We start from the raw sequence: 48824 nt of genomic DNA, 5'->3' as shown, positions 1-48824 counted from the left end.
AGCGCCGATGGTAGTGTGGGGCTTCCCCATGTGAGAGTAGGACACTGCCAGGTCCCATTAAGAAGAACCCGCCTAACGGCGGGTTTTTTGCTTTCTGCACCAAAGAAAAATAATGGGGTCAGAGTCACGACTCTGACCCCATTCCTCCTTCAGCCGAACCTCAAAAATGGGGGCGAAGTACTTTATTACTATCAAGGTGAGTACGCAGTTATACCGTTATCCCCAGTACCGAAAATTCAGAAAAAGTACTCTGACCCCTTTACTTGTTACTTATTCAAGCTTTAATGTGCATTTCGAATTTTATAAAAATCAATAATATCAATTGGATACAAAATAACTGTAAAAAAATTAATTTTAATGAAATATCCTTTAAGCAAACAGGGTCTTTTAAAGTACACGTGCTTACTGTACGTCAAACATGACTAATATTATTGAGGGTAGATCAATGAAACAAATTAAAAAATCATCAGTAGCTACAGCGTTGGGTGCAGTTGTAATTGGCTCTTTGGCGTCAACAGTTGCAGTAGCAGACGTTAATCCATTTGGTATACAGGCACTAGAATCTGGCTACAGCCAATTTGCTGCAGAAGGCAAGTGTGGTGAAGGTAAATGTGGCGGCGACAAAGCAGAAAAAGAAGGCAAGTGCGGCGAAGGTAAATGTGGCGGAGACAAAGCAGAGAAAGAAGGCAAGTGCGGCGAAGGTAAATGTGGCGGCGACAAAGCAGAAAAAGAAGGCAAGTGCGGCGAAGGCAAATGTGGCGGCGACAAGAAAGCTGCTAAAGAAGGTAAGTGCGGCGAAGGCAAATGTGGCGGCGACAAGAAAGCAGCTAAAGAAGGTAAGTGCGGTGAAGGCAAATGCGGTAGCATGTAATTGTTATTCAATTAACATTGTGTAGCGTGAGATAGAATGATGTAAGGCTATACGAGTTAAGCTTAGCAACAAATGGCTGTCGAATGATGGCCATTTTTGTCTAAAAATATATTTTGCTGTTGTGCAATTCCATGCGGTAAAAGGGGAAGATATGAAAAACATTTGTGGCGCAGGTCTTGGGTTTCGTCGTGAAATGCTAAATGACCTTTTACCTACATTGCCATCTGAGGTCGATTTTTGGGAAGCAGCCCCTGAAAATTGGATCCCACTTGGTGGAAAATACCAAGAACAATTTCAGCGAGCGTCTTCACAAGCTCTCTTTACAACGCATGGGCTATCTTTGTCTATCGGCAGTAGCGACAAACTAGATGTCGAGTTTGTAAAAACCATTAAACGATTTTTAGATGCTAACAACATTGCATTGTACAGCGAGCACTTAAGCTTTTGTTCTGGCAACGGTCATATGTACGATTTGATGCCAATTCCTTTTACTGAAGAGGCAATTAAGCATGTAGTATCTCGAATTGTTAAAGTTCAAGATATTATTGAACGACCACTGGTCCTAGAAAATGTCTCTTATTACATTGCTCCAGGCAAAGAGATGAATGAGCTTGAATTTACCACGCGCATATTAAAAGAGTCGGGTTGCCAAATGCTTCTGGACGTAAACAATGTTTACGTAAACAGTATCAACCATAAATACGATGCGAAAGCGTTTATCAACGGCTTGCCCTCAGACAAAATTGTGTATGGGCATATTGCTGGTCACTATGATGAAGCGGAGGATTTGAAAGTTGATACTCACGGCGCTGATGTCATTGAGCCCGTATGGGAATTATTGGAGCACGCTTACCTTACTCACGGCTTATTTCCGACTTTGCTAGAACGTGATTTTAATATTCCCCCGTTGAGCGAATTATTGTCGGAAGTGAAGAAAATTAAGCAAATTCAAGCAAAATGCCAAGCTGTTCGAGTGTCAAATGTTAAGGGAAGTGTCGCGTGACTCAGTCATTTCAAGCCACTCAAAAAACGTTCGTTGATGCGATCAAAGACCCACAGACATTTTGTGATACCGACGCTGATCACATTCGTCGGATGAAAATATATCAATCCCTGTTTTTTAACAACATCGATAATTTCGTCAGTACCGGATTTCCAGTTTTAAAATCTATTGTGTTAAAACAGTATGGTGAAAAAGGATGGGAGAGTATTGTGCGTAAATTTTTTATTGAGCACGAATGCCGCTCTCCTTATTTTGCTGAAATAAGTAAAGAGTTCGTTGAGTACCTTTCAACACAGCCAACCTTTGATATTACTCTGCCCGACTTTGCTGCGGAGCTTGCTCACTATGAGTGGCTCGAGCTTGACGTCAGTATTAGAAAAAATGAAGACAATGTTGAGTTCTATCAGCAAGAAAACAATGTTACCGCGATTAGGGTGTCACCGTATGCCTCGTTGGCAGCATATCAGTTTGAAGTCCATTTAATTGGTGAGGATTATATCCCAGAGCAACCTGCCCAAGAACAGCAGTTCTACGTTGTTTACAGAGACCGTGAGTTTGACGTTCAATTTGCTCATGTTAATCCGGTAACGGCTATTCTAGTCAACACGCTGGAACAAAATGAAATGGGAATGGAAATCGAGCAATTAGCAGAGTCGTTGTGCCAACAACTTCCCCAAATTCCGTCAAACGTGCTTGTAAATGGTATGAACCAGACCCTCACTGATATGTTACAAAAAGGAATACTGCTTCCAGTACTCTAAGTAACTCTTACTATTTAGCTGCTTTATATTAAACTTTCGCTAAGATCTGGTCTGAAAGTGAGCGATCGAACATATTAGCGCTGTCAATCGGGCTTGCTTTCGATTAACATTTAGCACCATTTTTTTGTTCACAAAATTGTTTAGGTAGTGCAAATGGCTGACAATTCAGATTTCAAAGAAGTCTATAACAAGTGGTACTTTCTAGCATCGCTAGTAACTCTAATCGCGTTCCCGTTGATGCATATCATCGCCGGCTGGTTCACCTTCTGGTTATAACGCAGACATTCAAGGCATAATTGTGACTGCAGAATATATTAAATCAGTAGTGAAAACCGTACCTGACTATCCAAAGCCAGGTATTTTATTTAGAGATGTGACTAGCGTTTTAGAAGATCACAAAGCTTTTAGTAGCTGTATCTCGTTACTTGTAGAAAAGTATCAGGGTATGGGATTTACCAAGATCGCAGGTACTGAAGCGCGCGGGTTCCTTTTTGGTGCGCCATTGGCCATCGAAATGGGCATAGGCTTCGTTCCAGTAAGAAAACCCAACAAACTTCCTCGTGAAGTAGTTAGCGAGAGCTACGAGCTTGAATACGGCATGGATACATTGGAAATCCATAAAGATGCTATTGAGCCAGGTGATAAAGTCCTTCTTATTGACGATTTACTTGCAACAGGTGGAACGATAGCCGCTTCTGCAAAACTAATTCGTTCATTGGGCGGTGAAATAAATCACGCAGGTTTTGTGATTAACTTACCGGACCTAGGTGGCGAAAAGAAATTGAGTGCGCTTGATATAGAAAGCTACTCTATTTGTGAGTTTGAAGGCGAATAATCGCTATAAAGCATAACTAGCAAAAGGCGAAATACGTAATAATGAGTTATCAGGTACTAGCAAGGAAGTGGCGACCGGGCAAGTTCAGTGAACTTGTGGGTCAGGAACATGTTGTCTCTGCCATTTCAAATGCTTTGGATAACGATCGTCTACACCACGCTTATCTGTTTACAGGTACGCGAGGCGTAGGTAAAACCACCATTGCACGTATTTTTTCGAAAAGCCTTAACTGCGAAGAAGGACAAGGGGCAAACCCTTGCGGTCAATGTAACACCTGTAAAGAAATAGAGCAGGGCAACTACGTTGATTTGTTAGAGATTGACGCTGCATCAAGAACCAAAGTTGAGGATACTCGCGAACTTCTTGATAACGTGCAATACAAACCAACTCGCGGGCGTTACAAAGTGTACCTTATCGATGAGGTACACATGCTTTCAAAACACAGTTTTAATGCGCTGTTGAAAACACTGGAAGAGCCACCTCCACACGTTAAGTTTTTACTGGCGACTACCGATCCTCAAAAGCTTCCAATAACCATATTATCCCGTTGCTTGCAGTTTAATCTGAAAGCTATGTCTCGGGAGCAAATTGTTGGGCAGCTACAGCATATTTTAGGACATGAACAGTTGCCTTTTGAGCCACAAGCGCTAGCGCTTTTAGCTAGAGCTGCTCAAGGCAGTATGCGTGATGCGTTAAGTTTAACGGACCAAGCTATTGCACAGGGTGGAAATCAGGTTCTGTCATCGGTAGTAACCGACATGCTTGGCCTGATGGACAAGAACCAGTTGCTTAAAGTGGTTCATGCGGTGGTAAGTAAAAGTCCTGCTGATGTATTGCAGTTAGTTAATGACATTGCGGAGCAAGCACCAGATTATGACAACGTCCACAGCGAATTGGCCAGCCTGCTGCACCAAATAGCGTTAACGCAATGGGTGCCTGAAGCATGTAAGCTAGAAACCACGTCGGCTAAAGCGATATTTCAATTAGCGAAAACTATTCCAGCAGAGCAAGTGCAGTTGCTTTACCAGATTGCACTGCAAGGAAGAAAAGACTTACCGTTTGCGGCAGACGGAAAAAGTGCGTTTGAAATGACATTGATGCGTATGATGTCGTTTGCTCCAAACATCCCCATCGACGACACCGCAAGTGAGATTGAAAACGGGAGGAGTGAGCATAGTTTACCTGTAGATCATGCTTCTTCCAGTGGTGGCCCGGGAAACGTCGGTAAGCAGGAGGAAGCGCCGTTAAGCGAAACTTCTGCAACCAATGTGCAGGAGGAGACGCCTTCACATCTATCGGTTGAATCTACCTCTACCCAGTCGTCAGAAAGTGCGCCATCTACCCCTGATTCACTTGCTACATCAATAATTGATGAAGAGCAGCAAGAACAGCCTCAAAAGACGTCGCCATTTGAATCACAGCAAGTACAGCAGTCTGCAGCCGTTGATGAAAGCGAGTTGAGTGAAAGTAATGCTCAGTCGGCGCTATCTCATGTGGAATCAGGTGCAACGTCGACTCAAACAACAGGGCTGGACCGTGACGCTGCACATGGTGATGAATCTGTAAAGTTAGCACCAACTTCGTCTATTGAATATGTAGCTGCAGAAAATACCGCCGTACAAACAGGAAACGTTTCTACCCAGCGTGAACCATCGCCAAAGGACACCAATGCCCCCCAAAACGAGGCCGAGCAGCTTTTTGATGAGCCTCCGCTAGATGCTTACATGGACGATATGCCGCCTCCGTCAGAAGTCGATGTCTCCTTAGGTTTTGAAGAATTTCATAACGCTGAGGGTTTTCACAACGCTGAAGGTTTTCATGACGCTGAAGGCTCTCATAAAAACAGCGAGTCGTTGTCGCGCGAAAGTGAAGCGTCCTCGTTAACCGCAGAGGAACAGCTTACCTCTACGGCAGATATGTTGGCACTTCGTCAAAAGCTAAAGCAAAGAAAAGCACAAGACGCAGAAGCAAAAAGTACCAGTGCAGCGAATGCTAAAACCGAAAGTGCAAGTGATATTCAAGCGCGCTTTACCAAAAGTAAAGCCGAGGCCTTAAGTACTGCACAAACTGCAAATGGAATTAATAATATTGGCGATAATGGTGCAGGGCAGGCTAGCGCTGATAACGAAAGCAAGAGTGGTAATTTAAGTCCCGTTGGGCATGACGATAGCCTTGAGTTGCAAGATCATACCCCAGAGCTTAAAGGTCATAACCCTGAGCCTGTAAATGGTAGCCCTGAACTTGAAGATAACAGCCTGGAGCCTATAGAAAGCAGCTCAGGATATAAAGACAATAGCATTGCACGTGATGACGATCCTCAACTGGATAGTACAAATTCAGGCTCGTCTATAGGCATTACTCACGCGCATTCTACTGACACTATGCAAACTAGCGAGTCAGAAAGTAATCATTCTAGCTCAAACAACACGAGCGATTTCTCGCTTGATGAATTTGAAGAGGATATGCCTTTTTCAAATGATGAAGCTGTCGCTCAACCAAGTACAGCGGCGTCTACAGAAGATATGCCACCTTGGGCTACTGATTACGATAATCAACCGCCTCAACACGTTGAAGGTGCTGATTATGTTGAAGCTCCCTCAGATAGCAGCTCAAATTACGAGGATGCTCCAGAGCAGATGGAAAGTGTGGGAGATCGGTCTTTTGCGCGGGATGCACTAAATTTTGATACCCCGCTGAGCAGTACCTATGACGGACAGTTAAAGGCGTACTTAAATGACGGAAGCAAATTAACTCACGCTAGCCAAATTGACGAATGGAGCAACTTAGTTGAGCAAATGCCGGTTGCTGGTTTACTTAAACAATTGGTGCTGCACGCATCATTTTCTCGTGATGGCAATCAAGTGTCCCTTGAAATTGACCATAGTCAGACGCACTTATTAAATGATAGTGCGAAAAAGCAATTGGTTGATGCAATCCATCATGGGTTGGGTGAAAACGTTGAAGTAAATATCACGTTAGGTGAACCAGCATCTACACCTTTTGCGTTACAACAAGAGATTCATGCCATGCGCCATGCGCATGCACATTCGGTGATTAAAACCGACGATACAATTCAAGCATTGCTATCGACTTTCGATGCGTCAGTGCTAACCGATTCGGTTAAAGCGCGATAGCAGAATTATTAACACCAAAACGAAGCGAGACAAAAATTATGTTTAAAGGTGGAATGGGCAATATCATGAAGCAGGCGCAGCAAATGCAAGAGCGCATGCAAAAAGCACAAGACGACCTAGCCAAAATTGAAGTAACCGGTGAAGCGGGTGCAGGAATGGTTAAAGTCACCATGACATGCAATCACAACGTACGTCGTGTAGACATTGATGAGTCATTGATGGACGACGACAAAGATATGGTTGAAGACTTGGTTGCTGCAGCATTTAACGACGCAGTACGTCGAGTTCAAGAAACTAGCAAAGAGAAGATGGGTGATGTAACTGGTGGAATGCCACTACCTCCTGGCTTCAAAATGCCGTTTTAGGCCACAAGCCCTTTATTTATTGGCCTCTGACTTTGTAAAAAGTTACGGGGACAAATAGGGGACAAAGAGATTTATGAAAAAGGCTCTGGGTTTACCAGAGCCTTTGTCATTTAAGATGGCTATTTACTAGCTTTTGAATCTACGGGCCAGCATACCAAAAATACCGAGCGCAAATATTAATGCATTAGTTGGCTCACTAACTTCAGTAGAATCCGTCGCCGAAGCAGTCCTTACTAGAGCGACACCAAAGTTCTGATAACTTTCATCAGAACTATACCTGTCTTGTAAAAGGCTGGCGTTTGCTGGAGTATATAGGTGGCGCGTCTCACCTGTGTCTTTAAAATACTTTGTGCTATATGACCAATCGCGTACCGAGGCAGCTTTATAAAAGCCATCGCCATCTTCGTCTGAGCCGTAATACGATCCTATTACACGGCGAGAGTTTTTATAAGTTTGGGTATATTCAGCGTTGTCTTTATCAATGGATATTAATCGGTGACCAAACAAGTCTAGAAAGCTATTGTATATTGGGATATCGTCAAATGGTCTTTCGCTGTGGAATTCGGAATCCATACCAGTTTCGATGCTCGCCCATGCCATACCTGTAAAGAAATTATTGTACAGATTAGCCATCTGCTTGTTACTTGCAAGGCTCCAGCCAGCGTGTTTATCTAAAGCAGCTTCTATAGACATTCCCATAGTTTCGTCCCACTGCAACCACTCTAAAGTTCCATCACTTACGATGCTCGTTTCCGTATCTAGGCTATACCCATTTACGTTAATTAATGATGCGTTTGCAAATTGAGAAGCGCTCAGAAGTGAGGTAACGGAAAGTAATTTCCAAAAACTACGTTTCATCTAAATTCCTTTTCTAAAATATTCTTAAATTTAATTTTTATTAGCTCACAATGTGAGGGAGCCTCTAATGCAAATATCAAGCCCATTTAAAAAAGTTAATATAAAACAGTTGTTTATATTTATTTGTATAATTTCGAATTTTGGCTGTAAAAGATGCTGACAAATTTTTCTCTTTAACCTTTTGATTTTTGGTTGTTTTTTGTTCGCCAGAATTGATTTCGTTTGTGGAGATATCTAGTGTTTGATTTTCATAAAAGAGCAACAGAAAACGACGATGGTGTTTCTTGTTTGTCAACTTAATGAATGGTGTAGTTAACTGTAAAACTGAAAAAGCACCCAAGATGAGTGCTTTGTATTGGTATTTGGCCGATTTCAGTAACTCTGCCCCAAGCTTTTTGCCAAATTATCCATAAACTCTGGTTTTTCTTCCTCAATCCATTTGCCGTATATCTTGTGGATCATGCTGGTATCCCCGTGGCCCATTTGCTTTGCTAGCCAGAGAGCACTGGTTCCAGCCATTAGCAGCTGGCTCGCGTAGGTATGTCGGAGTTGATAAGCTGGACGATGGCGAAGCCCTGCTTTTTTTAGCCACGTTTCCCACTGTCCGTTAACAGTGGTGAGTTCTGGACGTTTGTAAGGCAAGTTCCCTCGGCTAAGGAATACTCTTCGTCGCATTACTAGCTCTGACTTATTGTTTTTGAATAAGATTCTCTCTTGTCGCGCTGGAAGTTGAGCCGACAGTTCTTTTATTTTTTCCAGAACTTCTACCGCTTCTGGTAGTAGTTTAACGATCCGGCGTCCATTTTTTGTCTTAGGAGGCTTGAGAGTGCCATTCCTTGTTAGATTATATCTGACAATTAGTTTCCTACTTTTTAAATCTACGTCTTCCCAAGCAAGTGCCTTCAGTTCTCCGTGGCGCAGGCCTGTCCAAGCCAGAAACCGAATCATTAGTTTTGTTTTGGGAAGATGCACAGTGGCAATAAGCTCATCTAATTCAGCTTTGCTGAACGGGCAAACACAAAGATCTTCATCTTCCAACTCCGACTCGCCTATGTCGCTTTCAGCCACAAATCTCAATCTTCTGCTTCTGCTCTCGTCTTCATAGAGTCGCTCAACGTCTTTCATCGGGTTATGTTTTATGAACTCTTCTCTCACTGCAAAAGCCAAAACTCTGCCTACAACATTGCTGTAGTCGTTTACAGTTGCTACAGAACAGCCTTTAAACTTAGTTTCTTTAAATTTCCCTTCTTTATTGCCAGTAACGGTTTTGCTTCGTAACTCTTCAAGTGTTTTCCTGTCCAGTTCAACGAGTAATTTTTTGCCATGTCCATAGAATTTCAACCAACTTAAAGCCGTTGTTAGCTTGTTTTGCATAGAGACAGAAATCGTAGATTTCTTTTTTTCTCGATAAGCTAAAAAGCATTGCTCAACGGTTAATTTTGACGGCAATCTGTCAGAGCGTAATGGAAAATGTTTATCCCAGAACGCTTCGTTATCAACTTCATAGAGACGGTTGGCAATATCATTTTTGATATTTGCCAGAGTCGATACAGCTAGCGCAATATTCGTTACAGTAGGCGCGTAGCCAAGCGATTTTCTGATTGGGCTTACTTTATCAGGTACTTTGAACTGCACACGGATGTTTCCTTTGTGCACGCTCAAGCCCTTGTGCTTGCTGATTAGTTCCATGATGCTCGTTGACAAACTACCCATCACATATACTTCCTAAAATTTACTACGTTTACAGAAATTGCGTGACCTTTATCAGCCTGCTTCCACACCTTACCCTCAGGCATTGGCTTATTCTTGTTCTTCACTCGCTGACGAACGGCGCTTACGCTTTTACCTAGTTCAGCTGCTGCTTCTTCCAAAGTTAGCCACTGATTTTGTGGCTTTTTGAGTTTCGCAAGCTCACTCTCTAGGAAAGTGATCTTATTCAGAATCCATTCGATTTTTTCAAGGTTGTCCATTACCTCGGAGATGTTTATGCTAGTTGGGTTGGTCAAGACTTATTTCTCTTTGTTTATAAAACTGAATTCAGGTTACAAAACAAAAAAATTTTCAGAAAAATTACGTGCTTTTGTGTATGCCTTTTAGGTATATACAAATAACAAATCGGCATAAATGGCTTTAAAGTTTTCTGTGAGTCTTAGACCGAATTTCCGTACTCAACCTCTGCTTTCAATATTCATCAAAACCATTGTCCCAGGTGCTGTCAAAACTGTCTGATATAAGGTCGCTCGAAGTGTGGCATTCAAATATGTTTTCTGAATGTGCATGAATCAAATCGCAACTAAAAGAGTCAGTCATGTGATTCTCGATGTCTTGGAAGCTAAGTAAAGAGGTCTATTCTTCTGTAAAATCAGTACCGAGTGGATTACCCGCTACATCAACAACCGAGCCTTTTATCATAGGTAGCCCAGATGCTGGATTTACCGTCACAGGATTTTGTATATTAGTGTCTTCTGTGTCTGGAGATGAATTAACTTCAACGTCGCAATGATCGAAAAGTGTTTTTGAAAGCAGCGTCATATTTTCCTCGATTAATTCGTATTTCCACCACTAGAAATTTAAGGAAAAATCTGATAGTTTCAATTTCATTGACTGCGATAGCTCAGCAGCAATGTGATTGCCAAATCGATTCGCTTCACCTCCCAAATGTTCTATTTTTTAATGCTCCATCCAATATGTGGCATCAGCTTTCACAAAAGTCCCCTGAAGAGTGACTAGTTAGTCCTGAGGTTTACTATCAGGACTTATAAATGAGCAACAAGACAAATACACGTGATCTGAATATCAAGTTTATTCATCAATTTAAACGTTCAACTAGAACTGAGTGGCCGGATAAGTTCCGTCTATGCTGGTTCTTTGATCCAAATACTCTCGATTATATTTACGAGCATAAGAACGAACATTTCATCACAAATGGTTTTGTTCTGTCAGATGCTCTAGTGAAGCAGCTGCCGGAGGGGTTTCAAAAGAAGTATTTTGAACCACATGAGAGATGTTTGTTGTTTTTGCTCTTCGAGATGCAAATCATCAATTTCGTCAACTCTGAGTTTGTTGATTCTGATGAGTTTGAAAATACGTTTGGAGTTTCGAAAAAACGATACTTTTCTACTGAAGCTATTGATGAATGGACTGAACAGATCGAACTACTTTAGGGCTGCTTTGCAGCCCTTTTTTCCTATAAGTATCTCTAGGTCTTGATTTTTCTATTGAATCTATGTAAAACCTTCCGCCGAAAAAACAAAATGATTAACTAGTATGGAAACTGAACAATGAAAAAAATAAAAGCCTTAGTTGTAGTATTGCCCTTGGTCGCTCCGGCTTATTCTGGTGAACTTGTAAATGGCGGGATTCACGCAGGTAGCATTAGAGATTATGCCCCTAATCTTTCTTATGAATACTTCGGAATGAACTGGGCTTCTGCGAAAGGAGGCGTCGGGGATGACAAATATCAATCTTTGATGAATCATATCAGACAAAACGTGGTTGAAAAAACAGTAAAAAACAAGTGTAGACAATACGAGTCTGATAACTATAAAGTCTATTATGGGGTAGATAATATAACCTTCTCTCAGCGGCAAATTTATGCGCAATCGTACAACGGAACGGAGTTTGGTCAAGAGGTCACAGCAACATTTAATATGTTTTGTGTTAAGTAAGCCAGAAAAAAGCACCCTCACGGGTGCTCAATATTATTCGCTTTCCAATTTTCGCATAGCCAAAAACGCAATTAACGCTAGAGCTAGACCGACCCCAAGACACCCGAAAGCAATTAGGTACAGTCTATTCGAAAGGGGTTGGTATACAATGAACTCTGGATAATCCAGCAGCAAAAATGCAATGTTCCAGAGCGTATTAATTGTAGCAATAGCAATTATTTTGTTACTCAGCGACATCCACTTACCGCTCATTTTTAAGCACGCGTTGAAAAGGCTTTCATAGTATATTCTCATTTATTTTCCTCATAGTTAGTCCTGCAACTAACTAAGCTCTAGGAAAGGAAAATTTGTCGTTGGTCAGAGGAAATTTCTTTTTTCTAAAAAATTTCCGAGAATTCTGTTTCGAGGAAAGCTAGGCCATTCAGTCTAGGTCTGATAATGGGTAGAGATTCTTTACATTTAATTTTTTTCCAGCAAGCACTATAAAGCCTCGATGTGAATCGATGCTTTTGAGACTAACAGAAGCATTGTAAAAAGGACGGTACGCCTAGTTGGATAAAGCTAGAACTTTATCTATGTACAGTGGATTAAAGACTTCTCTGCAAGGTCTAGCCCGTTACTTGTGGCAAGGGCCAGCGCCAGTCATTTTAAGCGTTTTTTATGTAATATTCTTGCTCCCGTACGAGATTTGGTTATAGGCGTACCGTTAAATAGTTGAGATGGAAATATGTCGCGATCACGTTCACTTCTCAACAAAAAAATTGTACTCCAGCTAAAGTTTTCAATGTCACGTAAATTATGCTGAAAAATTTCCTGATTAGAGCCTATGTAGTTTTAGTTGAGTTAGCCTATCCTTTACATACACTGCTTAGGATTCATGAAACTGGGCGGCACACTATTGAAAGTACGGTAAACCTCGGCTGCGCTTTCCTCGCTAACTCGTCACATGCAGGGGTACATGTGTTAAAGGTGCTTTGTATATCAACACGATATTCAATGCCCCTTAAAGCTACTAGAAGCCATAAGAAAAGGGAGCCTACTGGCTCCCTAAGGTCACTTCTTTATCATTCTAATAACCCTAATGCTTTACCTGCATCGCGGAACCCATCCAGCCTAAGTTCAACAACTCTGTCACCACTGCGTTTAGCAAGCTCTTCCATTTTAGCCAATTGTTCAAGAAATTCGTCCCTATGGACAATTGATGATCTTTCGTCTCCCAGCTGCCTTTTGCTGTTGAACATTAGCTCATATAAAAGACTACACTCTTTGTGCTGGAATTTGATTTGCTCGTTAAGCCTGGCTTGCTGGCTTTCAGTAAAAGTGCTGTGGCTATTAGAAAACAGCCTAGCGTGTGCTTTCTCAATCTGAGTAAGAAACCTTTGTCGGTGGCTATACATATATACGAACTCGTATAGCCCATTCTCGTCTTCAAATTCTTGTAGATATTTCGACAGGATCTTAGCGCGAAGGTCACTATTTGATTTATTCTTTGCGTTAGATGTTTCCATTTCAATTGCGATACGGCAGTCTGTATTCGCATCAACGACAAGAGCATCAATGAGTCTTGGGTCATTGGCGCGATTTTCCAGTTGGATTGCGATATCACGCTCAGAAGCAAAGCCTTTTATTTTATTGGCCTTCACAAGGTCAAGCACAACAAGTTGCACTGACAAATCATGGATCATGTTTCTTTCATTAATCCGACTCACATCAGAGCGCAAATGTAACTCTCGGTTAAGTAATAGCTCTGCTTCGCGAATACCTTGAGATGTTAAAATGATAAAGCTTCGGTCAATGTTAGCGAATGAAGGATGAACCGCTAAAAGCCCTTTCTTTTTCATTCTGTTAATAAGTTTATTAACACCTTCTCGTGTTAATTCCAGATGTCGCTGAACAACAGTTTTCGATGTGACGCCATAGCTACCAATGATCGCAATGACAGCATTTTCTCTCAGTAGTCCGAGGCTAGCTGGATCGCTCGGTTTTGATACAAGGATGTGTCTAATCGAGTTTTCAATCGCTCTTTCTATATAGTTCATGTTTATCTCCATTTTATAGTTTCAAAACTACATAGAAACCAACCCAGAGAAATCAGCAGGGTAGGGCATGATGCTTTGCATCCTGCCGGAGCTTCGCAACGCTAAGCACTACGCTTAGCAATTATGATTTTCTTACGAAAAACACAAACAACTTCGTTGTAGCAACACTTCTGCAAGCCAGAGTGGACGCGACTCGTCGCTACTCTGGCACTTGCCGCTCTGCGACGGCGACAGAAGCGTTGCTCGGAGTCAGCTACCGCTGATTAACCACTATTTTCCCCGTTCTCTGCTCGGGGAAAGCGTCGCGAGGAATACCCCCGCTCGCAGTGTTCACAACGTTGTTGCGAAGGTTGCAGATTATTGCTCCGCAATACTCAGCAAGTTTGCTAGGGCAAACGAAAACAGTGGTTAATCTGCGATGCTGCCTCCGGCTCCGATAATTGTTCTGTTTCACAAAATTATTATCTACGCAGTCGTTATTGAGCTTTGCTCAAGCTTTTTTACATAATCGTACCGATTACGTTGTTAGCATCTTCGATAAGAGCGAAAAGCAAGTGTCGAGAGGTAATAGGCAAATAACTAGAAGAAAAAAGAGCACCCAGCGGTGCTCCAAGAACATTCTATTTTTTTCGCAGCCTTGCACTTTGTAAGTGGGAAGCAAGCGATAACAAATAGATAAGCAAAATTAGCAAATAGCCTTTCATTCCGGTAAACGGATAACTCTCTGCAACTTCGAATTGAGTTATTAGTTGCACAACAAAAATCACAAACAGAATGTCTCCAATTGTCATCAGCTGTGAGCTAAGTACGTCAAACAATGCAATAAAAAATTGCCGCTTACATTTCATGTATTTCTCCTTTTTTGTCTTCAGCCTTAAAAAGGGTCAAGCAAGGAGAACTTTTGAGAGTGCCATAAACTTTTTCGTAATTGGCTATCTTAGTTAGTGAATCTGTATGTAAAAGTCGATGAATAGCGCGTCAGCGATTTCTCGGATTTATTTAGGTTTTATTTACTTTATTCTCTTTGTCTGTAAAAATTACACATAAATTACGCTTTTAACGTAACTCAATATTTGCGATTGTATGGTGACGAAAACGAGGAGAAAGCTGTGAAAGAAACTGAAACAAAACTAAATAAGCAGATATCAAAACACTATATTGAACACGCGTGCTCGATATCCAGCAGTGGTCAAGTCGCCAAAGATTTGAACTTAGAGCCTTCACGAGTTAGTGAAATTAAGTCTGGTAGACGTCGGCTGTCGGAAAAAGAGTCGGAGGTGATACAAGAATTATATGGCTTACCTTCGACCTCGGACGGTCACTGGGTAGAGGCAGAGTTAGTAGGCCTTAGCGATTTGAATAAAGCATTTATTGATAACGGTCTACTCAATCAATTAGCGAGTGTTGTTGCGCTGGTAAATTCTGAGGGCTTTATAACTAGTGTATTAAATGTCACAAACGTTGATGAAAGGCTAGTTAAAGGCTATGTGCATATACCGATGGTAGAAAGGGGAGAAAATACTTCTGGAACTGAACAAAAAAATAATCGACTGGTGAAAGAGCATAAAATTAAGTTACTTAATCGACTCCTTTCACACACCTATTTTCAACATTGGTGCGATACTGCCCTTCGTTTGCTGAGTGACGAAAAGGTAATTAAAAATAGAGAGTTCTATGAAAACCTTTATTACCAAAAAGATGTGACTATGCCTATTGCAATTGGTAGCGAAGTCAGATGGGATTTTCCAAATTCGGATTGCATTACTCTACGCGGTATCTGTAAACAAATTGAGCCTGGCTTCACTTTGAACTTGGACTATTACAACCCAACTCAGCACACCTTCGAACTAATTGCGTTATTTAAATTGAGTAGAATTTGCCAGTCTAAGTCATTTGCGCATATTTTTGAGGCTAACGATGGATTTAAATTTGGTAGAAAGCTGACGCTGAATCGCAAAAAATTACCTAATCAAGAGTATGTGGTTATCGGGAAATGCGTATGGGAAGGCAACGATCTGTTCCGTTTAGAGAAGCCTTTTAATGAAAAAAGTCTGCTTAAATTTGATGCTCAGTTAATCAAAAAAAGTGACACCAATGAATCCCTGCTACCTGCGACCTCTAATTTTGTCTCTTTAAGGCTATTCTACACGGAGCAATACAAATACTTAGTAGAAATAAGTTTTTATCTGGAGGATTACAGTCACCCTCACCGAACCATGCTGATTGAGATTGAAGAAAAGAATAAAGTCTTTGAAAACCTCGTTGATATATTTAAGCACTTTGGTGTAGAGCATCAAATTACTATGAAGAACATTAAGTATGCCGTCGCGAGTAAAGGGGGCTATATACCCTCAGCTATTTATTTAAAATAGACTATAATGTCGCACGACCGATTACAGTACGTATGAGTGACATTGAGGCGGTGTTCTGATACTTTTTATGGTATGAAGCAAATACATTCGAGCATCGCAAAAAAGGACTAGCTCGTCACCCAGAAGGGAATCAACTCAGGTCTCAATGAGGCCATTGTCATTAGCCCTTCAGGTGAGCAGCATACGGAGTACGCATGGATTCAATGGACAAAAAGTGCTATCACGTAGGTTAATCTATTGATAAACATAATTGAAATTCAACAACGGATGACCCAAGGGTTTACTAAACCTTGGCTGTGCCGTGGAGATGATGAAAAGCTTTATGTTGTTAAGAGGCTAAATGCCACATATCGAGGGTGTATTTATGAATGGGTGGCTGCGAAATTAGGAATCCGGTTTGGGTTACCTATACCGGATTCCCAAATAGTATATGTCGATGATCTTCTAGTTGAGGGCGATGAGGAACTAATTAACGAATTGGGATGCGGAATCGCTTTTGCTTCTGAGTTGAAAGGTAATCTTCAGGAAGTCAATTTGGATAGGCTTAGGGATGTAGACAAAGCTTTGCTTCTAGATCTATTTTTGTTTGATTATTGGATCAAGAATAGTGACAGAACATTGACAGACAAGGGTGGAAACCCCAATCTCTACTACAATATAGTTACTGGAAATTTAGTAGTATTTGACCACAATTTAGCGTTTGAAAATGATTTCTCAAGTCATGAGCATAAAAAACTCCATGCAGCGAGTTCGGTACTTAAGGGGCAAACTGATCTATTTGTAGACGTAATCGACAGACGAAAATATCAAGCTAGATTTGCAGACGCTATGACTGATTTTGATGAAATTGTAGATGCTATTCCTCTAGAATGGCTCGAAGGATTGAAAGATACCGATGGAGAAATCAACAGAATACGGGTACTATTGAACGACTTTGTAAACGATAACTTTTGGGAGGCTTTAGAATGAAACACAGCAATTCTGTATTCGAGTATGCAGTCGTTCGCTTTATGCCTTTTATTGAGACTAGAGAGTTTGCAAATGTTGGGATTGTCTTGATTGAGCCTAGTGAGGGACGGCTTATTTTCAAGGTAACTCCAAAACGTTTTGGCAGAGTGACCCATTTCTTCGAAGAAATGGATAAACAGCTTTACAAACAAGCTGTTGATTCATTTACCAATGAGTTAACGAGATTGCAGAGCTTTTGTCGAGCAAACCACGTAAGAAGCAAAGAATTAATCGGCGTTTTTAGAGAACTCACACGTCAACGTGAATCTGTAATGCATTTTGGCAACGTCAGTAGGCTCTTAGCTAATGAAACTGCTGAAAAAATGCTGGATAAATTGTATCAAAAATTTGTTGCTCGTGACTTTGTAAATCAAAAATATCGCGAACAACAAATGGTTAGAGCGTTGCGTGAGACTTTTGCCAATGAATTGGCTCACAAATATAACGAGCGTAAACTTAAAGCTGGTATTTATGAAGTTACTATTCCTTTTGTAAGGAATACGAGCCTAGGCAAACGCATTATTAAACCATTAGCGTTTGATCAAAAGACTGCGATGAGTGCCGCTGAACACGGGCATATGTGGGTGAATAGGATGCGGGCTTTGGTTGAGAAGAATGTTGTCATGCCTGACCAAGCCCTCATAGCAATTGAGCCTCCGTTGACTTCTGACTCTGATTTTCACGAGGTCTATAACGAAGTCACTGGGCTTGTGAAAGATGTTGGTATTAATCTGGAGCAATTTGAGAACACTAGTAAGATCGTGTCTTTTGCCCGTGATTCAGAGGACTCTTTTGAATCTACAACTTCATGGAATTAGTTCATGCCCCAAAAGCAGGGGCCAAATAGGGGTCAAAAGTAAAGTGTCGACGAGTGCTGATAAGTGATGAGAACCTTATCCATTGCGCTACAAGCCGCGAAATAGAACGTCTGAAAACAAATCAGCAATGAAGCCTCATTTGGCTTCAAAATGCCGTTTTAAAAACTAAGCCCTTAGCGCCTGCCTCTATACACCAGCTTAAGTTTACAAAACTAACGGGGTCACAAAGGGGCTAAAACTCCAAAAAGCTCTGGTTCTGCACTAGAGCTTTTTTGTGTCTACCGTTTCAATCATAAGTTTCAAATGAGTGGTACATTCGACGACTAATTTAATCACACTTGCCAGCGTAAATTAGGTTATTGCTATATTGTTAAGCCTACTTCATGTCTAACGCTAAAAAAACACACGTCTGCTTATATTTACACTAATATTAATAAACATGCATAAAGAGTTTAGATTCGCTAGAACCTAGGCTATATTTTATCTGGAATGTTTATTTAGTTTTTCTTAAAGGCTCTTGTGAAGCTTGATACTGCTAAGTTTCCATAGGCGTCATCTAATATGAAGTGGTTGGGATAATAATAATGCACGATGAAGCAGGCGAACTTTCATCATTAGTCGATCAATGCGATAAAGAACCGATACACCTTCTAGGTCGGATACAAAGCAATGGTTTTATGATTATCGTCGATAAGGCGGGGGTTGTTACTCATTTTTCAGAAAACCTGAACCAATTTGCTGATGTTCCGAGCAATCAACTGCTCGGTTGCACATTTTGGGAATTAGTCGATCGTGAACTTGTGCACGCGATACGTGGTGCGCAAAGCCAGGCAATGATCCTTGGCAAAGCAGCCTACCTTCATTCTGTATCAATACCGCATTGTAAAGACACATTCGACCTGTGCATTCATCAAAGTGCCGAACACCTCATCCTTGAATTCGAAAAATTAGAGAGTTTGGGGAAGTATGAGGGGGTTATCACAGCGCTAATGGCTCAGATATCGATGTTTCCTGAGCTTGAGGACCTTTATCAAGGTTTAGTTGAAAGCGTGAGAACTGCGACTGGACACGACAGAGTGATGCTTTACCAATTTTTATCCGACGGTTCAGGCGAAGTTATCGCAGAGTCAGTGTCAAACGAAATGACTCCTTTCTTGGGGTTGCGTTACCCCGCGTCGGACATTCCGCGTCAAGCAAGACAGCTTTACAAGAAAAACCTTATTAGAACTATTTCTGACGTTAACGGTGAAACTTTTCCTATTATTGGTAACAAAAAAAGCGATGGAGCTTCTATAGATCTCTCACTTTCACGCCTAAGGGCTGTTTCCGAAGTGCATATTCAATATCTAAAGAATATGAAAGTTGGCGCCTCTATGTCGATATCACTTATTGTGGAAGGTGAATTGTGGGGGTTGATTGCATGCCATCACAACACTAAAAAAGTTATCCCTAGTCGCTTAGTTTCGCAATTAGAACTCTTCGCAGAGATGTTTTCACTAGAATTATCCAGAAGGCTGGTAAATGAACGGATAAGAGTAAGCGAGAAAGCAAATGCTACATTTACACGTGTACTTAGCAACCTTTCTCTAGGCAAGTCACTCAATAATGCTATCGTAGAACAGTTATCCCTGCTTAAAACGCTTATAGATATTGACGGCATCGGCTGTATTTTTAGCAATGAATATACTAAGTCGGGCGCTGCATTTAGCGCACGAAAAATCAAACGTCTTACAGCAATACTCGCTGAACTTCCCGAAGAAGAAATCCATCAATTTGACAACTTAGCAGACATTCACAACGAGTTAGCGGATGAGAGTGTTGCCGGGGTATTGGCATTAAAGATCTCTCATCAGCCAATGGACTATATTTTTCTTTTTAGAAACTCAGTTGTGCAACAAGTCTATTGGGCGGGTAACCCTGCAAAACGCGTCGAGCTGAAAGAGGGGAAGGAAACGCTTACTCCACGAGCGAGTTTTGATAAATGGGTAGAAAATAATGAATCTACTTCTACTCCATGGACAACGCTGGATATTGAACGTGCTAAATCTATTAGGCTCGGTGTAATGGAACTAACCATTCGCCATTTGCACGAAAAAGAACTACTGCAACGTGAAGCCAAAAAAAGACTCGAGTTACTGATTGGTGAACTAAACCATCGCGTTCGCAATATCTTAAATTTAGTCAGTGCGATTATCGGACAGACATCACAGAGCAAGAAAGATATTGATGAATTTGTAGTCTCTTTATCGTCGAGAATATCTGCACTTGCTCTGGGGCATGATCAGCTTACTCATGCCTCATACAACAGTGTAAGATTCAAAGAGCTTCTTCATAACGAGCTCAAAGCTTACATGATCAATGAGTCATCTTTTAAGATAGACGGGCCTGATATAAGAATCTTACCCTATGCAGTAACGCCTATCGTGTTAGTCTTTCATGAAATGATTACCAATGCTGCCAAGTATGGAGCGCTAAGCGCGACAAGTAATGATGGCAGAGTGGCGATAACCTGGGAATTAGACGAAAAAGGCTGCTCTATTAAATGGGAAGAAATAGGGGGGCCTCCCTTACATGGTTTAGGTGATGAAGGGTTTGGAATGACGGTTATAAAGTCAGTCATCCCCCATGAATTAAAAGGCAAAGCGTCATTGAGTACTAAAATTACCGGGCTCAATGCAGAGTTTCTCATTCCTCGTAAATTTATAGAATTGGGTGCTAGCCAAACAAGTACTCCACATGCAACCCATGGCGAAAAGCCTCAATCCATCAGTACAGCTAATACCGAAAAAATCCTCACAAGCGCCTTTATCGTTGAAGATAACTTACTTATATCGCTAGACCTCAAGAAGCACCTTAAACAATTGGGAATTGATAAAATTGATATTTTTGGTGATATCAGTTCAGCAAGAGCGGCGTTGGCCAAAGTTAAACCTTCGATGATGTTTTTAGATGTTCATTTGGGAAATGAAAATACCTTTCAGTTAGGTATTGAAATACAAAAGTTATCAATACCCTTTATCTTCATTACGGGTTATGGAGCGACAATAGAGCTGCCAAACGAGTTATCTAATGTGGATGTATTAACCAAACCCGTCGACACAACATTGCTAAAGCGCTCCATCGAAGCTTTTGGCTTTAAGGTGTAAAGCTGTGACTGATATAACTCCGCCCTTGATACTTGTTGTTGAAGACAATTTAGTTGAAGCAATGAATGTTAAGAATGCGCTTACCGAAGCAGGTATGCAGGTGTTAGGCATAGCAAAGACGGAAAGCGAACTGTATGCGTTAGTAGATAAACGTGTTCCGGATCTGATTTTGATGGACATTGATTTGGGTGGTTCAGATTCTGGTATTGGAATTGCCAAAAGCATTACAGAGAGGTTTAAAGTACCCGTAGTGTTTAGTACCTCTTATTGTGATGACACGACAATCTCTAATGCGCTCGCGATTTCCCCGTATGGATATCTAGTAAAACCGTACGGCGTGCTTTCGCTTACAACGACTATTCAAGTTGCGCTGGAAAGAAAGAAAACGGAGAAAGCGCTCGCTTCTTCTAATAGACGTTTCGCAATGGCCTCAAAGATTGCTAAGTTAGGCGTGTTAGAAGTCGATACCTCTACTCAGTCAGTCGTTATTAAAAGCGTCGAGAACCTTTTTGATTTTCCACGCAAAATGCCAATATCCAAATTCCTTTCGTTGTTTCCCGAAGAAACGGAAGTTGAGTTAAAAGAGGCGATACATTTAAAGTCGAATTATCTCACAACCTTGCAGCTGAAAATTGAAGGGCAAGCGACTAAATGGTTTCAGGTTGTCCTTTCCGATGTAGGGTGGGGCGAAGACTACGTTCAAATTGGCGCCATACAAGATATATCAATCCTACAGAGCGCTCAGTCAAACCTGAGTGTTGCAGATAAGATTGTAAGTGAAATTAAAGAAGGCGTTTTAGTCTGTGATGCTGAAGGTCTCATAATAAAAGCTAACCAATCCTTATGTGATATGCTAGGTACCCAAGCCGAGCATCTAATATCTACCCACATTAACAATGTTTTTCCTAAAGCGCGAAAACACGATCCTCGTCCAGACTATTTGATAGACGGTTTAAGGACAGAACTCACTATTGTAAGCGAAGGACAAAGGTTTCATTTAACCATGTCGGTAACGTCATTCGATATTGATGTTGGTGAAACTAATTATGTTGCCATTCTTACCGATGTTTCAGAACTAAAGTCGTCTGAAAGTCAACTTAAGTACTTGGCATTTACAGACGCGCTCACAGGCGCGGGAAATCGAAACCTACTAAACAACATTGTCGAGACTTATAGTGAATCATGTGAGCCCTGCTCGATTATTTTTATTGATATTGATGAGTTTAAGCTTATTAATGATACCCATGGACATGAAGTGGGAGATGAGATTTTGAGAGCGTGTGCAAGTCGATTTAAGGCAGCGCTAAGAGACGATGATACTGTTATTAGGTTTGGCGGTGACGAGTTTGTTGTTGTAACAAGCACTACCTGCCATAAGCTTTTAAGTAAAATGACATCCCGGTTATCCTCTTCATTGAAAAAAACATTTAGAACAACATCAGGTGACTTTCAAATTACAGCGAGTATCGGCCTTGCTTCATCTACAGAAAGTATGTCGCCAACAGAGCTACTAAAAAATGCCGATATCGCAATGTTTTCAGCAAAGCAAGGTGGTAAAAACAGCATTGTCACTTTCAACGATAATCTGTCGAAAAACATTGAATATAGGCTGTTTATCCAACAAGGGCTTAAAAGCGCTATCCAAAGTAAACAAATTACCGCTTATTTTCAGCCTATAGTGGGCTCTAACGGTGAGGTTTTGGCCGTGGAGGCATTAGCTCGTTGGCACATTCCCAGCCATGGACCAATCAGCCCAGAAAAGTTTATTCCAATAGCTGAACGTACAAAGTATATTCATGATATTGGGTTACTGATGCTTGATGAAGTCTGTTTTGCACTCAAAGCACTAAGCGGATGGGGTTTTTCAAAGATAAAATTCAATCTAAATATGTCTGCGGTACAGTTACAGAATGATGGCATCGTAGAACTGTTTGCGGAGCGCTTTGCTTTCCATAATATTGACCCTGGACGAATAGTCATCGAAATAACTGAATCCACGCTTCAAAGTTCAAAGGCGAGGGAAGTGCTTACCAAAATTAAAGGTCTTGGGGTCATTATTTCCATCGATGACTTTGGAACAGGCTTTTCTTGCATATCAGAATTAGCTGACGAAACGTATGATGCAATCAAAATCGATCGCTCGCTACTGCCTGACTTTCCACTACAAAGTAAACAAGAAAAACGCAGAGCGCTGATCATCGAGAATGTGGTGTCAATGTGTGTGAAACTAGGCATGCCGTGCACGTTAGAAGGTTTAGAAACCTCTGAACAGGTAACCTTCGCCAAAAAGATTGGTGCCAAAGCTATGCAAGGATATTACTTCACGAAGCCTTTGAGCTTAGTCGGCTTGATGGAGTATTTGCAAGCAGAGCATGCTTCACCGCTTGTTAGCATTACCGCACTAGCCGAAGGGCAATGAAGACGCTAGTTATTTGAGTTAGTACTGCTGAGTTTTTGTTCCACTTTTATATCATTCTGCATTTCTTAGGCATCCGTTCACACTAGAGAGTTTTCAAGCAGTATTTTACGTCGACAGAAGCGTACCTATCGCACTAAAATGTCGCTTCACTTAGAGTTGGTCCTTTATCTGACCTGATTCGTTATATTATTGACTTTTTATTTCCTCTGCGTGTAGGCAGCTTCCTGCAATGAAAAGCGCAGGGAGAACGTAAAACCAATCACCCTAAATAGAGGTTTGTAGTGCTAAGGAAAGGCTTAGTTATCACCACGGTTCTTTTGCTCCCTATCGCAGCCGTGCTGTTTTTTATGAGTGTTCACGAACTGTTTAAAATGAAAACGGTAACGGTAGACCCAAAACTCAAAGAAATTTCTGGAATAGAGTTCGACAAATATAAAAGGCTGTGGGCTATTAATGATAGTGGTGACGGACCTATTTTGTATTTGCTGGGCAAGAACGGCAGTATTGTTAGAGAGGTTACGGTTTCAAACGCCAAAAATGTAGATTGGGAAGATATGACCCAAAATAGTTTTGGTCATTTTTTTCTAGGAGATTTTGGTAACAATGACAATAAACGCCGCTGGCTCACTATCTATAAAATAGAAAACCCCATTGACATTGAAGGTGATACCACTGAAGCAGAGATTATAAAGTTCACCTATCCAGAAATGGGTAAAGGCAAAGTGAAGCCCCAAGACAAAAACTACGATTTAGAAGCCTTTGTAGAATACAAGCGTAATTTGTATTTATTCACCAAAAATAGAACCAAGCCCTTTGATGGCATTACAAAGCTATACAAAGTGGGCGACCATGCTGCCAACTTCGATGCACAGCTAATAGGTGAATTCAAAACCTGTACCACCCTTGAAAAGTTATGTTGGATTACCTCTGCAGCTATAAGCCCTGATAGGACTAAACTTGTACTACTTGATTCAACTAGCTTGTGGCTTTTCGAAAATTTTGAAGGCGACAACTTTTTTAGCGGTGACGTTTCTCGTATCGACCTTGGTGTGGTAACACAAAAAGAGGCGGTAACTTTCTACGATGACAATACGTTGGTGTTCACTGACGAAGAATACAAAGGGCTATTTGGCGGCAATGTCTACGAAGTTAAACTCGACCAAGTGAAGCGTAACGTGATTAAATACCGCGAAAGCCCGAAACTAACCGAACAAATACCTAAGCAGTAAACATTATGAAGTTCAGCCCGCTACTCTCAGAACTAATACAGGCATTAACCTGTCTTCCCGGCGTTGGCAATAAGAGCGCCCAACGAATGGCATTTCATCTTTTAGAGCGAAACCGTACGGGGGCGATTGATTTAAGCAATGTGCTACACAATGCCATGGAGCATATTCATCATTGTAAGCGTTGTAGAACGTTCACAGAAGATGAGCTATGTGACATTTGCCGCCACCCAGAAAGAGAGGCTAGCGGTTTATTGTGTATTGTAGAAAGTCCTCAAGATGTATTAGCGATAGAACAAACGTTAAGCTACAAAGGCCAGTATTTTGTATTAATGGGGCATTTGTCTCCTATCGATGGTGTCGGGCCTGAAGAAATTGGTTTAACCGAGCTTGAGGCGCGTTTAGCCGCTGGTGGGATAAATGAAGTTATCTTAGCCACAAACCCCACTGTAGAAGGGGAAGCAACAGCGCACTATATTGCTCAGCTATGCACAAGTCACAATGTCGACGCCTCTCGCATTGCCCATGGTGTACCGGTTGGGGGAGAACTTGAATACATTGACGGCAATACACTTACCCACGCTTTTTCGGGTCGCCGCAAGCTGTAAGTAACATACCGAGCGTTTTGAGTACACAAAACGCTCTTTTTCTTAAAACCGTTCTTCCATTTCCAAGATAACACCTTCCTATTCGCTAGTTAAATAAGCGGTATATACCTTTTCTCGAAAAAGTTTACGAATAGAAAATAAATTTTCGTTCTAAACGTTGAAAAGTGCGTTGAGTGACCTTACCTGTTTAACATCAAACGTGATCCATTCAACGAGGAGATATTGGATTATGGCTGAAGCAGCCCACAAAGAAACCCACGGTTTTCAAACAGAAGTAAAACAGCTTCTTCAACTGATGATTCACTCTTTGTATTCAAACAAAGAAATTTTTCTACGCGAGCTAGTGTCGAACGCGGCAGATGCTGCGGATAAGCTCCGTTTTCGCGCCCTAGAAAATGATAGCCTGTACGAAAACGATGGTGAATTAAACGTAAAACTTAGCGTTGATAAAGAAGCGAACACAGTTACGATTACCGATAACGGTATTGGTATGACACGCGATGAAGTCATTGCCAACTTAGGTACCATTGCCAAATCTGGTACTAAAGACTTCTTTAGTAAGCTTTCTGGCGATAGCGCGAAAGACTCCCAGCTTATTGGTCAGTTCGGTGTAGGTTTCTACTCAGCATTTATCGTTGCAGACAAAGTGACTGTCCGCACTCGTGCGGCTGGTGCTGATGCATCTACAGGTGTTGAATGGGTTTCAGACGGTGAAGGTGAGTTCACTATCGCCGAAATCAACAAGCCTACACGCGGTACAGAAATTACGCTTCACCTTCGCGAAGACGAAAAAGAATTTGCCGACACATGGCGTCTGCGCTCGATTGTAAGCAAATACTCGGACCACATCAGTATTCCTGTGCAAATGTGGAAAGATGAAGTGCCTGAGAGTGAAGGTCCGGATGGCGAGAAAATCGAAGCTCAGCCTGGTGAGTGGGAAGTGGTTAACAAAGCCACTGCGCTTTGGACTCGTGAGAAGTCTGATATTACTGATGAAGAGTACAACGAGTTCTATAAGCATATCTCTCACGACTTTGCAGATCCGCTAGCATGGGCGCACAACAAGGTGGAAGGTAAAACTGAATATACCAGCTTACTTTATATCCCTTCCAAAGCGCCTTTCGATATGTGGAACCGCGACCAAAACCATGGTCTTAAGCTTTACGTTCAACGCGTTTTCATCATGGATGACGCAGAGCAGTTCATGCCGACCTACTTGCGTTTTGTTAAAGGTTTGCTAGATAGCAACGACCTTCCGCTAAACGTGTCTCGAGAGATTCTTCAAGACAACAAGATTACCCAAGCACTACGTCAAGGTTGTACCAAGCGCGTTCTACAAATGCTTGAGAAAATGGCGAAGAATGACAGTGAAAAATATCAGTCGTTCTGGAATGAGTTTGGTAATGTACTAAAAGAAGGTCCAGCGGAAGACTTCAGTAACCGTGAGAAGATCGCTGGTCTATTGCGCTTTGCATCTACCCACGGAGAATCTGACGCACAAACAGTTTCATTAGCTGATTACATTGAGCGAATGAAAGAAGGCCAGGATAAGATTTACTACGTGACTGCAGACAGCCTTCAAGCGGCTAAGTCTAGCCCACACCTTGAGATTTTCCGTAAGAAGGGAATCGAAGTATTGCTAATGGGCGAGCGCATTGACGAGTGGCTAATGTCTCACCTAACTGAGTTTAACGAGAAACAATTTGTTTCTATCGCGAAAGGAAACTTAGACTTAGGCGACTTAGAAGACGAAGAGTCTAAGAAAGCTCAAGAAGAAGCAGAGAAAGAAGTAGAAGGCGTTCTAGAGCGAGCGAAAACAGCACTTGGTGACAAGGTTGTAGACGTTAAGTTCACGCATCGCTTAACTGACTCCCCTGCTGTTATTGTTGCCGACGACAATGGCATGACTACACAGATGATGAAGTTGATGCAGGCGGCTGGCCAAACCGTGCCAGACGTGAAGTATCACTTTGAACTTAACCCTGAGCACAGCTTAGTTAAACTGCTTGCCGACACGCAAGATGAAGAGCTATTCAATCAATGGGTTGGTGTACTCTTTGATCAAGCAGCGTTGTCAGAGCAGGGTAGTTTGAAAGACCCGTCTACGTTCGTTCAGAACTTGAACACCTTGCTAATGAAGTTGGCAAAATAAGCAGGTAGACAGCAGGTTTATACTTAAAAACGGGCATCACGCCCGTTTTTTTATGTCTACTACTAACAAAAATAAATTTGGCTGTTTTATTGTGCTATATTTTGGCAGTTAAAATTTCTAGTTAATCACTTAAAACTTTAAAAATTCATGCTTTAAAGAAGATGAATTACCGGGCGATTAGCTTACAGGTTTAGACTTAAATTTATAAAAACGCCTATAAGCTGAGTATATATTCGCCATTAGTCTTAAGATTAACTTTACGGTACTTCTTACACTTGTCACTACAGTGTTGAATGTGTAAAGTGCCCGAAGTAAAAAGTTCAAAAATCATAAGCGGAGAACGCACTCATGCGAATCATTCTTCTCGGCGCTCCTGGCGCGGGTAAGGGCACACAAGCTCAGTTCTTGATGGGCAAATATGGCATTCCACAAATTTCAACGGGCGATATGCTTCGTGCTGCGATTAAAGCAGGTACAGAGCTAGGTCTAGAAGCTAAACGTGTAATGGACGAAGGTAAACTAGTGTCTGATGAGATTATCATCGGTCTGGTTAAAGAGCGTATTGCACAAGATGACTGCAAAGACGGTTTCTTGTTAGACGGTTTCCCTCGTACTATTCCACAAGCTGATGCAATGAAAGAAGCCGGTGTTTCTGTTGACCATTGCATTGAGTTTGACGTTCCAGATGACGTCATTGTTGAGCGTATGGGCGGTCGTCGCGTACACCCAGCATCGGGCCGCGTTTATCACGTTGTTTACAACCCGCCTAAGGTGGAAGGTAAAGACAATGAAACAGGTGATGACCTAATCGTTCGTGACGACGATAAAGAAGAAACTGTACGCAAGCGTCTTGCAATCTACCATGAGCAAACTAAGCCGCTTGTAAACTATTACAGCGCTGAAGCTGAAGCTGGAAACTGTGAATACCACAAGCTAGACGGAACACGTCCAGTTGAAGAAGTAAGTGCTGAGCTAGCTGAGCGTTTAGGCTAAGTACCAAAGAGAACTACAAAAGGTCGCATATGCGGCCTTTTTTGTTGCTTGTAACTTAATAGCGGATAACGTTTAATAGCTTCTAATGAACGTATGATGTAATCACTGATTAAACTTACGCGCTATAATTATAACATGTGGAGTAGACCATGGTTTTACCAATCACGGCGTTTTATGCCAGCCTATTGGGTATTTGTTACCTGTATTTGTCGTTTTTAGTTATTGGTGCCAGGCGTCGTCACCAAGTGAGTATTGGCGATGGTGGTCACGAAGATCTTGGTCGTTTAGCGAGAGCCCACGGTAATTTCAGTGAGTACGTGCCCATTACTCTCATTATGATAGCCTGTTTTGAAGCCAATACGGGCCAAGTATGGGCTGTTCACGCTCTGGGAAGTGCATTGTTATTCGGGCGCGTCTTTCACGCTTACGGATTAGGGAGACACTCTGGCGTCAGTTGGCAACGCTTTGCGGGGATGATATTGACGTTTCTAGCTATGCTTTGTGCTGCAATAGGTAATTTGGTGCTTATCCATTTCGGGTTGTAGCCGCAGTATAACTACTAAATTCATATAAAAATGCCAGCTTAATGGAATCATTTCATTAGCTAGCATTTTTTATATCACTTCCAAGCAGATTAAATTAATCAGGTATTTAAGACAGGTTCGCTTTACGTGTTGCGAAGGTATAGTACGAAAACCAACTGAATATTCTCACGTAGCTATGTACTTTGCTGGCACATTCGAGAATACGCAAGAAGACCCATCGCCTCAGGCGTTTAACTGTTAAATAATCTTGGTTGTTATTTAAGTGCTTAAAATCTTGATGACTCTGGTATTTATGATTTTCTACACTTACTTGTTGAAGCGCAGATTTAAAGTGAAGATGATGGATGCTTGGCGCGCCGACATTGTGGGGTCAGAGATTATGGTTTATATCATGATCATTCTGCCGGTACTTTCTGCATGGCTCACTACGGTTCTAATTGAATACTTGCTGTTTTAGGGCAATTTAATCGACGTTAAAAAAGCGCTCAAGGCACAGTAATGTAAAGTAATACCATTGAGCGCTTAGTCGTTTTACAAGCCTTTAGAAGCGGTAAGTTAGTTTAGAGTAAACAAAGCGGCCACGAGGATTGTGCACGCTACCTACGTAACCGTAAAGGTCGCTATCACCATCACCAATAGCAAATGGAGGCTCTTCATCAAGCAAGTTGTTAGAACCGATTACTAAGCGAAGATTGTCGCTGTAGTTGTAACCAAACTGCAAGTCCACCAACATTTGCGAATCTACTGTTCTAGACGTATTTTCTTCAAAGTCTAATACTCCGTCGAAGTCAATGTCAGGCGTGTCTTCAAATTCACCAATAAAGCTAATGTTTAAGTTAGCGTCAAACGAACCTTTAGACCACGTTGTACCGAACAACCAACGATGCTCCGGGTAACCGTATTCGCCCGTGTATTCCAGACCGTCTTTTTCAAACTCGTCCATATATGACCAGTCTAGGTTAAAGCGCACGTTACCGTACTCTTGAAGTTCCATGCTGTAATTAGCACTGAAATCTACACCAGAGGCTTCTTGTGACGACACGTTTTGGTAGGTGTTGAAAATTTTCTGAATAACACCTAGTGACTCACCCTCCTGAGGGTCTAAACGAACACAGATTGTACTGTCTTGGTTATTACACTCGGCATTGTAAACCAAACCAAACTGCTGCTCGTCAATTTTGTTGTCTTGGGTGATGCTCCAAACGTCAATGCTCAAACCAAGCTCTTGAATAGGTGCATAGATAACACCCACGTTCCATGACTCTGATTCTTCTGCATCTAGGTCAGGGTTACCCGCAAACTCGATGTTGTAATCTAGCGATTCACAATCTTGACCTGTAGCTTCACAGCGATATTGGTCTACAAAAAATACGCTTTTCTGCGATGGACCAAGGCCAACTTGTGCAAGAGACGGTGCTCTAAAGCCTTGTGCCCAAGAGCCGCGTACGGTTACTTCGTCGCTCGGCGCCCAGCGTAACGCAATTTTAGGGTTGGTTGTGCTGCCAAAGTCACTGTAGTGGTCGTAGCGGCCAGCTAATTGAAGTTCTAGCTCTTCAGCCAACGGAATTGAAAGCTCTAGATACGCAGCATACTGGTCGCGTTCTGCTGAAGCTGACACAGACTCAGTACCAAATATTAAACCGCGTTGGAACTGTACGTCTGGTACGTCAGACACTTGTTCTTCACGGTACTCCACGCCCGCAGCCATCATGACAACGTCATCACCAAATTCAAAGGCTTCGCCCGTAATGTGTGCATCGACGCTTGTCATGCGAGATTCGCCGCGACGCACAAGACTAGTGGTAATGTCGTCAATTACACTTTGTGGGTTAGTAACGCCACCAAACGGGTTGTAGTTGCCAAGGTCGATTTGCTCTTGTAACCAGTCAACGCGAACCCAGCCTTGTGATTGATCACCGCTTTGCTCTGAACGGCTGCGACCTTTTTGTACCGACGCTTCCCAATCATAGTCGTTGAATGTACCGCGAAGACCCGCGACAAGACGTAGGGTATCAGACTCAATGTCCCAACGACGAGCGCCAGCGTCAACAGGGCGGTAGCGGCCAATTTCGATATCTTGACCAAAAGGATTATCAGGGTGAGTGCCTGGAACGGTTAAACCCGCGTCTTCATCAAGTGGGGTTGCTGCGCCGCCTGCTTCAGACGTATTGTGCTGCATAGCCACTTCCATAAACGCTGTGGTTTCATCGCCAATTTTGTAATCAAATTGACCGATAAAACCTACGCGCTCAGAGGACGGAACCACTAGGCCAAAAGGACCGTAGTCGAACAGGCAACTGCCAGACGCCGTAGCGCTATCTTCAGGACAATCTGGGTCGATGGTTTTAACACCATCTACATAAAAGTAGCCAGGGTAACCACGGGAAGAGCGAAAATCCATGCCGCCATAAGGTGATTGATTTGCTGTACCATAACGACCCATTTCATCAGCGCCTAGCGTGCTGTTGTTAAAGTAGTCGATAATAACAGTAGCACTGCTTTTTTCGCTTTGAGAGCCCCACAAAATGCTCGCAGTGGTTTCATCATAGCTTGGTCCTGTAGTGCCACCGTAACCGGCGTTAATTTCAAGACCTTCATAGTCTTTCTTAAGCACAACGTTAACTACACCTGCTACCGCGTCTGAACCATAAATCGCCGATGCACCGTCTTTTAAAATATCAATGCGCTCAATGGCAGACACTGGAATAGAGTTAATATCAACAAATGAATTCGTGATGCTTTCTGCAAATGCGCTAATTGCTACACGGCGACCGTTAATTAGTACCAGCGTCGCGTCGGGGCCCATACCGCGAAGCGATACTGCTGCAGCACCATTCGCAGTAGAATCTTGGCTATTGTTACGAGTTGAGAAGGTACCTGCACCGGTTGCTGGCATTCTTTCTAATAGCTGCTGTAAATTTTCATAGCCCATGCCTTCAATCATGGTTGCATCAATTGATTGAATGGGAGAAGGGCCTTCCATATCTGTGCGCTTAATACGAGAACCGGTGACCGCAATTCGTTCGAGGTTAGCTGATTCTTCGTCAGCTTGCTGTGCATACGCAGGAGAAAGAGAAGTTAATCCTGAAAGTGCTAATCCCACTGCAATTGCACTTACTTTACGACCTTGTTTCATTATTATTTCCTTATTGTCCATCTTACTTGTTGTGTGTCTCTGCAACATAGTTATGCTGCAAAATTATGAATAGCATTCCTTATACTAAAGTTGCAATAGGGAAAAATAGGAAAAATGTGACACTTGGTTGCAAGGTGTGTAAATAAAGACTTACTTTTTAGTGTTATGCTTGACTAAATGAAGTGATCTTAACGGGTTTAAATCTCGAAAGGCGGAGAGCTGAAGGGTGATCGCCGAGTGCTACTGATTTGGTTTAATTAAGAAATAATTTGTCCATACAAACGTATGGTTTTTAATATGCTAGGTGGGGGGATAACTCATTTTTTTTCGTGAGATATCCGCGACCACTCGTTTTCGCAGATCTGACCAGTCTTTTTATGATGAAAATTTGAACGTGAGTAAAGGTCGCTTTCAAAACGCAATGAATACTGAACTTGAACAGCTTTATTGAAGTGCCACAAAAACTCTGTCTCTTCTCGGTAAATACATATCATGCGTGTCTAAAGAAAATGCAACAGATGTCGCCTTACCTTGAATCTCTTCAACTGGAATGAACCCATAGTAGCGGGAATCGACACTATTGTTTCTGTTATCACCCATAGCGAGGACATGAGCCTTGGGCACAGTGACCATATTAAAACTCTTTGCAGGGCTTGGTATTGGGTTAAGCGCTATAGTGCGGTTATGACCTAGAATGTCTTCAGAATAAACCTGCTCATTTGTGGGGGTTAACGCCGCTTTCTCACCGTTAATAAAGAGCACATTATTGTTTAACGCGACCTTGTCGCCTTCGACGGCAACGACTCTTTTAATAAGCCTTGTGTTAGCTGCGCTGCTGTCGATAATCACGATATCACCGCGTCTAATATCATCAGTTCTAGCAATTACAACATCGGTAAAGGGAAGCTCTAGCGTGTATGCTGATTTATCTACCACCACTCGGTCCCCGACCATAATAGTTGGCTCCATAGAGCCCGTGGGAACATGATACCAGTCGGCCACGCTGCTTCTAAACGAGAAAAGCAAGACGATCAATAAGATAAAAGGCAGGTTGTTTTTTACGCTTTGTTTAATATTTTTCAAAATCGAGTGCTCGCTATTCGCATCTGACAAAATCATGCAAAGACTTTTGAAGTCTCATCTTTCATTGAATATAGAGGTCAATTTAACCCATTCGTTCAACTTACCGGTTTGAAAAATGTAAGTAACTGTGTCTTTGCCTGTTCAGAATCGCCTCACCTCTAGTACTTCTATCTTAGTTTTTTTAAGTACGAACTTCTAAAGAGTGTAATTAATATGACCGAAAAGGTGCGAAATCGACGTACCTGTATAAGAACACGCACCAGTGTAATCAATATCGTCGTGCAATAGCTCATCTACTGTTTCGATATTGCAAACAATTGAAAGAAGTTTAGAAGTTTAAAAAAAGCGTTACGGAGGCATAAGTGACTGAGAAAAAGAAGGAGTCTGGGCGTCGAGAACAGGATGTTGCGCTTAGTCATACTGAAGAAAAGGATGTTCAAAATAATCAAAGTTTAAACTCTGTCTCTTTATACGCAATTGTGCATCGAGAAGGTCTGGAAGAGCTTCAGCGGCCCATGATGTCGCTGTGGTGGTCTGGGGTCGCGGCGGGTATTGGAATTTCGTTGTCTATTCTGGCTGAGGGGATCCTACATCACCTCTTTTCCGGTTCTCCTTATCAGTTTGTGATAGAGAATTTAGGTTATACGGTGGGCTTTGTACTGGTTATAGTAGGTCGGTTACAGCTATTTACTGAAAATACACTGTCAGTTATTTTGCCCTTGCTAAGTAAGCCATCCTTTAATATGGGTGTGTGCATTGCGCGACTATGGACTATCGTTTTCGCCGCAAACATGGTGGGCACCTTCTTAGCCGCCTTTTTCAGCTATACCCTACAAGCGGTTCCATCAGAGCTGGTGGAAGGAATGACTGCTATATCTGAACACTATGCCAAGTTATCACCGTCAGACGCCTTCTCATATGGCATTACGTCTGGCTTTATCATTGCCGCTATTGTATGGATGAAGCCTTCAGTTAAGCACTCTCAAATATTGATGATCGTTATTTTTACCTATCTTATTGCCATCGGAAACTTTACCCACGTAATAGCAGGCTCTACTGAACTCTTTCTATTGGCTCTGCAAGGGCATATCAGTATTGCCGAAACGGCTGCGTTAATAGGCGCAACGTTGATGGGTAATATCGTTGGGGGAACGGGGCTGTTCGCACTATTAGCTTATGGGCAGGTAGTAAGGGAAATCGAGAAATAACACGTAATAAATAAAAATGCCCTTAGCGCTTATCGCACTTAGGGCATTTTATATAAAACGTTAGCGTGTACGCAGATTACTTATGACGCTCACGCAACACATTTAGTGCATCATTTAACGACATATCGCTTGCCTGAAGAAGAACCGTTAGGTGATACAACAAATCAGCGGCCTCGTTTTTAAGCTCTTCTTTGTCGTGCACTGTAGCCGCTAGCGCGGTTTCAACACCTTCTTCACCCACCTTCTGTGCTATGCGCTTGATGCCTTTGTTATAAAGGCTTGCGGTGTAGCTGCTTTTAGGGTCGGCATCTTTACGAGCAGCCAAGACACGTTCTAAGTCTGCAAGAAAGGTAAATGCGGGTGTGTTGCCGTCAAACCAACAGCTTTCAACACCAGTGTGGCATGTCGGGCCGTTAGGGTTGGCTAGTACCAACAGTGAATCTTGGTCGCAATCGCAGGCAACGCTCACTAAATCTAGCGTGTTACCCGAGGTTTCACCCTTGGTCCAAAGGCGCTGCTTTGAGCGGCTGAAAAAGGTCACTTTGCCAGTATCAAGGGTTTTCGCTAGCGCGTCTTGGTCCATGTAACCCTGCATTAATACCTTGCCTGATAGTGCGTCTTGCACAATCGCAGGCAGCAGGTTGTCCATTTTATTCCAAGCCAGTTTATTGCTGTTTTCGTTAGTAATGATCACGGGTTTACTCCTTCTGCTTGCGCCGTTAATCCGTGACGCTTACGCATGGCAACGCCATTGCTGGTTAATTTTGCTTTAAGCTCATCAATGTTGATGATGCCTTTGTGAAATACCGATGCTGCAAGTGCGCCATCTACATCAGCCTGTTGGAACACATCAGTAAAGTGAGCAATTTCGCCTGCACCACCCGATGCAATTAGGGGCACTTCGCAGACATCGCGCACGGCCTTAAGCTGCTTCACATCATAGCCTTTACGCACGCCGTCTTGGTTCATACAGTTAAGTACAATTTCACCTGCACCGCGAGACTGAACTTCTTTAATCCAGTCAATGGTTTGCCACTGGCTTTTCTGTGTGCGGCTCTCATCACCTGTGAACTTGTATACTTCGTATTGGTCGGTTGCTTCGTTATAGAAACTGTCGATACCAATTACTACACACTGCTGACCGAATACATCGTGCAGCTGATTAATTAGATCAGGGTTATTAAGGGCAGGGGAGTTAATCGAGATCTTATCCGCACCCATTTCCAAAATGCGCCCAGCATCTTCAATGCTTTTAATGCCACCTGCGACACAAAACGGTATATCAATAACCTGTGCAATACGGCTTACCCAGCTTTTATCTACCACTCGGGCGTCAGAGCTTGCGGTAATATCGTAAAATACCAACTCGTCGGCACCCGCTTTTGCGTACTGCTCGGCAAGTGGCACGATGTCACCAATAATTTCATGGTTTCTAAATTGAACGCCCTTAACGACTTTACCGTCGCGTACATCCAAACAGGGAATTATGCGCTTTGCCAGCATGCAATAGCCTCCTTCACCGTGAATTTACCTTCAAGTAATGCGCGACCTAAAATTACGCCGCCAACGTTAGTCGGCTTCAAGGCTTCGATATCAGCAATGCTGCCAATACCGCCAGACGCTTGCCAGCTTACATTAGGGAAACGGGCTGCCATTTCTTGATACAGCTCAGTGTTAGCGCCTTGTAGTGTACCATCGCGGCTAATATCGGTGCATAGCACGTGCTTAGCGCCAACTGTAGCGAAGTCTTCAAGCAAGCCTTCAAGAGCAACGCCAGAATTCTCTTGCCAACCGTGGGTAGCAATAAGCTTTTCACCGCTGTCGCTAATATTGATATCAAGAGCTAAAACGATGTGCTCTGGACCGTACTTTTCTACCCAAGACTTTACTAGCTCAGGTTGTTTTACCGCCAAAGAGCCTATTACTACGCGGCTTACGCCAGTTTCAAGTAACTGTGCTACTTCTTCTTCGCTACGAATACCGCCGCCGGCTTGAAACTTCATGCGCTTAGTGTCGACCATAGACTTAATCAGTGAAAGCTGACGCTTACTAGTATCTTTAGCGCCCGTCAGGTCAACAATGTGCAGCCAAGTTGCGCCTTGGTCAGCATAGTCGTGAACCACGTCAACAGGGTCCAGTTCGTATTGGGTTTTTTGCTCGTAGTCACCTTGATAAAGGCGGACTACATGTCCTTCAATAAGATCAATCGCTGGAATAATCATTATAGGTTCACAAAGTTAGTCAGTAGTTGTGCTCCGGCTTCGCCAGAACGTTCTGGGTGGAATTGCACCCCGTAAAAATTATCTTTGTTTATGGCCGCAGAGAACGTATTTCCATAAGTGCAGCTTGCAAGCGTGTGCTCGTATTCAGGAACGGCAAAACTGTGTACAAAGTAAAAGTAGGTATCTTGCGGAATGCCTTTGAACAGACTTTCGTTGTTGTGTGAGACAGTGTTCCAGCCCATATGAGGTAAGCGCACGCCTTTAGATTCCATCCGCGCCACGTGACCTGGCATAAGGTTTAAACAGTCGATGTTACCTGTGCCTTGAAAACCACCCTCAGCACTAGTTTCAACCATAAGCTGCATGCCTAAACATACACCCAGCACAGGTTGGGTTAGCGCCTGAAGGGTTTCTACCAGCGCTTTTTGCTTAATGCTTGCCATAGCCGCTGCTGCGGTACCAACACCGGGTAAAAACACTTTGTCAGCGCTTTTAATCACGTCTACATCGTCAGATACGTCTACTTCAACACCTAGGCGTTCAAGAGCAAAGCGTACCGATGAGATGTTGGCACAGCCGGTATTCACTATTACTATTTTTTGTCGCTGGCTAGTGTTTACCACTGACATTACAGTGCTCCTTTACTGCTTGGTAATGCATCACCTTGGCGCGTAATGGCTTGGCGAAGGGCGCGACCAAAGACTTTAAACAAGCTTTCTACCTGGTGGTGTGCATTACCTTCGCTGGTGGATAGGTGCAGCGAAAGACCCATGCTTTGCGCAATCGAGTAGAAGAAGTGTGGCACCATTTCAGTGGCCATTTCGCCTACTTGATCACGACTAAATTCAGCGTCGAACTTAAGGTGAGGGCGGTTAGAAATGTCCATAATACATTCCGCACGGCACTCATCCATTGGCAAGGCAAAACCAAAACGGCCAATACCACGTTTGTCGCCCAGTGCCTTTTTAAGTGCTTCGCCAAGGGCAAGGGCAGTGTCTTCCACGCTGTGGTGATCGTCAATGTGCAAGTCGCCGTCGGTCGTAAGCGTTAGCTCAAAACCGCCGTGGGTAGCAATTTGGTCAAGCATATGGTCAAAAAAGCCCATGCCGGTTTTAATTGTGGACTTAGCTTGCGAGTCTAAATCTACGCGAACGCGAATGTCGGTTTCAGAGGTGGTACGTACCACCTCAGCAATACGTGAAGATGCAAGCAAACTTTTCTGAATATCGTTCCAATTTAAGCTTTCTCGGTTGTATTGAAAGCTGCGAATACCCATGTTTTCAGCAAGCTGTACATCGGTAATTCTGTCACCAATTACAAACGATCGGGTAAAATCCACTTTGCCTTGCTGCAAGTATTCTTGTACTAAGCCAAGCTTTGGTTTGCGGCATGTGCAGTTATCAGCATCGAAGTGCGGGCAAATAAGCACATCGTCAAACACCACGCCTTGGCTTTCAAAAATCGCCATCATGGCGTTGTGTGGCTTGTCAAAGTCTTCTTGAGGGAAGCTGTCTGTGCCCAACCCGTCTTGGTTACTTACCATAACGAGTTTAAACCCAGCTGCTTTAAGCTTTAGCAACGCGGGAATAACGTTCGGCTCGAAAACCAGCTTTTCAAGACTATCTAGTTGCTTATCTACCGGAGGCTCTTCAACAAGTGTACCGTCGCGGTCGATAAATAAAATGGCTTGCTGACTCATGCCGCATCCTCACTATTTTTAAATTCGTTAATCAACTGCATTAAACGCTGATTTTGTTCTTCTGTGCCTATGCTTACCCGTAAACAGTTTTGTAAGTTAAGCTGTTTTGATTGGTCGCGGATTAGCATGCCTTGGCTCACCAAGTACTGCATTAACGCAGACGCTTTCGCGTAGCGGAACAAGATAAAGTTTGCTCGCCTGTCACCAACTAGCTCAAAGCCTTCAACCGCTCTTAACGCTTCAGCTAATGCTTCTTTTTCGCGGTTAAGCGTTGCAACCTGTAGCTCAAGTAACGTTAACGATTCTGCTGATAATGCTTGCGCGGCAATCTGTGCCACTGGCTCTGGTATAGGATAGGGCGCTATCACTTTAAGCAGAGCTTGAATGACGGGGGCCTGAGCAAGCGTAAAACCACAGCGAAGACCGGCAAGTGCAAACGCTTTAGACAGCGTACGAAGTACCACTAAGTTCGGGTAGTTGTTTATTTCATTTGCCCATGTATTGTCAGCATCAAACTCAATATAGGCTTCATCTACCACCACTAAAGCCTTATCAACAAAGTGATTAAGCACAGTCTTAATATCTTCACGAGCGACCGGCGTACCGGTTGGATTATTTGGCGCACAGATGAAAATCACGTTCACGTCTTCTTCGGCGCAAACAGCATTCACATTAAGGCTAAAGTCGTCGTTAAGCGGCACTTTTTTAATGCCCACATCGCAGGTTTCAGCGCTGATTGCATACATACCGTAGGTAGGCGGGCAGATAAGAATCTTGTCTTTACCCGGCGTACAGAAAGTACGAATAAGCAGTTCAATACCTTCATCGGCGCCACGGGTAACGATTAACTGAGACTTATCAAGGCCTGCATAATCGGCGTAACCACTCACTACCGCTTCAGGCTGACACGACGGATAGCGGTTAAAGTTACTGCTATCTACACTATATTCGTTAGCATAAGGTGATTCGTTAGCATTAAGCCAGTCTTGACCACCTGAAAACAAGCGGCGCGCCGATTCATACGGCTTTAGCGGCACTAAGTTTTCGTTAATTAGGTTATCGATAAGCGTCGACATTAGGCGTCTCCCTGCTTAAGTGCCTGCATACGAAGTGCAACAGCTTGTTCGTGGGCGTCTAGCCCTTCCGCTGCCGCTAGTGCCATAATCGCAGGGCCTAAATTACGCATGCCGTCTTCACTTAGTTCTTGAATGGTGTAGCGACGCATAAAGTCCAAAAGCCCAAGGCTAGAGTAATTCTTAGCATAGCCGTATGTGGGCAGCACGTGGTTAGTGCCTGACGCATAGTCCCCTGCAGATTCAGGTGACCACGGACCTAAGAAAATAGAGCCTGCATATTTAATTTTTGGTAAATAATCGCGGGCATTCTCAATCTGCACAATTAAGTGTTCAGCCGCGTAGGCATTGCTTGCTTCAATAGCCTGTTCAATGGAATCGGCAAGTATATAGCGTGCATTTTCCATAGCAGGGCGTGCAATTTCAGCGCGAGACAGCGTAGCTAATTGACGTTCAACCGCAGCTTTTGCCTCTTCAATAAGCGTGGCGCTGTTGGATACCAAAATGGCCTGTGAATCTGGCCCGTGTTCGGCTTGGGAAAGTAAGTCTGCAGCCACAAATTCAGGGTTTGCAAATTCATCAGCAAGTACCAACACTTCTGATGGACCCGCCGGCATATCAATAGCAGCGCCATCAGCACGTTGGCTAACTTGCTGTTTAGCTTCGGTAACAAAGCTATTGCCAGGGCCGAAGATTTTATCGACCTGAGGAATCGTTTCAGTACCCAATGCCATGGCTGCAACCGCTTGAGCGCCACCACACAAGAAGACTTTATCAATGCCGCATTTTCTTGCCGCATAGGCAATTTCAGGCGCAATAAGTTGTTTTTTATTTGGCGGTGTGCACAGGAGTTTATTTTCACAACCTGCCACTAGCGCGGGTACACCAAGCATTAGCACAGTTGAGGGAAGTGGAGCACTGCCCCCTGGAATATACAGACCTACTGCGTCAAGGGCAGTGAAGCGGAGCTCACATTTGACGCCAGGCGTTGTGGTCAGCGCAATATCACTTGGCATTTGCGCTTCGTGAAAGGTCTTTATATTGTTAAACGCTGTGTCGATAGCGTTTGCGACTTCAGGTGTTACCTTAGCAGCAAGGGTATCGATATTCTCTTGCGAAAGCACAAGGCTTTTTAGATCCGGGCAGTCAAATTTCCGTGTGTAATCAAGTACTGCCGCATCACCTTCTGCTTCAACGCGGGCGATAATCTCGCCCACGGTTTGCTTTAACTGTTGGCTATTGGCCATAGCCGGGCGGGCTAGCGCCTGTTTTTTCTCATTTGTCGAGAGAGATGACCAAGTAATCATAATTGTCTGCCTTTTAGCCCATCATTTTTTCGATTGGCATTACAAGAATAGAGCTACAACCAAGGGCTTTAAGCTTTTCCATGGTTTCCCAGAACAAGGTTTCTGTAGAAACTACGTGGATAGCAACTTGCTCTTCATTTCCAGCAAGTGGAAGCACCGTTGGGTTTTCAGCACCTGGAAGTAGGCTCTTAACCTGTTCTAGGTAAGCTTTAGGCGCGTGTAGCATGATGTACTTGCTTTCTTTTGCTAGCAATACACCATCGACACGAGGCATTAGGCGGTTAACCAGTGTTACTTTTTCGTCACTAAGTTCGCTGTCAGTACGTTTGATAAGTACTGCTTTACTGCGGAAGATGACATCCTTTTCAATGAGGCCGTTTGCTTCAAGGGTTGCGCCTGTAGATACCAGGTCACAAATTGCGTCAGCGACACCAGCACGCGGCGCAACTTCTACTGAGCCCTGTAGCATTACGGCTTTCGCGTTAATACCCTGGTCTTTGAAGTAGCGCTCAAGAAGGTAAGGGTAAGTGGTTGCTACTTTTTTGCCTTCTAAAGACTTAATACCGTCGTAATCCATCTCATTAGGTACGGCAATTGATAAGCGACAGCCGCCGTAGTCTAGACGACGCAATACTTCATACTCAAACGGCTTACCTGCTGCTTTGCGTTCAAGCATTTTTTCTTCTAGCTCGTTCTCGCCAATGAAACCAAGGTCGCAAACGCCGTCCATCACTAGACCTGGAATATCGTCGTCACGTACGCGAAGTAAATCGATTGGCTCGTTCGTTGAGTGCGCAATCAGCAGGCGATCACGAATGTTCAATTTAATGCCGATAGCTTTAAGAAGTGCGATGCTGTCATCACTCAAGCGACCTGATTTTTGTACGGCAATTCGAAGTCTGTTGCTGTTACTCATTGAAACGTTCCTTACACGTTGTGTTTTAACTTTTGATTGCGCCTAAAACGAAAAACCCCCGGAAGTTTCCTTCCGAGGGTCGAGAATTTTTCTATCTGCGCCGTTGGAAGGAAATATAGACCTTCCAGCACGAACCTGAAAGGTTATGCTTTGTGGTGATGGTGATGTTTCGCCGCGCAGTTAATCATTTTGGTGAATCTAATTCCTAATTTCGAACGGCTGAAACATTAGCGGTTTGAGCATCGATTTGCAAGGCAAAAGTGAACTCTTTTCCTACATTAACTCTAAATTAATATACATATAATAAAACTATTCGTTATGAATTAGTTGTGAACCATAATTTTAAGCACCATTCGGCCGATAAATTATATAAACCTTTACACATTTTAGGAGGGCGTATGAGCAACGATTTACTGTTTCCCATTTTGCCTCGTAACACCAAAGTGCCGATTGAACCTGATGAGCGGGTGAAAAAAGTGCAGAAGACAAAGAAGTCTGAGCATCTTAGTGAAGACGAGCGCGACAACTATCAAGACATAAAACGCACCGAAGTGGTTGATGCGTCAGTAGAGAACACGAAAGACAAAGAGCGAAGCAATAGCGGCGGTGGGCTTAAGCACATTGATATTGATGTTTAGATTATTCTAGTGATTACTTTTTCTCTGCGTTTAGCGCTTCAAATAATGCTTCTATTTGACCGGTGACCTTGTGCTTTGGTAGATAGAAGGGCAGCGGCACACGCTTAGAATGAGACTCTTTCACCTTCACCGTAGCACTTATATAGCTTTCTAACACTGGCAACCCTTGTTGCTTGAGTAATTGTACTAGTTCTGTAGGCAGTTTTGCCTGACTATTAAATTGATTAACTACAATGCCCAATAGCTTAAGTTCTGGGTTATGGTCCTCTTTAAGTTCTGTTGCATTGTCGAGTAAGTGGTCGATAGCTTGTGCGGAAAAGTCATCACAATCAAAAGGAACACAGAAACCATCTGCTGCAATAAGTGCCGCTTTTGAATAGAAATTAAAATTTGGTGGTGTATCAATAAAAATATGGTCGAATTCCCCATTTAACTCCTTCAGTGCATCTTTAAGCTTAAAAATTTTGTATCGAGATTCGAGTTCTCGCTCTACATCAGCTAAGGCTGGTGAAGACGGCATGACGTAAAGGTTTTCAAAAGGGGTTGGATGAACAAACTCAGCAGGTTTTTTAGCCGTTCTAAATATTCCCACCACTTGTTTGAACATATCAGCAACCGAAAGGCTTTTCTCGTTGGGGTTAAACCCCGTGTAGTGAGTACTGTTACCTTGGGCATCCAGATCCACTAATAACGTTTTGTGACCCAATTTCGCGCTTTGTGCGGCTAAATTGGTACTAATCGTTGATTTTCCCACCCCACCTTTTTGATTAAATACCACGACAATCATACGCGATCCCTATGTTGAAACGGTTATTGAATAAACTGATTGACTAAAATATGCCCAAATACGATTGTGGATGCAAAGTATTGTTTTTATTTGGAGCGTTTGCTTTCTGTAAAAATACCTAAGCGTGACGATAAAAATGAAATTCAACTTTACATATTAATGATAATGATTATCATCAGCTTATTCTTTTTATATTAATCGATTAAGTATGCGTTTTACTCCCACTTTACTGGCAATTTCACTGTATTCACTGTTCTCTCAGAATGTTCTTGCTCAATCTAACGAACAAGATGATATGGAGAGCATCACTGTTACAGCTTCTGGCTTCGAGCAACTTTTGTCTCAAGCACCCGCGTCAGTAAGCGTCATCGATAGAAAACAACTGGCGCAGCGAGCGTACAAAGACATCACAGACGCACTTCGAGACGTGCCGGGGGTTACTGTAACGGGGGGCGGGTACCGCCAAGATATCAGCGTTCGAGGCCTACCTGCACAATATACATCTATACTTGTTGATGGTAAAAAACAAACAGGTAGAGAGTCCCAGCCAAATGGCAGCGGCGGGTATGAACAAGATTGGTTGCCGCCTTTGGACAGCATAGAACGTATTGAAATTGTGCGCGGGCCTATGTCTACCTTATATGGTTCAGACGCAATGGGTGGGGTGATCAATATCATTACGCGAAAAAACTTCAGAAAATGGAGTGGTAACCTTCGCGCAGAAACAAAAATTCAAGAAAATTCAGACAGTGGCTCAGATAGTCAAGTTCAACTGGCATTTTCTGGGCCGTTAATCGAGAATTTGTTGAGCATTACAGCCAGCGGTCTTTATCAAAAGCGAGAAGAGGACGATATTGAACGAGGCTACGCAGAAAAAGATCTAAGCAACATTCGTACAGCGTTTCACTTAACACCAAATACTACAGATACACTCACGTTTGAGTACATCTTCCAAGATCAGACACGTATATCCACACCTGGTAAGTCTTTGCCAGAAAGAAATTCCTTATCAGAGACAGAAAGCGAGAGACATTCATATGCGCTGACTCACGAAGGGAAGTATGATGATGTGACTGCTCGAAGTTACATTCAGCAAGAGTCGGTTGAAAACGTAGGGCGAGATATCACTATTGATAATCTGGTCTTTAATTCTCAATGGTCTTGGGCTGCAAGCGATAGCCACATGCTTACGGTTGGCACAGAGTTTCTTGAAGAGTCACTGGATGATTTTGATACAAACGGCGGCGAGGCGACCAATATTGAAAACAGTCAATGGTCTTTATATGGCGAAGATGAATGGCGTGTTAACGATAGATTGGCCTTCACGCTAGGTATTCGTCTTGATGACAATGAACAGTTTAGTTCCCAAGTTAGCCCTCGTGCGTATGCGGTGTACAACCTCAATGATAATTGGGTAGTGAAAGGAGGTGTCTCTACCGGCTATCGTACACCTGAGCTTCGAGAAATGGCTGATGGTTGGATTCAAGAAAGCCGAGGGGGAGATGTTTACGGTAATCCGGACTTGTCACCTGAAACTACGTTAAACAAAGAGCTCGCGCTTTACTATTCCGGTGATGCTGGCTTGGAGTACAGTATTACGGTGTTCCATAACGACTTCGATGATAAAATTGCCATCGCATCATGTGAACTATCAGTCTGTTTGGATGAAACGGACCGCTACAATATCAATATCGATGAAGCTGAATCTTACGGTGCAGAGTTCGCTGCAAAGTATAACGTTGGAAACTGGTCATTTAACGGTGCATACAGCTACACGCGTTCAGAGCAAAAGACAGGTTCAAATGAAGGCTTACCTCTGGTTCAACAGCCTAAGCATTTGTTCACGCTAAACACCACATATCGCCTATCTGAAGAAAGCGAAATCTGGTCTAGGTGGACAGTAAGAGGGGAAGAAACGGCGTTAACGTCAGTATCTTCACGTTCTATTCTGTCCCCAGGGGTCGGTTTGTTTGACATAGGTTACAACACCAAGCTTACGCGCAATATTAAATTGCAATCGGGGCTCTACAATGCATTAGATAAAACAATGCGATACGAAGAGTTTGGGTATGTTGAAGACGGAAGAAGATTGTGGCTAGGCTTAAATTGGACGTTCTAAAAATAGCGGCTATTGCATGGGCTGTTTGTCTGTGCGCTAGTTGCACTGCTAGCTCATCGCTAACTGCTCAGGATTACGCTCGGAAGGGCCTAGAGAGCGCTGGCCATTTTCCTGGTTTGGCAAACCTATGTGATATTAGTGTTCCACCTAGAAATGTGTTCAAACTCGATGAAAAACGACGAGAACGACCTAAGCGTGCCGAAAGTGGAAGCAAGCCTTTCCGCAAAGGCAAAGGGCGGCGTCAAATACCACCCCAGCAGGTCTTTGATAACCTCTATTATGTAGGGGCAGGCAACGTTGCAAGTTGGGCAATAGATACGGGCGAAAGCATTGTTCTGGTGGATGCGTTGAATAATGACGAGCAAGCTCAACAGTACATAATTGATGGTCTTTCTGCGCTCGGATTAGGCAACAAGCCCATATCTCACCTCATTATTTCTCATGGCCATGGCGATCACTATGGTGGGTTTGAAGTTATCAAGTCAACATATAGCCCTCGCATAGTCATGAGCAATGTAGAGTGGGATTACCTCGAAAACGATAAATTTGCCAGTTATCGTTGGGGTAAAAAGCCAAGCCGAGATGTGGCGGTAGCCGATAGTGAAAAATTGAATGTTAACGGTACTGAGTTAACGCTTTATGTTACGCCGGGCCATACGCCAGGAACGTTAACGGTCGTTTTTCCCGTAATTGACGGAAACGAAAAACATCGGGCTGTGTTGTGGGGCGGTACTGGGCTCAACTACGGCCCTGATGTCTCGCGCATTCAGTCTTATACCGACTCAGCCATGACGATGAAACGATTAGTAAAAGAACAAAATATAGATGTTTTTTTATCGAACCACCCTGGGCGTGCCGGAACAAGAGAAAAGCTTGAAGCTTTAAGTAACCGGGAAAGTAATGAAAAACATGCCTTTGTTCAAGGTCGAGATGTCGTTGTTGAAGCGTTTGAACTGCTTGAAAACTGCACGCGCGCCCAATGGATGAGAATTGAGGAAAAACAGCACGACCAACGTAATTAGGTCGCCTGTATCAAGGCAAGAAGAAGAGGGCGCTTTATGGCTGCCTCATTCCTCTTGCCAGTTCATTACCAGATGCTATTTGCAAAGAGTACGGTGTTTGTTAAACCTTCTCGCACTCAGTAAGCATACTGAGAGAATAAAAATCGCAAACGTAGAGGGGGCACTTACTTCAGTTGAAGATGAGGTGGTAGCAAACGAACTTGCTAGTATGATCTCGCCGTTGACAATCGGGTTGTTGGTCAAGTTAAACACAGGCCCTGTTAACGGCCCGCCAGCAGGGAATAGCGCATCGTAAAATGCATTTAGTGAGAAATCATCGAAAGATACTCTAACCGCGTTGCGTGATTCTGTGCAAGAGGTGTTGGAACACGACTTTTCGACTTCATTAACAAATATTCCCAAGCCAAAGTCAGCGATATTCAAACCTGCAAAGAGAGACTGATTTTCAAGTGCAGTAGCCGTTATGGTATTTCCCCAAAGATTCACTTCCACATCCACAATGTCTGATGAACCTGCTGTAGATAGATTCACGTTTGAGCCGGTCGTGGCGTTTCCGTCAATTTGCGAGATTGTGGAAAGTACATCAGCACTTAGCGTTAAAAAGCCACTTATTCCAAGTAAGTCTGAAAATAAGTCAAGATTAAGGTCGTTTATGGTTCCGCGGCCTGACGTAAAAAAGCTTGCCGGAACAAAACTCGTTAAAGACGATTGAGATTCGCCTTCAATAATGGCGGTGGATAGCGCGCCATCAAACTCTGTAACGTCGATGGGGCTGCCCAACGTACCCGAAGCATCTACGCTTGCGCCAATGATAGTGTCAATCTGTGAATAATTTTCAGGAGCACTACCGCTGGTATGAGCTAAGTTGATAGTTGAGTTAGCGACAGCAGAGACCATACCTCCTATATTACTTGTAATGGAAAGATCGACATGGACTGCATTCCCATAACTGCTGCCTATTATTGCCGCGTTAGTTGAAAAGCCTACCGTCGCCGAAGCGAACAATGCGCTCGTTAATATCGTTCTTACTACTGCTCTTATCACTTTGTTGTTTTTTGGTTGCATGATGAAACCCTCGTTTATGGCTTAGCGTGCTGCTAAGCGAGCCTTTTACAAGTAAAGCGTAGTCACGAGTGTTCAATTCAGTTATGAGGGTTTCCCCCTAAATTTAGACTTTCGTATAAAGGAGCGGTGGAAAAAGCATCTATGTTGGTAACACAACACTGCTTATTTATTTGTTCCAAATTGCCTTTATATTTTGAGTGGAAGAGAGCATATTGTGCAGAGCAAAAAATAAAAAGGCCTCTTGCATTCAAGAGACCTTCGGTGGGTTGGAGCACTAATCGCTAATTTGATTAGGAATAGTTAGGGCTGAGTTAGTTTAGTTCTTTATCTACCCAAAATTTCGTGCCTTTTACAGTGGCCTGCAATGTAAGACCGCTTTCAGTCATAGTGTAAACCGTTACATTACCAAGGTAACCTTCGCCTTCAGCAGACGCGCCTTTATTGCCTGCTTTCGCTGCCACATCTGCGTTACCACCGACGGTCCAACCATTTTCAATGAAATGATTAATCGCTTTTTGAGTATGGAAGACCATAACAATACGATAATCTTTAGCGCCTAATCCTAAGCCAACACCACCTTCAGCCATGTTCATGTAGGTTTTTGCGCCGGTAACGTTATTGTTTACCACACCGTAGCCGGTGCCTGCGGCCACAAAAAACACATTAATGTTGGCGTTAGTGAATACGGCGTAGCCTGCGGCATCCCTTATTTGCGAGCGAGTATCTGGTTTCTCGGTATAGAGACGTGCAAGCGCATTCTCTTGCATGTCTAAAATAGCTTGTTGCTTTTCAGCAACAGTGCCATCACCCATAGAAGCGCAAGCAGTCAATGCCAAAACAGCCGCTATAAATACAGACTTAATCGCTAACTTACTAATCTTCATGCAATTCTCCTTAGCATGTAGGTATTTTATTACTTGCGATAAAAGACACTTTCTACCACATTTAATTCAACAAAATACCGTTTTTATTTACGTTACATGAGTTGTACGCAAAAAATGTGCTAAGTGGAGCATGTGTACATGAAACAGTAGGCGCCTTTGATGAATTGGTAGCTTCGTGCTATTAATTTTAGCCCAAGTTGGGTTCGCTAACAGTCAGCATTCACCATTCTATTTCAAGCTCTAGCGCACCGGGATGATCGGTTTGACCGACCATTTCTTCATACGGAGTACTCTGGCGAAGCCAAACGTGCTCAAATGCTTGCGAATCGAAATGTTCTCTAATTTCATTCAGGCAGTGAAATGTTTTAGGTTGCGACTTTTTGTCTCTGACCAAACTGCGTGATGCACCCATGCCCGTAGCAGCGAGGTAGTTACCACCTTCTAATGATTCAATATATAAATTCATAAAATAGCCCTCGTTAGGTCGCAGCTAACTTTGGCTGCGTCTTATATCTAATTAGTCGAAAACGGCCACAATGATCATTAATTTTGTGTCATGAAGGTTCTCATCATCAATCATTAGTACCTAGAAAAAGGGAACAGAAGAGAGTTTGTCAGATGCAAAATAAGACAACGAGCCTTACCACCATTTGTTTGTGCACACCATGATCCCGGCCTTGTGCAAATTATCGTGTACTAGCTTTTTATCTTCCGAGTTTAAAAAAGCGCCTAACTCAAACTGCTGCATAGAAGTTTGTAAAATTAACCGTGAAATACGTTTTAGGCTTGTGTCCTTTTGATAGAGCAAGGAGGTATCTGGACGTGGGAAGCATAAGCTAGTGCC

The 48824-nt window shown here is 42.9% G+C and carries 45 protein-coding genes and 1 other annotated feature (1 of these 46 only partly in view); of the genes, 23 read left to right on the top strand and 22 right to left on the bottom strand.

The window, feature by feature from the left end; genetic code table 11:
- Positions 1 to 445: 445 nt before the first annotated feature.
- The 7 genes from ACXAGK_RS17190 to ACXAGK_RS17160 all read left to right on the top strand — a co-directional run bounded on the left by ACXAGK_RS17190 (position 446) and on the right by ACXAGK_RS17160 (position 6969).
- Positions 446 to 871: an HvfA family oxazolone/thioamide-modified RiPP metallophore gene (locus ACXAGK_RS17190; RefSeq protein WP_474857170.1), complete on the top strand. Its 426-nt coding sequence runs from the start codon at positions 446 to 448 to the stop codon at positions 869 to 871.
- Between the two features lie 151 nt (positions 872 to 1022).
- Positions 1023 to 1874, top strand: coding sequence for an HvfB family MNIO-type RiPP peptide maturase (locus ACXAGK_RS17185; RefSeq protein ID WP_474857169.1), 852 nt, complete (start codon positions 1023 to 1025; stop codon positions 1872 to 1874).
- Positions 1871 to 2635, top strand: a complete 765-nt coding sequence (locus ACXAGK_RS17180; RefSeq protein WP_474857168.1) for an HvfC family RiPP maturation protein — start codon at positions 1871 to 1873, stop codon at positions 2633 to 2635. The genes ACXAGK_RS17185 and ACXAGK_RS17180 overlap by 4 nt, the downstream gene beginning before the upstream one ends.
- Before the next feature lie 153 nt (positions 2636 to 2788).
- Positions 2789 to 2911 (top strand): hypothetical protein, encoded by a 123-nt coding sequence (locus tag ACXAGK_RS17175; protein WP_256253717.1) that lies wholly within the window; start codon positions 2789 to 2791, stop codon positions 2909 to 2911.
- Between the two features lie 22 nt (positions 2912 to 2933).
- Positions 2934 to 3470, top strand: coding sequence for an adenine phosphoribosyltransferase (gene apt, locus ACXAGK_RS17170; protein WP_202942946.1), 537 nt, complete (start codon positions 2934 to 2936; stop codon positions 3468 to 3470).
- A gap of 41 nt (positions 3471 to 3511) precedes the next feature.
- Positions 3512 to 6604 (top strand): DNA polymerase III subunit gamma/tau, encoded by a 3093-nt coding sequence (gene dnaX / locus ACXAGK_RS17165; RefSeq protein ID WP_474857167.1) that lies wholly within the window; start codon positions 3512 to 3514, stop codon positions 6602 to 6604.
- Positions 6605 to 6642: 38 nt separating this feature from the next.
- Positions 6643 to 6969: a YbaB/EbfC family nucleoid-associated protein gene (locus ACXAGK_RS17160; RefSeq protein WP_014950049.1), complete on the top strand. Its 327-nt coding sequence runs from the start codon at positions 6643 to 6645 to the stop codon at positions 6967 to 6969.
- Between the two features lie 126 nt (positions 6970 to 7095).
- Here the strand turns inward: ACXAGK_RS17160 and ACXAGK_RS17155 are convergent, their stop codons facing one another.
- The 4 genes from ACXAGK_RS17155 to ACXAGK_RS17140 form a co-directional block, all read right to left on the bottom strand.
- On the bottom strand, positions 7096 to 7827 hold the full coding sequence (locus ACXAGK_RS17155; RefSeq protein ID WP_474857166.1) for a hypothetical protein: 732 nt from the start codon (positions 7825 to 7827) through the stop codon (positions 7096 to 7098).
- A gap of 372 nt (positions 7828 to 8199) precedes the next feature.
- Entirely contained in the window at positions 8200 to 9516 is a 1317-nt protein-coding gene (locus ACXAGK_RS17150) for a tyrosine-type recombinase/integrase (protein ID WP_474857165.1), read from the bottom strand.
- A 23-nt stretch (positions 9517 to 9539) separates the two neighbouring features.
- Positions 9540 to 9833, bottom strand: a complete 294-nt coding sequence (locus tag ACXAGK_RS17145) for a hypothetical protein (RefSeq protein ID WP_474857164.1) — start codon at positions 9831 to 9833, stop codon at positions 9540 to 9542.
- 340 nt (positions 9834 to 10173) lie between these two features.
- Positions 10174 to 10359 carry a hypothetical protein gene (locus ACXAGK_RS17140; RefSeq protein WP_474857163.1) on the bottom strand — a complete coding sequence of 62 codons (186 nt, stop codon included), beginning with the start codon at positions 10357 to 10359 and terminating at the stop codon, positions 10174 to 10176.
- Positions 10360 to 10589: 230 nt separating this feature from the next.
- Between ACXAGK_RS17140 and ACXAGK_RS17135 the strand changes: the two genes are divergently transcribed.
- Positions 10590 to 10991 carry a hypothetical protein gene (locus ACXAGK_RS17135; protein WP_474857162.1) on the top strand — a complete coding sequence of 134 codons (402 nt, stop codon included), beginning with the start codon at positions 10590 to 10592 and terminating at the stop codon, positions 10989 to 10991.
- Positions 10992 to 11108: 117 nt separating this feature from the next.
- Positions 11109 to 11495, top strand: coding sequence for a hypothetical protein (locus ACXAGK_RS17130; RefSeq protein ID WP_474857161.1), 387 nt, complete (start codon positions 11109 to 11111; stop codon positions 11493 to 11495).
- A gap of 33 nt (positions 11496 to 11528) precedes the next feature.
- Here ACXAGK_RS17130 and ACXAGK_RS17125 read toward each other — a convergent pair whose 3' ends face one another.
- The 3 genes from ACXAGK_RS17125 to ACXAGK_RS17115 form a co-directional block, all read right to left on the bottom strand.
- The gene (locus ACXAGK_RS17125) at positions 11529 to 11789 is read right to left on the bottom strand and encodes a hypothetical protein (RefSeq protein ID WP_071952018.1); all 261 of its coding nucleotides are present in this window, start codon (positions 11787 to 11789) and stop codon (positions 11529 to 11531) included.
- A 770-nt stretch (positions 11790 to 12559) separates the two neighbouring features.
- Positions 12560 to 13534, bottom strand: coding sequence for a hypothetical protein (locus ACXAGK_RS17120; protein WP_474857159.1), 975 nt, complete (start codon positions 13532 to 13534; stop codon positions 12560 to 12562).
- 620 nt (positions 13535 to 14154) lie between these two features.
- Positions 14155 to 14382: a hypothetical protein gene (locus tag ACXAGK_RS17115; protein ID WP_474857158.1), complete on the bottom strand. Its 228-nt coding sequence runs from the start codon at positions 14380 to 14382 to the stop codon at positions 14155 to 14157.
- A gap of 261 nt (positions 14383 to 14643) precedes the next feature.
- Between ACXAGK_RS17115 and ACXAGK_RS17110 the strand changes: the two genes are divergently transcribed.
- The 10 genes from ACXAGK_RS17110 to ACXAGK_RS17065 all read left to right on the top strand — a co-directional run bounded on the left by ACXAGK_RS17110 (position 14644) and on the right by ACXAGK_RS17065 (position 28821).
- Entirely contained in the window at positions 14644 to 15906 is a 1263-nt protein-coding gene (locus ACXAGK_RS17110) for a hypothetical protein (RefSeq protein WP_474857157.1), read from the top strand.
- Between the two features lie 237 nt (positions 15907 to 16143).
- Positions 16144 to 16875 (top strand): HipA family kinase, encoded by a 732-nt coding sequence (locus ACXAGK_RS17105; RefSeq protein WP_474857156.1) that lies wholly within the window; start codon positions 16144 to 16146, stop codon positions 16873 to 16875.
- Positions 16872 to 17732, top strand: a complete 861-nt coding sequence (locus tag ACXAGK_RS17100; protein WP_474857155.1) for a DUF3037 domain-containing protein — start codon at positions 16872 to 16874, stop codon at positions 17730 to 17732. Before ACXAGK_RS17105 ends, ACXAGK_RS17100 begins: the two co-directional genes overlap by 4 nt.
- 584 nt (positions 17733 to 18316) lie before the next feature.
- Positions 18317 to 20878, top strand: a complete 2562-nt coding sequence (locus ACXAGK_RS17095) for an HWE histidine kinase domain-containing protein (RefSeq protein ID WP_474857154.1) — start codon at positions 18317 to 18319, stop codon at positions 20876 to 20878.
- 4 nt (positions 20879 to 20882) lie between these two features.
- A complete protein-coding gene (locus ACXAGK_RS17090; RefSeq protein ID WP_474857153.1) occupies positions 20883 to 23297 on the top strand; it encodes an EAL domain-containing protein in 2415 nt (804 codons plus the stop codon).
- A gap of 281 nt (positions 23298 to 23578) precedes the next feature.
- Complete coding sequence (locus ACXAGK_RS17085; protein ID WP_474805872.1) at positions 23579 to 24526, top strand: hypothetical protein; 948 nt, start codon at positions 23579 to 23581, stop codon at positions 24524 to 24526.
- 5 nt (positions 24527 to 24531) lie between these two features.
- On the top strand, positions 24532 to 25131 hold the full coding sequence (gene recR, locus ACXAGK_RS17080; protein ID WP_039222833.1) for a recombination mediator RecR: 600 nt from the start codon (positions 24532 to 24534) through the stop codon (positions 25129 to 25131).
- Between the two features lie 229 nt (positions 25132 to 25360).
- Positions 25361 to 27283 carry a molecular chaperone HtpG gene (htpG, locus tag ACXAGK_RS17075; RefSeq protein WP_474805874.1) on the top strand — a complete coding sequence of 641 codons (1923 nt, stop codon included), beginning with the start codon at positions 25361 to 25363 and terminating at the stop codon, positions 27281 to 27283.
- Positions 27284 to 27631: 348 nt separating this feature from the next.
- Complete coding sequence (gene adk, locus ACXAGK_RS17070; RefSeq protein ID WP_012519076.1) at positions 27632 to 28276, top strand: adenylate kinase; 645 nt, start codon at positions 27632 to 27634, stop codon at positions 28274 to 28276.
- 149 nt (positions 28277 to 28425) lie between these two features.
- The gene (locus ACXAGK_RS17065; RefSeq protein ID WP_474805876.1) at positions 28426 to 28821 is read left to right on the top strand and encodes an MAPEG family protein; all 396 of its coding nucleotides are present in this window, start codon (positions 28426 to 28428) and stop codon (positions 28819 to 28821) included.
- Between the two features lie 541 nt (positions 28822 to 29362).
- Here the strand turns inward: ACXAGK_RS17065 and ACXAGK_RS17060 are convergent.
- Both ACXAGK_RS17060 and lepB read right to left on the bottom strand, forming a co-directional pair.
- A complete protein-coding gene (locus ACXAGK_RS17060; protein ID WP_474857152.1) occupies positions 29363 to 31957 on the bottom strand; it encodes a TonB-dependent receptor in 2595 nt (864 codons plus the stop codon).
- A gap of 444 nt (positions 31958 to 32401) precedes the next feature.
- Positions 32402 to 33076, bottom strand: coding sequence for a signal peptidase I (gene lepB / locus ACXAGK_RS17055; protein WP_474857151.1), 675 nt, complete (start codon positions 33074 to 33076; stop codon positions 32402 to 32404).
- 326 nt (positions 33077 to 33402) lie between these two features.
- Between lepB and ACXAGK_RS17050 the strand changes: the two genes are divergently transcribed.
- On the top strand, positions 33403 to 34248 hold the full coding sequence (locus tag ACXAGK_RS17050) for a formate/nitrite transporter family protein (protein ID WP_474857150.1): 846 nt from the start codon (positions 33403 to 33405) through the stop codon (positions 34246 to 34248).
- Positions 34249 to 34324: 76 nt separating this feature from the next.
- On the opposite strand, the gene hisIE is transcribed toward ACXAGK_RS17050, so the two are convergent.
- The 8 genes from hisIE to hisG are packed head-to-tail and all read right to left on the bottom strand — an operon-like array spanning position 34325 to position 41465.
- Positions 34325 to 34942 carry a bifunctional phosphoribosyl-AMP cyclohydrolase/phosphoribosyl-ATP diphosphatase HisIE gene (gene hisIE, locus ACXAGK_RS17045; RefSeq protein WP_474857149.1) on the bottom strand — a complete coding sequence of 206 codons (618 nt, stop codon included), beginning with the start codon at positions 34940 to 34942 and terminating at the stop codon, positions 34325 to 34327.
- Positions 34939 to 35751 carry an imidazole glycerol phosphate synthase subunit HisF gene (hisF, locus tag ACXAGK_RS17040; protein ID WP_474857148.1) on the bottom strand — a complete coding sequence of 271 codons (813 nt, stop codon included), beginning with the start codon at positions 35749 to 35751 and terminating at the stop codon, positions 34939 to 34941. Before hisF ends, hisIE begins: the two co-directional genes overlap by 4 nt.
- Positions 35733 to 36470 (bottom strand): 1-(5-phosphoribosyl)-5-[(5-phosphoribosylamino)methylideneamino]imidazole-4-carboxamide isomerase, encoded by a 738-nt coding sequence (hisA, locus tag ACXAGK_RS17035; protein WP_179983944.1) that lies wholly within the window; start codon positions 36468 to 36470, stop codon positions 35733 to 35735. Before hisA ends, hisF begins: the two co-directional genes overlap by 19 nt.
- Positions 36470 to 37099 (bottom strand): imidazole glycerol phosphate synthase subunit HisH, encoded by a 630-nt coding sequence (hisH, locus tag ACXAGK_RS17030; protein ID WP_474857147.1) that lies wholly within the window; start codon positions 37097 to 37099, stop codon positions 36470 to 36472. Before hisH ends, hisA begins: the two co-directional genes overlap by 1 nt.
- Positions 37099 to 38169 carry a bifunctional histidinol-phosphatase/imidazoleglycerol-phosphate dehydratase HisB gene (gene hisB, locus ACXAGK_RS17025; RefSeq protein ID WP_474857146.1) on the bottom strand — a complete coding sequence of 357 codons (1071 nt, stop codon included), beginning with the start codon at positions 38167 to 38169 and terminating at the stop codon, positions 37099 to 37101. The genes hisH and hisB overlap by 1 nt, the downstream gene beginning before the upstream one ends.
- Entirely contained in the window at positions 38166 to 39245 is a 1080-nt protein-coding gene (gene hisC / locus ACXAGK_RS17020; protein ID WP_474857145.1) for a histidinol-phosphate transaminase, read from the bottom strand. The genes hisB and hisC overlap by 4 nt, the downstream gene beginning before the upstream one ends.
- On the bottom strand, positions 39245 to 40549 hold the full coding sequence (gene hisD / locus ACXAGK_RS17015; RefSeq protein ID WP_474857144.1) for a histidinol dehydrogenase: 1305 nt from the start codon (positions 40547 to 40549) through the stop codon (positions 39245 to 39247). Before hisD ends, hisC begins: the two co-directional genes overlap by 1 nt.
- Positions 40550 to 40562: 13 nt before the next feature.
- Entirely contained in the window at positions 40563 to 41465 is a 903-nt protein-coding gene (gene hisG, locus ACXAGK_RS17010; protein WP_474857143.1) for an ATP phosphoribosyltransferase, read from the bottom strand.
- Between the two features lie 50 nt (positions 41466 to 41515).
- Positions 41516 to 41633: a sequence feature (His leader region), on the bottom strand.
- Between the two features lie 230 nt (positions 41634 to 41863).
- Here hisG and ACXAGK_RS17005 point away from each other — a divergent pair.
- On the top strand, positions 41864 to 42103 hold the full coding sequence (locus ACXAGK_RS17005) for a hypothetical protein (protein ID WP_474805895.1): 240 nt from the start codon (positions 41864 to 41866) through the stop codon (positions 42101 to 42103).
- Between the two features lie 13 nt (positions 42104 to 42116).
- Here the strand turns inward: ACXAGK_RS17005 and ACXAGK_RS17000 are convergent, their stop codons facing one another.
- Positions 42117 to 42890, bottom strand: a complete 774-nt coding sequence (locus tag ACXAGK_RS17000; RefSeq protein ID WP_474857142.1) for a ParA family protein — start codon at positions 42888 to 42890, stop codon at positions 42117 to 42119.
- Positions 42891 to 43098: 208 nt separating this feature from the next.
- Here ACXAGK_RS17000 and ACXAGK_RS16995 point away from each other — a divergent pair, with 208 nt between their 5' ends.
- Together ACXAGK_RS16995 and ACXAGK_RS16990 are read left to right on the top strand one after the other, a co-directional pair.
- Positions 43099 to 45009 carry a TonB-dependent receptor domain-containing protein gene (locus ACXAGK_RS16995; protein WP_474857141.1) on the top strand — a complete coding sequence of 637 codons (1911 nt, stop codon included), beginning with the start codon at positions 43099 to 43101 and terminating at the stop codon, positions 45007 to 45009.
- Positions 44982 to 46031, top strand: coding sequence for an MBL fold metallo-hydrolase (locus tag ACXAGK_RS16990; protein ID WP_474857140.1), 1050 nt, complete (start codon positions 44982 to 44984; stop codon positions 46029 to 46031). Before ACXAGK_RS16995 ends, ACXAGK_RS16990 begins: the two co-directional genes overlap by 28 nt.
- Positions 46032 to 46106: 75 nt before the next feature.
- Here the strand turns inward: ACXAGK_RS16990 and ACXAGK_RS16985 are convergent, their stop codons facing one another.
- The 4 genes from ACXAGK_RS16985 to ACXAGK_RS16970 all read right to left on the bottom strand — a co-directional run.
- Positions 46107 to 47096, bottom strand: a complete 990-nt coding sequence (locus ACXAGK_RS16985) for a hypothetical protein (RefSeq protein ID WP_474857139.1) — start codon at positions 47094 to 47096, stop codon at positions 46107 to 46109.
- 311 nt (positions 47097 to 47407) lie between these two features.
- The gene (locus ACXAGK_RS16980) at positions 47408 to 47980 is read right to left on the bottom strand and encodes a lipid-binding SYLF domain-containing protein (protein WP_474805903.1); all 573 of its coding nucleotides are present in this window, start codon (positions 47978 to 47980) and stop codon (positions 47408 to 47410) included.
- A gap of 220 nt (positions 47981 to 48200) precedes the next feature.
- Positions 48201 to 48446, bottom strand: a complete 246-nt coding sequence (locus tag ACXAGK_RS16975) for a DUF6482 family protein (RefSeq protein WP_179983935.1) — start codon at positions 48444 to 48446, stop codon at positions 48201 to 48203.
- Between the two features lie 174 nt (positions 48447 to 48620).
- Positions 48621 to 48824: the end of a DUF2244 domain-containing protein gene (locus ACXAGK_RS16970; RefSeq protein WP_474857138.1), read on the bottom strand. It continues 279 nt past the right edge of the window; the window shows 204 of its 483 coding nt (coding positions 280–483); the start codon falls outside the window, past its right edge; the stop codon is at positions 48621 to 48623.

Source organism: Alteromonas sp. ABM1_013, assembly GCF_056160505.1.
This window is presented reverse-complemented; position numbering and strand designations above follow the sequence as displayed.

Coding starts and splice junctions, on each gene's coding strand:
- ACXAGK_RS17190 (WP_474857170.1), top strand. CDS start 446: ATGAAACAAATTAAAAAATCATCAGTAGCTACAGCGTTGGGTGCAGTT.
- ACXAGK_RS17185 (WP_474857169.1), top strand. CDS start 1,023: ATGAAAAACATTTGTGGCGCAGGTCTTGGGTTTCGTCGTGAAATGCTA.
- ACXAGK_RS17175 (WP_256253717.1), top strand. CDS start 2,789: ATGGCTGACAATTCAGATTTCAAAGAAGTCTATAACAAGTGGTACTTT.
- dnaX (WP_474857167.1), top strand. CDS start 3,512: ATGAGTTATCAGGTACTAGCAAGGAAGTGGCGACCGGGCAAGTTCAGT.
- ACXAGK_RS17160 (WP_014950049.1), top strand. CDS start 6,643: ATGTTTAAAGGTGGAATGGGCAATATCATGAAGCAGGCGCAGCAAATG.
- ACXAGK_RS17155 (WP_474857166.1), bottom strand. CDS start 7,827: ATGAAACGTAGTTTTTGGAAATTACTTTCCGTTACCTCACTTCTGAGC.
- ACXAGK_RS17150 (WP_474857165.1), bottom strand. CDS start 9,516: ATGGAACTAATCAGCAAGCACAAGGGCTTGAGCGTGCACAAAGGAAAC.
- ACXAGK_RS17140 (WP_474857163.1), bottom strand. CDS start 10,359: ATGACGCTGCTTTCAAAAACACTTTTCGATCATTGCGACGTTGAAGTT.
- ACXAGK_RS17135 (WP_474857162.1), top strand. CDS start 10,590: ATGAGCAACAAGACAAATACACGTGATCTGAATATCAAGTTTATTCAT.
- ACXAGK_RS17130 (WP_474857161.1), top strand. CDS start 11,109: ATGAAAAAAATAAAAGCCTTAGTTGTAGTATTGCCCTTGGTCGCTCCG.
- ACXAGK_RS17125 (WP_071952018.1), bottom strand. CDS start 11,789: ATGAGAATATACTATGAAAGCCTTTTCAACGCGTGCTTAAAAATGAGC.
- ACXAGK_RS17120 (WP_474857159.1), bottom strand. CDS start 13,534: ATGAACTATATAGAAAGAGCGATTGAAAACTCGATTAGACACATCCTT.
- ACXAGK_RS17115 (WP_474857158.1), bottom strand. CDS start 14,382: ATGAAATGTAAGCGGCAATTTTTTATTGCATTGTTTGACGTACTTAGC.
- ACXAGK_RS17100 (WP_474857155.1), top strand. CDS start 16,872: ATGAAACACAGCAATTCTGTATTCGAGTATGCAGTCGTTCGCTTTATG.
- ACXAGK_RS17095 (WP_474857154.1), top strand. CDS start 18,317: ATGCACGATGAAGCAGGCGAACTTTCATCATTAGTCGATCAATGCGAT.
- recR (WP_039222833.1), top strand. CDS start 24,532: ATGAAGTTCAGCCCGCTACTCTCAGAACTAATACAGGCATTAACCTGT.
- htpG (WP_474805874.1), top strand. CDS start 25,361: ATGGCTGAAGCAGCCCACAAAGAAACCCACGGTTTTCAAACAGAAGTA.
- adk (WP_012519076.1), top strand. CDS start 27,632: ATGCGAATCATTCTTCTCGGCGCTCCTGGCGCGGGTAAGGGCACACAA.
- ACXAGK_RS17065 (WP_474805876.1), top strand. CDS start 28,426: ATGGTTTTACCAATCACGGCGTTTTATGCCAGCCTATTGGGTATTTGT.
- ACXAGK_RS17060 (WP_474857152.1), bottom strand. CDS start 31,957: ATGAAACAAGGTCGTAAAGTAAGTGCAATTGCAGTGGGATTAGCACTT.
- lepB (WP_474857151.1), bottom strand. CDS start 33,076: ATGATTTTGTCAGATGCGAATAGCGAGCACTCGATTTTGAAAAATATT.
- hisF (WP_474857148.1), bottom strand. CDS start 35,751: ATGCTGGCAAAGCGCATAATTCCCTGTTTGGATGTACGCGACGGTAAA.
- hisA (WP_179983944.1), bottom strand. CDS start 36,470: ATGATTATTCCAGCGATTGATCTTATTGAAGGACATGTAGTCCGCCTT.
- hisH (WP_474857147.1), bottom strand. CDS start 37,099: ATGTCAGTGGTAAACACTAGCCAGCGACAAAAAATAGTAATAGTGAAT.
- hisB (WP_474857146.1), bottom strand. CDS start 38,169: ATGAGTCAGCAAGCCATTTTATTTATCGACCGCGACGGTACACTTGTT.
- hisC (WP_474857145.1), bottom strand. CDS start 39,245: ATGTCGACGCTTATCGATAACCTAATTAACGAAAACTTAGTGCCGCTA.
- hisD (WP_474857144.1), bottom strand. CDS start 40,549: ATGATTACTTGGTCATCTCTCTCGACAAATGAGAAAAAACAGGCGCTA.
- hisG (WP_474857143.1), bottom strand. CDS start 41,465: ATGAGTAACAGCAACAGACTTCGAATTGCCGTACAAAAATCAGGTCGC.
- ACXAGK_RS17005 (WP_474805895.1), top strand. CDS start 41,864: ATGAGCAACGATTTACTGTTTCCCATTTTGCCTCGTAACACCAAAGTG.
- ACXAGK_RS17000 (WP_474857142.1), bottom strand. CDS start 42,890: ATGATTGTCGTGGTATTTAATCAAAAAGGTGGGGTGGGAAAATCAACG.
- ACXAGK_RS16995 (WP_474857141.1), top strand. CDS start 43,099: ATGCGTTTTACTCCCACTTTACTGGCAATTTCACTGTATTCACTGTTC.
- ACXAGK_RS16985 (WP_474857139.1), bottom strand. CDS start 47,096: ATGCAACCAAAAAACAACAAAGTGATAAGAGCAGTAGTAAGAACGATA.
- ACXAGK_RS16980 (WP_474805903.1), bottom strand. CDS start 47,980: ATGAAGATTAGTAAGTTAGCGATTAAGTCTGTATTTATAGCGGCTGTT.
- ACXAGK_RS16975 (WP_179983935.1), bottom strand. CDS start 48,446: ATGAATTTATATATTGAATCATTAGAAGGTGGTAACTACCTCGCTGCT.